This window comes from Mesorhizobium sp. W067, from assembly GCF_054719525.1.
The window spans coordinates 2646412-2703585 of sequence record NZ_JBTTII010000001.1; the positions used below are offsets into that span (position 1 = coordinate 2646412).

Below are 57174 nucleotides of genomic sequence, written 5' to 3' on the forward strand. Positions count from 1 at the left end.
ACGACAGGCTGCGGCTGGGCAGGCGGGGCTTGGAAGATCTTGCTCTGCGGGCGGAAATCTTCCGCCTGGGCCATCGGCGCCGGACGAGCCATTGCCGCCGCATTGGCCTCGGCAAGCTGGATCGCCTCGGCCACCGGATCGGCCGCGCGCTGCTCATAGGTCTGCTGCTGGACCGGTGCCGGACGGCCTTCCGCCCCCGGAGCCGCTGGGCGGCTGACCGGCTTCTGCTGCGGCGGTACGGCCCGGATCGAGATCGGCGCCGCGGCAATTTCAGCTGCCGATTTGTCGATGCCGGTGGCGACCACCGAGACGCGGATGACGCCTTCGAGTTCCTCGTCGAAGGTGGCGCCGAGGATGATGTTGGCGTCCTGATCGACTTCCTCGCGGATGCGGGTCGCGGCCTCGTCGACTTCGAACAGGGTTAGGTCGCGGCCGCCGGTGATCGAGATCAGCAGGCCCTTGGCGCCCCTCATCGAGGTCTCGTCGAGCAACGGATTGGCGATCGCCGCCTCGGCGGCGGCCATCGCGCGGCCCTCGCCCGAAGCTTCGCCGGTGCCCATCATCGCCTTGCCCATTTCGCGCATCACCGAACGCACGTCGGCGAAGTCGAGATTGATCAGACCTTCCTTGACCATCAGGTCGGTGATGCAGGCAACACCGGAGTAGAGCACCTGGTCGGCCATGGCGAAGGCGTCGGCAAAGGTGGTCTTGTCATTGGCCAGCCGGAACAGGTTCTGGTTGGGGATGACGATCAGGGTATCGACACATTTCTGCAGCTCCTCGATGCCGAGATCCGCCGTCTTCATGCGGCGCTGGCCTTCGAAATGGAACGGCTTGGTGACGACGCCGACGGTGAGGATACCCCGTTCGCGCGCCGCGCGGGCAACCACGGGAGCCGCACCGGTTCCGGTGCCGCCACCCATACCGGCGGTGACGAAGCACATATGGGTGTTGGAGAGATGATCGATGATCTCATCGATGCACTCTTCCGCCGCCGCACGGCCCACTTCAGGCTGCGAGCCGGCGCCGAGCCCCTCGGTGACATGCGCGCCGAGCTGGATCAGCCGCTCGGCCTTCGACATGGTCAGCGCCTGTGCATCGGTGTTGGCCACGACGAACTCGACACCGCGCAAGCCCGCGGTGATCATGTTGTTGACGGCATTGCCGCCGCCGCCGCCGACACCGAATACGGTGATCCGCGGCTTGAGCTCGGTGATGTCCGGCTTTTGCAGATTGATCGTCATTGTCTCCGTCCTTTGCCTTTCCCGCCGCTTCGCCGCCGCGGCCGCCTATGGGGCTGTCCCCGTCAATTAGAAACTGTCTCTCAACCACTGACTCATGCGATGCAGTTTTCCGCCCGTCCCGGTCATCCTGAGACCGGAAATTCCTTTCGCCGGATGGCTCTCGAAGCTCGCCATCTGCGGATAGATCAGCAGCCCGACCGCCGTCGAGAAAGCCGGCCCCTTGGCAGCTTCCGGCAGGCCCGCCACGCCGAGCGGGCGTCCGATGCGCACATTGCGTCCCAGAATGCGGCGCGCCGCCTCGGGGAGACCCGCAAGCTGGCTGGCGCCGCCGGTCAGCACGACGCGTTTTCCCACGGCATTGCCGTAGCCCGACTTGTTCAGCCGGTCGCGCAACAGTTCCAGCGTCTCGTCGATGCGGGCGCGGATGACGCGCGTCATCACCGAGCGCGGGATCTGCAGCGGCATCTCGCCGTCTTCGCCGATCGGCTGGATCGAGACCAGGTCGCGATCGTCGGCACTGCCAGGCAGCGCCGAACCATGCATCACCTTCAGCCGCTCCGCGGCGTCGAGCGAGGTCGACAGGCCCTTGGCCATATCGAGCGTCACATGATTGCCGCCGATGGCAATGGCATCGGCGTGGACGAATTTGCCTTCCGAAAACACCGAGATGGTCGTCGTGCCGCCGCCCATGTCGATGCAGGCCGCACCCATTTCCAGTTCGTCGTCGACCAGGGCCGCAAGCCCGCTGGCATAGGGCGTCGCCACCATGCGCTCGACCGAAAGATGCGAGCGGTTGATGCAGAGCTCCAGATTGCGCAGCGGCGCGGCATCGCCCGTCAGCACATGCATATCGACGCCGAGCTGGTCGCCGACCATGCCGCGCGGATCGCGCACGCCGCGCTCGGCGTCCAGCGAAAAGCCGACGGGCAGCGAATGGATCACGTCGCGTTCGGCCTTGAGCGCCTGCTTGGCGCCGGCGGCAAGCACGCGCTTGATGTCGGCTTCGTCGGCCTGATGGCCACCGAGATTGATGGTGGCCGAATAGGTTTCGCTCTTCAGCCGGCCGGCCGTCATGTTGACGATCAGCGAATCCACGGTCAGTCCCGCCATGCGTTCGGCTGCGTCGACGGACAGGCGAATGGCGTGCTCCGCGCGGTCGAGATCGACGACCACGCCCGACTTCACGCCGTGCGATTTCTGGTGGCCGATGCCGATCACCTGGATGCGGTGCGAGCGGCCGCGCAACAGCTTGCCGTCCTCGCGCGGCTTCAGTTTCGCCACCACGCAGCAAACCTTGCTTGAGCCGACATCCAGCACGGTGAGCGTGCCGGAACGCCGCGAAGAGGCATCGCTGTTGCCGCCAAGCCAGCTCATATCTTCGTCCCCGACTTGCGCTTCAGATTTTGCGGCTTTTCATTGAGCGCGGCCTGGCGCTGCGTCGCCGCTTCCGGCGTCAGCTGCACCACCAGGCGATCGGAGATGCGCATGTCGACGGCGGCGATGTCCCGCGTCAGAAGCCCGTTGTCGTGGTCCATCCGAACCAGATCGGCGATCGCCTGATCCTCGCCATCCTCGGGCAGCTTGATCGTGATGCCGTTTTCCAGCTTAAGGTCCCAGCGCCGTTCGCCGATGCGGATATAGCCTTTGACCCGAGCCGCGAGCTCGGGAAATTTGTTGATCTTGGCCACGAAGTCGGGGGCCTTGGCCGGCGCGCCGGTGCCGATGATCAGCGGCAGCAGCGCCTGCTTGCCGCCGGAGAACGGCGCGATCACCGCGCCGGAGCGTTCGATGACCGAAAGCTCCGCGCCCTGCTGCCAGAGCGCGAAGGGCTCGCGCTCCTCGACACGCACTTCCAGCGTATGTGGATAGACCTTGCGCACCGCCGCCACTTCGACCCAGGGCAAGGTATCAATACGTTCACGCGCGGCCTCGGCATCGAAGCCGATCAGTGACGTCCAGCCGTCGAGCTCGAGCCGGTCCAGTATGTCGATCTCCGAAGTCTGGCGGTTGCCGACCACCTTGATCTGGTCGACGGCAAAGCCGGTCCGGGCGGTGATGCTCTGGACGATGTCGTCGGCATGACCGCCGAGAATGGCGCCATAGAGGCTGCTTGATGCAATGAGCGAAGCCGACAGGATGGCCGCGGAAAAGCGCGGCGCGACGAAGTCGCCGCCGCCCAGGCGCGCCAGCACGCGCACCGGCCGGCGCAGCACGCGCGGCAGCACGAAATGGTCGAACGACAACGGCATGCCGAACAGCGCCGGCCCGGCGCCGCCCCTGCCCTTGTCCTGCCCCCATTTCAACGCAGACACGAAGCGTCCTCCACCATCCAACTCAACAATTCGCCAAACGAGTGCCCGGCCTGGGCGGCGATTTCAGGCACCAAAGACGTCGGCGTCATGCCCGGCTGAGTGTTGATCTCGAGCCAGACAATCTCGCCGTTTTCGGAGTGACGGTCGTCATAGCGGAAGTCCGATCGGGAAACGCCCCGGCAGCCGATAGCCAGATGTGCCTTGAGCGCCAGTGTCTGTATTTTTTGGTAAATATTTGATGAAATTTTAGCAGGGATTTCGTGTTTTGATCCGCCGGCGACGTATTTTGAATCATAGTCGTAGAAGGAATGGCCGGTCGGAATGATCTCGCAGACGCCGAGCGCCACGTCGCCCATGACGGCGCAGGTCAGCTCGCGCCCATGGATGTAGCGCTCGACCATGACGGTCTCGCCATATTTCCATTCGGACGAGCCGATGACCTGCGGCGGATGCGACTGCCCTTCATGCACGATGACGACGCCGAAGCTTGAGCCTTCATTGACCGGCTTGACCACGTAGGGCGGCTTCATCGGATGCTTGTTCTGGATGGCAAAGCGGCTGGCAACCTTCGATTCCGCCACCGCGATGCCGGCAGCCTTGGCGACCTTCTTGGCTTGCTCCTTGTTCATGGCGAGCGCCGAGGCGAGCACGCCCGAATGGGTGTAGGGAATGGCCAGATATTCGAGGATGCCCTGGATGGTGCCGTCTTCACCGAACGGGCCGTGCAGTGCGTTGAAGACGACATCGGGCTTGAGTTCGGTGAGCACGGCGCCGACATCGCGCGCAACATCGACGCGGGTAACCTGGTAGCCTTCATTCTCAAGCGCATCCGCACACGCCTTTCCCGAAGACAGAGACACGGGCCGCTCGGACGAGAATCCGCCCAGGAGGACAGCCACATGCTTGTTCTTCATATCCCGTCATCCCTCTCACGGCGGGCCCGCAACCACGCATTCAGCGACCAGATTGAGTCCGAGTCTCCCGGCAGGTTGCCCCCCCAGACAGAAAACGCGGTCGACGCGTCGAACGACTCAAATCAGGAAACGCTTTAAGGCAGAGAATCAGAGAGTTGATTCGCTGGCAAGTGCTTATGATTCCGACAGATTCACTTTCCGCGAAAACGGCCGGAAAAAGCGTGTTGTGAGTCTTTGGAGCAACGGTGGCGCTGTTGTTTCAGACCTTTGAAGTTCAAGCATCACATGAACTTCAGCTTGCGCTAAAGAAGCTGTCCGAGGAATTCCTGCACGGCATGGCCGGGGCGGAAATTGCCGAGGCGCTTGATTTCCCACTGCAGGCGGATGCCCGATTTTTCAAGCACGCGAGCGCGCACCGTCTCGCCGAGATATTCGAGATCGTAACCGGTCGCTGTTCCGGTGTTGATCATGAAGTTGCAGTGCATCGGCGACATCTGCGCGCCGCCGATCATCAAACCGCGGCAGCCCGCCTTGTCGATTTCCTTCCAGGCCGAGGTGCCTTCCGGATTCTTGAAGGTTGAGCCGCCGGTCTTCTCGCGGATCGGCTGCACCGTCTCGCGATGCGTCTGGACGGCGTCCATGGCCGCCTTGATCGCCTCTGGGTCTTCCAGAACACCTTCGAAAACGGCGGAGGTGAAGATCAGCCCGGCAGGTGCGGCCGAGTGACGATAGGCATAGCCCATGTCTTCATTGCTGAGTGTGTGGAGATTGCCCTTGCGGTCGAGCGCCCGCACCTCGACGACACGTTCCCGCGTCTCGACGCCATTGGCGCCGGCATTCATCCTCAGCGCCCCGCCGATGGCGCCGGGAATGCCGTGATAGAAATGAAAGCCGCCAATACCGGCCTCATAAGCGACGGCCGCGACGCGCTTGTCGGGCGTCGCAGCACCGGCCTTGATGACGGTCGGCGAAACCACCTCGGCCTCGCCAAAGCCCTTTGCCGAAAGCCGGATGACGAAACCCGGAATGCCGCCGTCGCGCACCAGGAGGTTGGAGCCGATACCGACGATGGTGAGCGGGATGTCCTCCGGCACGGCGCGCAGGAAGGCAGCCAGATCCTCCTCGTCGGCCGGCTGGAACAGGGCGTCCGCCAGACCGCCGGCGCGGAACCAGGTGATCTTGTCCATCTCGGCATTGGGCGTGATGCGGCCGCGCAGGCCGGCAAGCCGGTCGCCAAGTTTGTCGAGCAGGTCCTGGCCGCGCATCATGAGACGGTACCGCCGAGTTCCCCAGGCAGCGCATAGGCCCATTGGGTGATGTTGCCGGCGCCCAGGAAGATGACGAAGTCGCCCGGTTTCGCCAACGCGCGAATGACGGGCGAAATCGCGGCAGGGGTTTCGACGTAGCGCGCATCGCGATGGCCGCCGGAGCGGATGCGCGACACCAGCGCCTCCGAGGTCACGCCGTCGATCGGCTCCTCGCCCGCCGCATAGACCGGCGCCACCATCACCGTGTCGGCATCGTTGAAACAGACCGAAAACTCGTCGAACAGATCATGCAGCCGGGTGAAGCGGTGCGGCTGCGCAATGGCGATGACGCGGCCCTTGGTGGCGCTGCGCGCCGCTTTCAACACCGCCGTGATCTCGACCGGGTGGTGGCCGTAATCGTCGAAGATGTCGACGCCGTTCCACGAGCCGGTGTGGGTGAAGCGCCGCTTGACGCCGGCAAAGGACGACAGCCCTTTCTTGATCGCTTCGGCCGACAGGCCGAGTTCATGCGCGACCGCGATTGCGGCGGTGGCGTTGGAGACGTTGTGGCGGCCGGGCATCGGCAGCCGCAGATCAGATATCGTCGTCTGGCCGCCGGTCTTGCGGTCGCGGATCACCACGTCGAATGCCGAGACGGCACCGGCCATGCGGTGGTTGGTGAAACGCACATCGGCCTGCGCGTTCTCGCCATAGGTGATGACGCGGCGGTCCTCGATGCGGCTGACCAGCGCCTGTACTTCCGGATGGTCGGTGCACATCACGCCAAAACCGTAGAACGGCACGTTCTCGACGAATTGCCGGAACGCCTCGCGCACCTTGTCGAAACTGCCATAATGGTCCAGATGCTCGGGATCGATGTTGGTGACGACGGCGATCTCGGCCGGCAGCTTGAGGAAGGTGCCGTCGCTTTCGTCGGCTTCGACCACCATCCACTCGCCATCGCCCATACGGGCATTGGTGCCATAGGCATTGATGATGCCGCCATTGATCACCGTCGGGTCGAGCCCGCCGGCATCGAGCAGCGTCGCCACCATCGACGTGGTTGTTGTCTTGCCATGCGTGCCACCGATCGCGACCGCCTGGCGGAAGCGCATCAGTTCGGCCAGCATCTCGGCCCGGCGGACAATTGGGAGCAACTTCTCCCGCGCGGCCTTCAGCTCGGGATTGGATTTCTTGATCGCGGTGGAGACGACCACCACTTCGGCCGCGCCGATATTCTCGGCCTTGTGGCCGACAAAGCATTCGATGCCCTTGTCGCGCAGCCGCTGGACATTGGCGCTGTCGGCCTGGTCCGAACCCTGCACCTTGTAGCCGAGATTGTGCAGAACCTCGGCGATGCCGCTCATGCCGATGCCGCCAATGCCGATGAAATGCACAAGGCCGATGGTCTGCGGCATCTTCATCAATGCGTCCCTTTCCTGAAATCCGAAACGGTTTTTCTGGACGCAATAGCCTCTGTGAGATCAGCGAGCAACCGTGCCGCGTTCGGCCGGCCAGCCGACTTCGCTCCGGCAGCCATGGCCGTCAGCCGCTCGGGAGTGTCCATCAGCCCGCCAATGAGAGCCGCGATGCGCTCCGGCGACAGTGACGATTGCGGATGCACCTCGCCGCCGCCCGCCGCGGCAAGGGCGGCTGCGTTCGCCGCCTGATCGTGATCCAGCGCATAGGGATAAGGCACCAGCAGCGCCGGCCGGCCGATGACGGCGATCTCCGAAACCGTCGAGGCGCCGGAGCGCGAGATCACCAGATGCGCCGCGCCCATGCGCTGTGCCATATCGGTGAAGAAGGGCGAGACCTCGACATGGACGCCGAGTGCCGCATAGCCAGCCTTCACCCGCGCCACGTCGTCGGCGCGGGCCTGCTGGGTGATCACCAGCCGCTTGCGCTGCGCCTCCGGCAGAAGTGCGATCGCCGCCGGCATGGCATCGGAAAAGAACTGCGCGCCCTGGCTGCCGCCGAACACCAGGAGCCTGAACGGATCCGCCCCTTGGGACGCCTTATAGGGCGTCTTTGCCGCCTCCAGGATTGGCGGCCTGACCGGATTGCCGGTCGTCACAGTCTTGGCGCCTGTGGCGCTTTCATCTTGCGGCAGGAAGCCGCCGGCAATGGCATCGACGCGCCCGGACAGCGCCCGGTTGGCGCGGCCCATCACTGCGTTCTGCTCATGGATCAGCGTCGGCAGCTTGCGCCGCGTCGCGGCATAGAGCGGCGGCAAGGTCGGATAACCGCCAAAGCCGACGACCGCATCAGGCTTGATCCTGGCGATGACGGCGGAGGCCTGGCGCACGCCGCGCCAGATCTTCCAGAACGCGCCAAGCAGCGCGACAGGGTTTTTCGAGCCCATCGTCGCCGACTGGATCGGATGGATGGCGGCGGCCGGGAAATGGCCGGCAAAGCGCTCGGCGCGGTCGTCGGTCGCCAGATGCACGCCCCAGCCGCGCTCGATCAGCTCATGCGCCAGCGCCTCGGCCGGAAACAGATGTCCACCGGTTCCGCCAGCCGCGAGAAGGATCACACCCCGCGCCATATCACTCCGCCGGCAGGGCGCGCTGCGACAGGGCAAAGCCCATCTGCTTGCGCTTTTCCGGTCGCTTGCGGGTCAGCGCCAGCACCATGCCCATCGAGATGGCAATGGCGATCTGCGAGGAGCCGCCATAGGAGATGAAAGGCAGCGTCATGCCCTTGGCCGGCATCAGCTGCAGGTTGACGCACATGTTGATGACCGACTGCAGGCCGAACACGGTGACGAGACCGCCGACGGCGTAGCGGGTGAAATCATCATGTTCCTTCAGCGCCGTGCTGAGGCCGCGCAGCACGATGAAGGCGAAGATCGACATGATGAAGAAGCACATGATCAGCCCGAACTCTTCGCCGGCGACCGAAAAGACGAAGTCGGCATGCGCGTCGGGGATGACGCGCTTGACCGTGCCCTCGCCCGGGCCGACGCCGAACCAGTGGCCGTTGATCAGCGCCTCGCGGCCCATGTCGACCTGGAACGTGTCGCCTTCGCCGGTCAGGAATTTGTCGATGCGGGCGGCGACGTGCGGGAACACCGTATAGGCGGCAAATAGGCCGCCGGCGCCGGTGGCGCCAAGCGCGATGATCCATAGCCATGGCAGGCCGGCCATGAAGAACATGACGCCCCAGGTGCCGGTCACCAGCATGGTCTGGCCGAGATCGGGCTGCGCCACCAGAAGCGAGATGACCAGGATCAGCAGCAGCATGGCAAACAAATTGCCCGGGATGTCGGGCTGGCGCTTGTGTTCGGCGAACAGCCAGGCGCAGACGATGACGAAGGCGGGTTTCAGGAATTCCGACGGCTGGATCGACATGCCGACAAACGACACCCAGCGCCGAGCGCCTTTCACCTCGACGCCGATATAGAGCACGGCCACCATCAGCACCAGCATGATGCCCAGGATGATCAGCGCCATGCGCCGGATCTGCCGCGATTCCAGGAAGGACACTGCCAGCATCACGCCGAGCGCCGGCACGGTGAAGATGATCTGCCTGGTGGCAAAGTGGAAACTATCGAGGCCGATGCGTTCGGCCACCGCCGGGCTTGCCGCAAAGGACAAGACGATGCCAAGCCCCATCAGCGACAGGAACGCCGCCAGGAACCAGCGATCGATCGTCCACCACCAGGTTGCAACCGGGCTTTTGTCGAGACGGCTTTGCATTATCGTGCCCCTCCGATGGGTTTGACACCCTCGATAGCATTCGCAGCTTGCCTGAAGGCTTCGCCGCGAACTTCGAAATTCTTGAACTGGTCGAAACTGGCGCAGGCCGGCGACAGCAGCACCACCGCCTCGCCGCTGTCATCCTTGGCCGCGTCTTTCGCGGCATGGTCGACCGCGGCGGCCAGGGTGCCCGAGATTTCATAGGGCACGGCTTCGCCGAGCGTCGCCGAGAACGCGGGCGCCGCCTCGCCGATCAGATAGGCCTTGGCGATGCGTGGGAAAAAACCGCGCAGCGGCTCGATGCCGCCTTCCTTGGGCAGTCCGCCGGCGATCCAGTAAATGCGCGAAAAACTCGACAGCGCGGGTGCCGCCGCATCGGCATTGGTCGCCTTGGAATCGTTGACGAACAGCACGTGGTCCTTGCGTCCGACCTGCTCCATGCGATGCGCGAGGCCTGGAAAGCTCTCCAGTCCCGCCTGGATCTCGCCCAGGCTCAAGCCGACCCTGAGGCAGGCGGCAACAGCGGCAAGCGCGTTCTGCGCATTGTGCTGGCCGCGCAACGAACCGATGCCTTCGAGGAAGGCGACGCGGCTGTAGCGGCCATGGACGGCTTCCATCAGATCGGAACCGTCTGCGAAATAACCGTCGGTCAGCGGCAGCCGCTTGGAGATGCGGATCACCTCCCGGCCCGCCCTCTCCAGCCGGTCGGCGATTTGCGCGCACCAGGAATCGTCAACGCCGACGATCGCCGTCTCGCTGCCGGCAACCAGCCGCTCCTTGATCGAAGCGTAATGCTGCATGGTGCCGTGGCGGTCGAGATGGTCGGGCGTCAGGTTGAGCAGGATGCCGGCCGTCGGGTTGATCGAGGGCGCGAGATCGATCTGGTAGGACGAACACTCGACGACATAGTCCCGGTCAGCCTGCGGTGGATCGAGCGTCATGATGGCCCGGCCGATATTGCCGCCCATCTGCGTGTCGCGCCCTGCCGATTTGAGGATATGCGCGGTCAGCGCCGTGGTCGTCGACTTGCCGTTGGTGCCGGTGATAGCGATGAACGGCGCATCAGGCGCGCGCGCAATCCGCTCGCGGCAGAACAATTCGATATCGCCGATCACCTCGACGCCGGAACCACGCGCCAACTCCACCGTCCAGTGCGGCTTGGGATGCGTCAGCGGCACGCCGGGCGAGAGCACGAAGGCCGAGAATTTCGACCAGTCGGCGCCGCGCAGATCGGCGGTCGCAATGCCTTGGTCAGCGGCCTTGGCGACGCTATCGGGATTGTCGTCCCACGCCAACACGTCGGCGCCGCCCTCGATCAGCGCGCGCGCCGTGGCGATCCCCGAGCCACCGAGCCCGAAGAGCGAAACGCGTTTGCCCGAAAAGGATGCGGCGGGAATCAAGCGGGTTCCTATCTCAGCTTGAGGGTCGACAGGCCGACCAGCGCCAGGATGACGGCGATGATCCAGAAGCGGATCACCACCTGGCTTTCGGTCCAGCCGAGCTTTTCGAAATGATGATGGATCGGCGCCATCAGGAACACGCGCTTGCCGGTCATCTTGAAGTAGCCGACCTGGATGATGACCGACAGGATTTCCACGACAAACAATCCGCCGACGATGACCAGCACGATCTCGTGCTTGGTAGCGACCGCGACCGTGCCGATCAGGCCGCCCATGGCCAGCGAACCGGTGTCGCCCATGAAGATCGCCGCCGGTGGCGCGTTGAACCAGAGGAAGCCGAGGCCGGCGCCGATGACGGCGCCGAGCACGACGGCCAGCTCGCCGGTGCCGGGCACGAAATGGATCTGCAGGTATTCGGCGAACACCGCATTGCCGGAGAGGTAGGCGATGACGCCGAAGGATGCCGCCGCAATCATGATCGGCACGATCGCCAGCCCGTCGAGGCCATCGGTCAAATTCACCGCATTGCCGGCGCCGACGATGACGAAGCAGGAGAACGGCACGAAGAACCAGCCGAGATTGATGATGAATTCCTTGGCGAAGGGGAAGGTCAGCGACGACGAGAACGGCGCCTGGCCATTATGCATGATCGCCCAGGCGGCGATGCCGGCGATGACGAATTCCAACGCCAGCCGCGCCTTGCCGGAAAAGCCGAGATGCGACTGCTTGGTTACCTTGAGATAGTCGTCGTAAAAGCCGATCGAACCGAAGCCCAGCGTCACCAAGAGCACCACCCAGACATAGATGCTGGACAGGTTCGCCCATAGAAGCGACGAGCCGACGATGCCGCACAGGATCATCAGCCCGCCCATGGTCGGCGTGCCGGCCTTCTTGAAATGCGTCTGCGGGCCATCGGCGCGGATCGGCTGGCCCTTGCCTTGCCGCAGCCTAAGCGAATTGATGATGGTCGGCCCGAAGATGAAGACGATCAGCGCCGAGGTGATCAGCGCACCGCCGGTGCGGAAAGTTATGTAGCGGAAGACATTGAAGACCGAGACCTTGTCCGCAAAATCGACGAGCAATGTAAACATGCGATTCCGTCCCCCGGACTAGTTCTGTTTCGTGCCTGCGGCTTCCGCCGGATATTTGCCGAGCAAGGCCTCGACCAGCTTTGAAAAGCCGATGCCTTTCGACGATTTGATCATCACAACGTCGCCGGCCTTCAGCGTCGACAACAACAGCGGCTTCAATTCCTCGGCGCCGGCGCGGTATTCCGCTTTGATCTCGTCGGGCAGGATGTCTGCCAGCGCCCGCATTTCCGGGCCGCCGAGAAAGACCGTGTGCGTGCCGGTCCCGACGATCAATTCGGCCAGGGCTGCATGCAGCTTGGCCGAATGGTCGCCGAGCTCGAGCATGTCGCCGAGCACGGCGATGCGCCGGCCCTCGCCCGTGACAGGCGTCGCGTTGAGCAGCGCCATGGCAGCAGCCATCGAGGCCGGATTGGCGTTGTAGCTCTCGTCGATCAGTGTGATCGGTCCCTTAGGATGGCGCAGGACATGGCGCTTGCCACGGCCACGCTCCGCAGAGAGATCGGCCAGCGCTTCCGCCACCTTTGTGATGTCAGCTTCAACGAGATGCGCCGCGCCAAGAACGGCGAGCACATTCTGCACCATGTGGCGGCCAGGCGCGCCGATCCGGGCAACGACATCCTGACCGCCGATCCTGGCGGTGATATCGGAATGACCGGCATGCAGCTCGCATTTGGTCAGCTTGTAAGTCGACCGTGCATTCTCGCCGAAGCCAAAGACATGTTCGACGCCGGCGGCCCGCGCCATCTTGTCGAGCAGCTTCCAGCGCGCATCGTCGCGGTTGAGCAAGGCCGCACCGCCGGGCTCGATGCCTTCAAAAATCTCGGCCTTGGCCTTGGCGATCTCGTCGAGATTTCTAAAGAAGCCGAGATGCGCGGCGGCGATCATCGTGACGATGGCCACATGTGGCCGGACCATCTTGACCAACGGCCGGATCTCGCCGGGATGGTTCATGCCGATCTCGAACACCGCATAGTCGCAATCGCCGGGCATGCGCGCCAGCGTCAGCGGCACGCCCCAATGATTGTTGAAGGACTGCGCCGAAGCATGCACCGTGCCGACGGCCGACAGCACATGACGCAGCGCCTCCTTGGTGGTGGTCTTGCCGGCCGATCCGGTCACCGCGATGATTTTTGCGCTGGAACGGGCGCGGGCGGCAACACCGAGTTTCTCCAGTGCTGCCAGCACATCCTGCACGACGATCATCGGCGCCGTCAGCCGCCCAAGCGACGGCAATTTGCCCTCGGCGACGACCAGAACGCCGGCGCCGGCCTTGATCGCCGCGGTCGCGAAGTCATGGCCGTCCATCGCCTCGCCCTTGATGGCGAAGAAGGCGTCGCCCGGCTGCAGGCTGCGGCTGTCGATCGAGATCCCCGAAATTCCCTCCGGCATCGGCCCGAGCGGCCGACCGCCCATGGCGTCGACCAGCGCCTCGGAAGTCCAGAGCACGCTCATGCGGCCCGCTCCCGCAGCGCCGACCGGACTTCTTCGTGGTCGGAGAACGGAAAAGTCTCGGCGCCGATGGTCTGGCCCTCTTCATGGCCCTTGCCTGCAACGATCAGCGTATCGCCCGCTTTCAGCATGGCGACCGCTTCGTGGATCGCCTTGCGGCGGTCGCCGATTTCAATGGCGCCGGGTGCGGCTGCCAGGATCGCGGCACGGATCGTTTCCGGCACTTCCGAGCGCGGATTGTCGTCGGTGACGATGACGACATCGGCGAGCCGCGTGGCGATTCCGCCCATGATCGGCCGCTTGCCCCGGTCGCGGTCGCCGCCGCAGCCGAACACGACGATGACGCGGCCGGTGGTGAATGGGCGCACGGCGGCCAGTACATTTTCCAGCGCATCCGGCTTGTGGGCATAGTCGACATAGACGGGCGCGCCATTGGCGGTGGCGCCGACAAGGTCGAGCCGTCCCGGTGCCCCCTGAAGTTTCTCTAATGCCATCAAAGCTTTGGCGACCGGCGTTCCAGTGGAAATGGCCAGCCCGGCCGAAACCAGGGCATTGGCGATCTGGAAGTCACCTGCGAGCGGCAGGTCGATCTCGTAGAGCACGCCGTCGGCTTCGACCTCGGCGCGCTGGCGGTGGCGCTCGTGCTCGACCCGCTTCAGGCGCAGGAAATCGCCATGGCGGCCGACCGTCAGCACCTTGAGCCCGGCGGCCTGCGCAGCCTGGATGGTCGGCGCCGACCACGGATCGTCGGCAAAGATGACCGCTGGCGCGCCTTTCGGCAGCAGCGTGTCGAACAGGCGCAATTTGGCGCGATGGTAGTCCTCGACCGTCGGATGATAGTCCATATGGTCGCGGCCGAGATTGGTGAAACCGCCCGCGGCGAGCTTGACGCCATCAAGGCGGCGCTGGTCGAGACCATGGCTGGAAGCCTCCATCGAGGCGTGGGTGACGCCGGCCTCCGCCAATTCCTTGAGCAACTGGTGCAAAGCCACTGGATCGGGTGTGGTCAACGAACCGTAGTCGTTGCGGCCCGGCGCCACCACGCCGGTGGTGCCAATGGACGCGGCGGCAAAGCCGGCCTGCTCCCAGATCTGCCTGGTGAAGGCGGCGACCGAGGTCTTGCCTGCGGTGCCGGTAACCGCAACCATGGTCTCCGGCTGGCTGCCGAAGAAACGTGCCGCGCTCAGCGCCAGCGCCAGGCGTGGGTCGTCGACGCTGAGCACCGGGACGGACAGGCCGGAAACGGCGCTGGCGTTGCCAACGACAACCGCCGCTGCGCCGCGCTTTGCCGCATCGGCGGCATAGGCCGAACCATCCGCCTTGCTGCCGGCGAGCGCGAAAAAGACCACGCCGGTCTTGACCGTGCGGGAATCCGACGAAATCCCGGTTACCTCCACATCGCGGGAAGATGTTCCCTCGACAGGCAGGATACCGGCTAAATCTCTCAGGTGCATCGAACCCCGTTTATCTCAACAAAATGGCGCGCAGTTGCCGGCGCGCCCTAAGAATCACTGATAGGAAACCAGCGTTGCGCCATTTTCATGGCTGAAATCTGGCTTCACGCCAAGCATGGCGGCTGCCCGCCTGATGATGTTTCCGGCCATGACACCCGCATTGTTGGCGGCAACGTCGGTCATTCCTGGCTTTTCCGGGTGCGGAGCGTCAGCGATCGTAAACACCAGATACTGCGGATCGTCCATCGGGAAGGCGGCGACGAAGGTGTTGAAATTCAGTTCCTTCGAGTAGCGGCCATTGATCACCTTCTCGGCGGTTCCGGTCTTGCCGCCAACGCGGTAGCCGGGGGCCCTGGCGTTTCTGGCCGAGCCTTTCTCGGCATTGAGCGTGTAGAGGTAGCGCATGCCCTCCACAGTCTTTTCGCTGACCACTCTCTTGGCCACCGCCATGGCATCCTGCTCGCTGCGGACCAGGAAAGTCGGCGGGATCAAATAGCCCTGCATCAGCGCCGCGCAGCCGACGGCGGCCTGCAGCGGCGTCGTCGACACACCATGGCCGAAGGCGATGGTGAAGGAGTTGACCTGTTTCCAGACCTTCGGTTCGGTCGGGCGCGCGACCTCAGGCAGTTCGGTCTGCATCCTGTCCAGAAGGCCAAGGCGATGCAGGAATTCGCGGTGCCCCTCGATGCCGACCATTTCGGCCTCACGGGCCGATCCGATATTGGAGGAGTAAAGGAACACCTCCGGCAATGACAGCACGCGGTTCTTGCCATGGAAATCGTGGATGGCCTGATGGCCGACCCGGATCGGATGCGAGGCGTCGAAACGGCTGTTCATATTCGCCTTGCCGGAATCGAGCGCCATGGCCGAGGTAAAGCTCTTGAAGGTCGAGCCCATCTCGTAGAGGCCGGCCGACATGCGGTTCAGCCGATCCTTGTCCTGCGCATTGAAGGGATTGTTCGGATCGAAATCCGGCACCGAGGCCATCGCCACCACTTCGCCGGTCTTGATGTTGAGCACGACGGCGCCGGCGCCCATGGCGCGATAGCGCTCGAGGCCGGCGGCAATCTCGTCGCGCACCACATGCTGGACGCGCAGGTCGATCGACAGCTGAACCGGCTTCAGATCCTTGGCGATCGCAAGGCCTGAGGCCTGCAGGTCGCTCAGGCCCTGCTCGTCAATGTATTTCTCCATGCCGGAGATGCCCTGATTGTCGATGTTGGTGAGGCCGACAATGTAGGACGAGGTCACGCCGGCCGGATAGAAGCGGCGCTTTTCGGTGCGAAAGCCGATTCCGGGAATGCCGAGCTGCATGATGTCGGCCTGCTGCTTGGGCGTCAGCTGCCGCTGCAGCCAGACGAAGCCGGCGCCGCTCTTCAGCTTGTGATAGGTCTGCTCGGGGTCGATATCTGGCAGAATGGTCGACAGCTTTTCGATCGCCTCGTCGGCATCGACGATGCGGCGCGGCTCGGCAAACAGCGATGCCGTCTTGATGTCGGTCGCCAGCACCTCGCCGTTGCGGTCGACGATGTCGGGACGCGACGCCGTCACCCGGCTTTGCGGCCCATTCGACATGTCGGGGGACTGGAAACCGAGATAGACCAGCCGCCCGGCGATGGTCGAATAAATGCCGAAGAACACCGCCATCGTCATCACGATGCGGGTCTTGGCCTTGCCGCCGGTCGCCTTGCGCGCGCCTTCGACCACGATGGAGCCGTCCTCGCCGGTCCGTGCGCGGCGCTTCAGCAATTTGCCGACCGACGGAAGTTTGGCGCGCATTGGAAATCCAGCGATCATTGGACGATGGCTCCGGTCACCACGGGATCCTTGTCGGCTGGTCCTTTGCCGGAATTGTCGGCCATGCCGCCAAGCCGCTGCGACGACAGGTCCTCGATGTTGAGCGGTTTTGCCGGCAGGTCGTCGAGCCCGACGATCTGCCGCGCATTGACCGGCTCGAGTGCGAGCTGCGATTTGTAGATTTCAGCCAGCTTCTGCAGGCGCGACGGCTGGGTCAGCAGGCTCCAGTCGGCCTTGAGCAGGTCGATCGTGTCCTCCTCATAGCGGATCTGCGCCTCGATCTTCTGCACCGAAGCCAGCTGTTCCTCGGCCTCGCGCTTGGCCTTGTAGGTCAGAGCCGCGGCCGAGACCATGACGGCGATCAGGACTATGTCGCTGGTTCGAAACACGTATTCACCTCTCTCGCGGCGCCTGGATGCCGGGAAGTTTTGGAAGGCCGAAAATGGTGAGATCCCCGGCGCGCGCCGGCGCCTCGGTGCGGATGGCGGCGCGCAGCCTGGCCGAGCGCGCCCGCGGATTGGCAGCGACCTCCGCATCGCCTGCCGTCACGCCGCCACCGGCCTTGCGGAAGGTCGCGGTGCGCGCATGCGCCTCGGGCAAATGACGTGAGCCGGTGGCGACGTCGGCGCGGTCGGCGATGAACCGCTTGACGATGCGGTCTTCCAGCGAATGGAACGTCACCACAGCAAGCCGCCCGCCGGGCTTCAATACCCGCTCGGATGCCATTAGGGCTTTGGCCAATTCGCCCAGCTCGTCATTGACGAAAATGCGCAGCGCCTGGAAGACGCGGGTGGCCGGATGAATCTTGTCCTTCGGCGCGCGGCCGATATGCGTTTCGATGGCGTCGGCGAGATCGAGCGTGCGCTCGAACGGACGTTTTTCGCGGCGTGACTCGATCATGCGGGCAATGCGGCCGGCATTCCGCTCTTCGCCGAGGAAGCCGAAGATGCGGGCAAGGTCGCCTATCTTGAACGAATTGACGACGTCGGCAGCACTCAAGCCCGCCTGCGCCATGCGCATGTCGAGCGGGCCGTCGGTGCGGAACGAAAAGCCGCGCTCGGGCTGGTCGACCTGCATGGAGGAAATGCCGATGTCGAGGACAACGCCGTCGGCGCTTTCGACCTGCTCGTCCAGCGTCGAAAATGGCGCCTGCACCAGCCTTAGCCTGCCGCCGGATTGCTGTTCCAGGCCGCGCCCGGCGGCAATCGCATCGGGATCGCGATCGATCGCCACCACCGAGGCGCCGCTCGCCAAGATCGCCTTGGTGTAGCCGCCGGCGCCAAACGTGCCGTCGACGATCACATCGCCGGCTTTGGGTGAGAGCGCCTCCAGCACTTCGGCGAGGAGGACCGGAATGTGGCGGACCGGTCCGCCAACGGCGCTGAGATCATCGCCGTGATCCGCCATCATTCCGGCCGCTCCCCAGCCTTGGCCTCGTGAGCCTTCGTCCCCTGCCGAAGCTGCAAAAGCCGAGCGCGCGCCTGCGCCCCATAGGCGGCCAGCCGTCCAGGCTCCCAAACTTGAAAGAAATTGCCACGGCCGACAAAGGCCACTTCGCTCGTGATGCCCGTATGCTCGCGGATGAAATCGCTCATCGTGATGCGGCCATCCTGATCGAGCTTCAGGAACGTCCCGTCGCCATGGCAGAAGAACGACATATCGTCCGCCGTCTGCAAAAAAGGGTCTTCCAGCGCGATGCGCTGCTCGTAGCGGTCGAGCAGATCGAGCCCGCCGACATCCATCGCAGGCACGTCCAGGCCGCGCAGCGCATAGAGTTCCGAATAGCCGCGCTTCTGCACGACCGCGCGGAAATGCGCCGGAACGGAGACCCGCCCCTTCGCATCGATCCTGTTCACCGCGCTTGACAGAAACCGGTCCATGACACGCTGCAGCCGCTTCCGCCGCCGCACCCCTCTCCATGTTTTCGTCCGCGCCGAAGCGCGTCCCCTGCCGAAAATCCGCTTCGCTCCCAGCGGCAAAACGCCGCAAACGAACAGCCGCCGCGGCTGCCCGATTGGCGTACGCTTTACCCTGACGCGGAACGAAGGCTTTGGTATCGAGATGGGATATCATGGGGCACTATGGGCGTCAACGGGAACAGGCTTCACATACGCGCGCGCCACAACCGGTGAGAGCAGCTCTGACAACACTCCCGTCTTTATCTCCCATTAAGCCTAACGAACCGTTTAGAGCGGGCTGGCCCAAGCGGAAGCGGCTTGCCGCGCATCACTGCCGCGAATAGCGTCGTCAGTCTTTTCGCTGAGCAACAAGGTCAGAAATCCATGTCCGAAACAGCCAGGTCCCGCGCGGCCTCCCTTGCCCATCTGCGTCGCGACGGACTTGCCAAAGGCGACCCCATCCCATTGCCGCTGACCATGGCCGCTATTTTCCACAACCCGGGCGACGGCGCCGGCTACAGTCAGTACGGCCGTTACAGCAACGCCACCTGGGATGCAGTCGAGCACATGCTGGCGCATCTCGAAGACGCGCCATGCGTCGGCTTCCCCTCAGGAATGGCGGCAATCTCGGCGGTGTTTTTCGGCCTGTTGAAATCCGGCGACCGCGTGCTTTTGCCTTCGGACGGCTACCATGCCACACGCGCGCTGGCCGAACGTTTCCTCAAGCCCTTCGGCGTCGCCTATGATCTGCGGCCGACAGCTACATTCCTCGACGGCGGCTTCGGCGGCTACCGCCTTGTCTACGTTGAAACCCCGTCAAATCCGCGATTGGACATTTGCGACATCACAGCGGTCGCCGAGGCCGCGCACCAAGCGGGCGCGATCGTCGTCGTCGACAACACCACGATGACGCCGTTCGGCCAGCGCCCGCTCGATCTCGGCGCCGACATCGTCGTTGCTGCCGACACCAAGGCGGCCAACGGGCATTCCGACGTGCTGTTCGGCCATGTCGCCAGCCGCAATCCAGACATCATCGCGGACGTCACCGGCTGGCGCGAGACCGCGGGCGGCATTCCCGGCCCGTTCGAGGCTTGGCTGGTGCATCGCGGCCTGGAGACGCTGGAGGTACGCTTCGACCGCATGTGTTCTTCTGCCGAGGTGATCGCGAAGCGCCTGAAAAACCATCGCGCCGTTAGCGGCTTGCGCTACCCCGGGCTGGAGGGCGACCCGTCGCACAACCTCGCCCGGGCGCAGATGGAGCGCTTCGGCTTCCTCATGTCCTTCGAACTCCTCTCCCAGGAAAAGGCCGAGGATTTCATCAACAACTGCACGCTGATGCAGGCGGCAACGTCGTTCGGGGGTGTCCACACCTCCGCCGAGCGGCGGGCCAAGCGAGGAGATTCGGTTCCGCCCGGCTTCGTGCGCCTGTCGGTGGGCTGCGAGCCGGTGGAAGAACTCTGGCAGGCGATCGAGGCATCGCTGGACAAGATCGGCATCTGAGCTGGCGGTTAGGCACCAAGTCATCGGCGCCAATATCGCGCCTGCCGTGCAAAACGCGGACGATCTCGATCGCGTCTTCGCCCATGCGATACAGAGTGACATATTCGCCGACGATCAGATGACGAATGCCGGGCGCGATATCATCGCGCGGCGCACCTGAGAACGGGTGCAAGGTGAGCAGTGTCCAGCGCCTCTCCAAAGCGTCCACAAGGCGCATGGCTCCCTTTGGGCTATGTTCCGCAATGTAGTCACCGATGCCTTCGACATCTGATATCGCCTGAGGAAGCAGCCGATATTTCACTCTTCCGAGCCTGCAGCTTCCGACATCCTGTGATATTTGGCTCGCAGCCGGTCCATGAAGGGCTGGCCGTCCACCGCCGGTCCGCTGTCGATCCCCTCCTGAACCAGCCTGCGCAATTCCTCGACCGTGTAGCCGAGAAGATCGCGGCGGTCTTTCCATTGCCGCAGCGCATCACGGATGACTTCGCTGGCCGAGGCATATTCGCCGGCGGCCACGACATCGTCGACCGCCGCCGCCAGTTCCGGCGAAAGCGTGATGCTGCGTTTGTCGACGTGACCCATGATGCGCTCCTGATCAAACCATGACAATCATGGTACGATTAAATCGTACCAGCTTCAAATGCGTTTGTCTCGACCCCAGCATGCGTACTTGATTCAATCGCTCAAGCACCTGAATCGCCAGCTGCGCCCGAAGGCGCAGACTGCTGATCCAAAGGATTAATCGCGATATGGGGGAGAAATTGCCAGCTGGCCTGTAAGCCGGGTTTTGTATGGCCCTCGCCCCTTTCGGGGCGAGAACGTGGCGGCCATTCATCTTGGGCGCATGTTGCCATGCGCCTCACGCAACCTACCCGGACGGTGAGCCGGAAACAGCCCTCGAAGGTTTCCCCTCGCACCGTCCCTATTCGGTTTTGCTCCCGGTGGGGTTTACCGTGCCGCTCCTGTTGCCAGTCGCGCGGTGGGCTCTTACCCCACCCTTTCACCCTTGCCCCGATAAATCGTGGCGGTTTGCTTTCTGTGGCACTTTCCCTGGGGTCGCCCCCGCCGGCCATTAACCGGCACCGTGTTTCCATGGAGCCCGGACTTTCCTCACCCGCAGCCTTTCGGCTTTGCGGGTGCGGCCGCCCGGCCAGCTGGCAGAGCGTATAAAGGGGTTCACGTTCCAAAACGCAAATGAAAAAGCAGACTTATGCCGGCGATCCCAATGCCGCCAACTGCACCTTGACCTTGCCACAATAGGCCGCCGACACCGGGTTCATCCGCGTCGCGGCATGGCCGGCATTGTATTTCAGGATCGTGCCGCAGGTGGTGCCGCCGCCGAGATTGCGCGCCATGGCAAGGTACTTCATGCCGTATTTGATGTTGGTGTCGGGATCGAATAGACCCTTGGCCGAGCCGCTATACCCCATCATCCGCGCCGTTGCCGGCTTGATCTGCATCAGGCCGATTTCACCCGCGCTGCCGACGATGTTCGGCCGGTAGTTGCTCTCGATCTTGATGACCGCCTGGGCCAGCGACACCGGCACGCCTTCGGCCGCAGCATAGCGGGCAATGATTGCCGAATACTGGTCGCCAAGCGCGGCTGCCGCAGTCGACTCCGCAGCGGTGCTTGGGCGGATCGATGCGGTCGTCGTCAGGTCGACGCTCTTCCTGTTGCGCTTAAAATGCCTCTTGGCCGTGGCTTTTCTGGCCTTCACCACGGCTGCTTTGCGCACATTCGCGGTGGTTGCTCTTTTTGCTTTCGGGTTTGCTTTCGTCATGGTGGCCTTGGCGGGTGCGGCGATGAAGCCCTGGTCTGCCCTCTGGCTCAGTGGTGCGGCATCGGCCGTGCTGAAGGTAAAAGTCATTACGCCGGCAGCAATAGCTGCCGTTACAACGGTCAATTTCTGCATGTGGTCCCGTTCTGTTTGGCCGCGCGAAGATCTTCACGCAGCAACGCCTAATCAATATCGGAGCATCCGGGGGGCTGGAGGTCCGATAACTTGCACGAACCGCCTTTGAGGGCGGAATTTGTGTCGAACAAGGCGAGGCAATTCACTTTCAGTGACAGGCTGTAACTTGAATATCAGAAAAAGATTATTTAGAGGCAACTGACGTAAGGGAAGTCAGCAGGCTTTGCAGCGTGCTAGACGTAGAGCCGTCGGCGACACCATCCACCAGGCGCGGTCGGAAATGCCGCTGAAAAGCTTCGACGACGATTTCGGTCTGGCGGTCGAAGACACCTGATATCTCGACGCCATAGCCATAGAGCGCCAGCATCGACTGCAGTGTCTCGACCTCGGCGCCGGTATCGCCGGCTTTCAGCGCCGCGCCGCGCCGGACCGGCGCCGCAGGCACGAGATGGCCGACCCCGGCCGCAAACAGCGCCTTCCAGGGGAATTTCTCGCCCGGGTCGATCTTGCGCCCCGGCGCGATGTCGGAATGGGCAAGCACCCTTTGCGCCGCAATGGAATGGCGTTCGATGATACCAAGGCAAAGCCCGATCACCGCTTCCACCTGCCGCTTGGGAAAGGCCGAATAGCCGAGCGAATGGCCGGGATTGACGATTTCGATGCCGACCGAACAGGAGTTGATGTCGCGACGACCGAACCAGGAACTTGCACCGGCGTGCCAGGCGCGGTCGCTTTCGCGCACCATTTGGATGATGCGGCCATCCTCATGGACGAGGTAGTGCGACGAGACTTCGCTTGCGGGGTCGCACAACCAGGCTTCGGCGGCAGCACCCGTCGCCATGCCGGTATAGTGCAGCACGATCATGTCGGGCCTGAGCGTTTCGCGCCGCGGGCCGAAATTCGGCGATACCCTGACCTCCGCGCTTGGCTCGTCGGGCGGGAAGCCGCTCATGCGTGCCTGAGGCCCCGCTCGATCATTTCATAGGCCGCGTTGATCGCCGCGACCCTGGTCGTTGCAATCTTGATGAATTCCTGCGGCAGGCCGCGCGCGATCAGCCGGTCCGGATGATTGTCGGAGACCAGCTTGCGGTATCGCTTCCTGACCTCCTCGAACGGTTTGCCGCGCTCAATGCCGAGCACGATATAGGGATCGCCGGCGCCGAGATTGACGTGCCTGGCCATGATGGCCTCGTAGTGCACCTCGTCGATGCGGAAAATCTCGGCAATACGGTGCAGGAAAATCCCTTCGCGCTCATGCACCAGCCCGTCCGCCTTGGCGATATGGAACAGACCGTCGAGTATGTCTTCCAGCATGACGCAGTTCGAATGGCCCGAGCCGCACATCTGCGCCATACTCTCGGCATAGGTCTCGAACCCGGCGACGTCGCGCTTGGCCAGATCGTAAAGCCGCACCACATTGCGGGTCTGTTCTCGCGGCACCTCAAATATTTCCTGGAACGCGCGAACCTCGTCCTGGGTGACGATGCCATCGGCCTTGGCCATCTTGGCCGACAGCGCAATCATCGCCACAGAGAAGGCGACGCGCCGGCGCAGATCAGCGTCACCGGAGAAAACCGTGCGCACGGCCTCGACCACATCGGCTACACCGGACGTGGCTGAAGATGAAACGCGGTTGATGAAGTCGCCGAGGCGATCCCAAATCGACATGAGCGCTTATTAGGGCCGCCGGCCATTGCTATCAAGCCAAGACAGCGCCGCAGAGTGGATCGATTTGCGCAAGCAACCGACGCGCCAGATCCCAAACCGTAGAAAAGAGCCGGTTCAAGGCCCTTGAGCCCCGAATCGACCTAAACGCAGGAAGGCCGGCGCGGAGCCGGCCTCCTCTCTCGTCACGTCAAAGTGACCGGGACTGCTGCTACTGCGCGGGGGCAGGAGCAGGTGTTGCCGGAGCCGGTTCTGCAGGCTTCGGTGCATCCGGCGTCGCCGGCTTCATGGGCTCGGCGGCTGGCGGATTGGTGCTCTGGGTGGTGGTGTTATCCGTACCGCTGTCGCTGCAGGCGGCAACGCCGAACAGGGCCAGGGCGGAAACGGAAGCAAGAATGAGCTTTTTCATGACATCTCTCCTTCAACACACGCTCACGTTGCGGTGAACGGTCGAAGGCAAAATGCATCAAACGGCCATGAGTTTCGTAACGTTGCGTTTCCTGATGTAACATCCGCGCACTACCGATTGCGGGCCGGGCGATGCCGAACTAACAGTCTGGACCCAAATGCAATGCCGGAGTTCTGCGTGGACAAGAAATGGGATTTTTGGATCGACCGCGGCGGCACCTTTACCGACGTGATCGGACGTGATCCGCAAGGCGGTTTGCATCCCAGGAAATTCCTGTCGGAAAATCCCGAAGCCTATCCCGACGCGGCCATAGCCGGCATCCGCGAGCTTCTGGGGCTGAAATCCGGCACCGCTATTCCTCCGGGCCTGGTCGGTGACGTCAAGATGGGTACCACCGTTGCCACGAATGCGCTGCTGGAGCGCAAGGGCGACCGTGTGCTTTTGCTCATCACCAAGGGCTTTCGCGACGCGCTGAAGATCGCCTATCAGGCGCGGCCGGACATCTTCGCCAAGGAGATCATCCTTCCCGAACAGCTCTACGAGCGAGTCATCGAGATCGACGAGCGTGTGCGCGCCAATGGCGAGGTCGAGCGCTTGCTCGACATCGCCGCCTGCCGGCCCGCCATCGAACAGGCGAAGGCCGACGGCATCGATGCGGTGGCCATCGTCTTCATGCATGCCTGGAAATATCCCGACCACGAGAAGGCGGTGGCGAAAGTCTGCCGCAAGATCGGGTTCAGCCAAGTCTCGGTCAGCCATGAAGTCTCGCCGCTGATCAAACTGGTCGGCCGCGGCGACACCACCGTGGTCGATGCCTATCTGTCGCCGATCCTGTCGCGCTATGTGCAAAGGGTGGCGGGAGAACTGGGCGCGACGCCAATCTCCCCACTTGTGGGGGGTGAGGAGCGGTCGGCCAAAGGCCGAGAAAAAGCCAACGATTTGGCTTTTTCAGCGACGAACGCCCGGAGCCATAGCGAAGGGCAGTCGGCAAAGCCGACAGAGGGGGTTCTCTCAGGAGGCACCACCAAAGCGTCGAGCACTGCCGCGGCGACCCCACCCGGCGGCTTCGCCGCCACCCTCCCCTCGAGGGGGAGGGAGAACCCTCGCCTGATGTTCATGATGTCGTCGGGCGGGCTTACCGCCGCCGACATGTTTCAGGGCAAGGACGCGCTGCTGTCCGGCCCGGCCGGCGGTGTCGTCGGCATGGTCGAGACGGCGAAACTCGCCGGATTCGAGAAAGTCATCGGTTTCGACATGGGCGGCACCTCGACCGACGTCGCCCATTATGACGGCGAGTATGAGCGCGCCTTCGACACCGAGGTCGCCGGCGTGCGCATCCGTGCGCCGATGATGCGCATCCATACCGTCGCTGCCGGCGGCGGCTCGATCCTGCACTACGAAGCCGGCCGTTTCCGCGCCGGCCCGGATTCCGCCGGCGCCAATCCTGGCCCCGCCGCCTACCGGCGCGGCGGCCCGCTGGCCGTCACCGACGCCAATGTCATGCTGGGCAAGCTGCAGCCCGATTTCTTCCCGGCAATTTTCGGCCCAGGCCAGGACCAGCCGCTCGATGTGGCCGCCGTGCGCAAAAAATTCGCTGCGCTGGCCGTCGAAATCGGCGATGGCCGCACGCCGGAAGCCGTCGCCGAAGGGTTCGTTACCATCGCGGTGGAAAACATGGCCAATGCTATCAAGAAGATCTCCGTGCAGCGCGGCTACGATGTCACCGAATATCTCTTGAACTGTTTTGGCGGCGCCGGCGGCCAGCATGCCTGCCTGGTTGCCGACGCGCTCGGCATGGAGGCGGTACTGATCCACCCCTTCTCCGGTCTGCTCTCAGCCTATGGTATCGGCCTGTCGTCGGTTTTCGCGTCGCGCCAGCAGGCGCTCCTGAAGCCGCTTGCCGAAGAATCCAGGACCCAGATGGGCAGCCTCATCGGCACGTTGAAAAAAGCCGTCATCGCCGAATTGGCAGCGCAAGGCATCGCCGAGGACAAGATTGCGGCAAAGCCGGTGCTGCACATCCGCTATGACGGCACCGACACCACGCTGCCGGTGAATTTCGAAGGCGACTCGATCTTCCAGGCCAGGCGCGATTTCGAAATCGCCCACAAGGCGCAGTTCGGGTTCGTCTATGATGACAAGCCGATGATCGTCGAGACCGTTGGCGTGGAAGGCGCCGAGATCGTCGAGACCACGGCCGAAGCCGTTGCGCCCGCCGGACCGGCAAGGGTTGAAGCGGGTGCGTCGGGAACGCGGCGCATCTACACCGAGGGCCGCTGGCATGAGGCCGGCATCCATCGCCGCGAAAACCTGCGCCCATCCAATCTGGTCCCAGGCCCCGCTTTGATCATCGAGCCGAACCAGACCATCGTCGTCGAGCCGGGCTGGCAGGCCGAAATCACCAACCTCAATCACGTCGTCATTCGCCGCACGGAACGGAAAGTTCGCACGGCTGCCCTCGGTACCGAAGCCGATCCGGTGATGCTGGAGGTCTTCAACAACCTCTTCATGTCGATCGCCGAGCAGATGGGCGTCACGCTGCAGAACACCGCCTATTCCGTCAACATCAAGGAAAGGCTGGACTTTTCCTGCGCCGTCTTCGACCGTCATGGAGCGCTGGTCGCCAACGCGCCGCACATGCCGGTGCATCTCGGCTCCATGGACCGCTCGGTCGAAACCATCATCCGGCTGAACTCCGGCGACATCCATCCCGGCGACGTCTTTGCGCTGAACGCCCCCTATAATGGCGGCACGCATTTGCCTGATATCACGGTGGTGACGCCGGTGTTTTCCCTCCCCCTTGAGGGGAGGGTGGCCGCGCAGCGGCCGGGTGGGGTCCTCTCAGAAGGCACCACAAGAGCGTCGAGCACTGCCGCAACGACCCCCTCCGGCGGCTCCGCCGCCACCTCCCCCTCAAGGGGGGAGGAAGTAATCTTCTACGTAGCCTCGCGCGGCCACCATGCCGACATTGGCGGCACGGCTCCCGGCTCGATGACGCCGCTTGCCACCACGGTCGACGAGGAAGGCGTGCTGTTCGACAATTTCCGGGTCGTCGATCGTGGAAAATTCCGCGAGGCGGAGTTGCAAACGCTGCTCACCGACCACCCCTACCCCGCCCGCAACCCGCACCAGAACATCGCCGACCTCAAGGCGCAGATCGCCGCGAACGAAAAGGGCGTGGCGGAATTGCGCAAGATGGTCGGCCATTTCGGCCTCGATGTCGTCGAAGCCTATATGGGCCATGTCCAGGACAACGCCGCCGAAAGCGTTCGCCGCGTGCTGGAGCGGCTGCCCGATAGTTCCGAGTACGAATACCCGACCGACACCGGCCAGGTGATCAAGGTGAAGATTACCGTCGATCGGCAAAAGCGCGAGGCGACCGTGGACTTCACCGGCACCTCGAAGGTCGAGAAGAACAATTTCAACGCGCCCGAGCCCGTCGCCCGCGCCGCCGTGCTCTATGCCTTCCGTGTCATGGTCGAGGACATGATCCCGATGAATGCCGGCTGCCTGCGGCCGATCAACATCATCATCCCCGAAGGCTCGATGCTGAAGCCCGCCTACCCCGCCGCCGTCGTCGCCGGCAATGTCGAGACCTCGCAGCACGTCACCAACGCGCTGTTCGGCGCCATGGGTGCCATGGCCAATGCGCAAGGCACGATGAACAACCTGACCTTCGGCAACAAGCAGTACCAGTATTACGAGACCATCTGCTCCGGCTCGCCGGCAGGCCGGATGAACTCCGGCCGCGGCTTTGCCGGCACATCCGGCGTCCACACCCACATGACCAATTCGCGCCTCACCGACCCTGAGGTGCTGGAACTGCGCTTTCCCGTCATGCTCGAGGATTTCCACATCCGCGAAGGTTCCGGCGGCAAGGGCAAATGGAGCGCCGGCGACGGCACCAGGCGCACCATCCGCTTCCTCGAAAAGATGGAATGCGCCATCCTGTCCTCGCACCGCAACCGCCCGCCGCAAGGCCTCGATGGCGGCAGTGACGGCGAGGTCGGCTCGACCAAGGTCCGCCGCCAGGACGGCAGCGTCGAGACGCTGAAGGCCTGCGACCAGACCGTGCTCGACGCCGGCGACGCCGTCATCCTGACGACGCCGACACCGGGGGGATTTGGCAAGGCCTGAACTCGCGTCAACAGGCTGTCACCCGCCTGTCATGCCCCTGAGTTACCCGCTTGCGGCAAAGCAAATGGGGAATCACTTTGCCATGACGGACGTCTCCTCGGATCTCGTTTTTCGCCGCGGCAAGGAAGTTGGAAAGGCCGTCTACCAGAACCGCCCGCTGTCGAAGGCCGGCCTTTCCGAACGGCTGTTTGCGCTTCTGTTTTCCGGTCTCGTCTATCCGCAGATCTGGGAAGACCCTGAAGTCGACATGGAGGCCATGCAGCTTGGCCAGGGCCACCGCGTCGTCACCATAGCGTCGGGCGGCTGCAACATCCTCGCCTACCTCACCCGCTCGCCTGAACGCGTCGATGCGGTCGACCTCAACGCCGCCCACATCGCCTTGAACCGGATGAAGCTGGAGGCGGTGCGGCATCTGCCCTCGCAGGGCGATCTGTTCCGTTTCTTCGGCGCCGCCGACACCAACCACAATTCGCAAGCCTATGACCGCTTCATCGCGCCGCATCTCGACCCGGTCAGCCGCCACTATTGGGAGCGTCGCAGCTGGCGCGGCCGCCGGCGCATCACCGTCTTCGACCGCAATTTCTACCAGACCGGCCTGCTCGGCCTGTTCATCGCCATGGGCCACCGCATCGCCAAATTCTTCGGCGTCGATCCCGCCGGTATCATGGCGTCGAAGAGCCTCGCCGACCAGCGCCGCTTCTTCAACGAAGAGCTGGCGCCGGTCTTCGACAAGAAGCTGTTGCGCTGGGCTACCTCGCGCAAGGCTTCGCTGTTCGGCCTCGGCATTCCGCCGGCGCAGTACGATTCGCTGATCACCTCGGGCGATGGTTCGATGGCCAGCGTGCTGAAGGCCCGGCTGGAAAAGCTCGCTTGCGATTTTCCGCTGAAGAACAACTACTTCGCTTGGCAAGCCTTCGCCCGTCGCTATCCCAATCCGGGTGAGGCCGCCCTGCCCGCCTATCTAGAAGAGGCCAACTACAAGGCGATCCGCAACAATGTCGATCGCGTCGGCATCCACCACGCCAATCTGATCGAATTTCTGGCCGGCAAGGACGCAAGCACCGTCGATCGTTTCGTCCTGCTCGACGCGCAGGACTGGATGACGAACGACCAGCTCAATGCCCTTTGGTCGGAGATCACCCGCACCGCCTCGGTCGGCGCCCGAGTCATCTTCCGTACCGCCGCCGAGCCCAGCCTGCTGCCGGGCCGCGTCTCGATCTCGCTGCTCGACCAGTGGACCTACGAGGACGAGGCCTCGCGCGACTGTTCGGCCCGCGACCGCTCGGCCATCTATGGCGGCTTCCACCTCTATGTGAAGCGCGCGGCATGAGCGCGAGCGAGCTGCCGGCCGACCATGCCGAACTGATGGACGGCGTCTATCGCTGGCAACGCCATATCTACGACCTGACCCGCAAATACTATCTGCTTGGCCGCGACCAGATGATAGCCGGGCTGGATGTGCCGGCGAATGGCAGAGTGCTCGAACTTGGCTGCGGCACCGGCCGCAACATCGCGCTTGCCGCCCGCCGCTATCCCGACGCCCGCCTCTACGGCCTCGACATCTCGGCCGAGATGCTGGAGACGGCGAGCAAGGCGATCGGCCGCGACGGCCTGTCCGGCCGCGCCGTGCTGGCGCGCGGCGACGCCACCGATTTCGACGCCAAGACGCTGTTCGGCGTCGAGCGCTTCGACCGCATCTTCGTGTCCTATTCGCTGTCGATGATCCCCGGTTGGGAAAAGACGGTTTCGGCAGCCCTTGCGGCACTCGCGCCCGGCGGCTCGCTGCATGTCGTCGATTTCGGCCAGCAGGAAGGCTTGCCCAACTGGTTCCGGACATTGCTGCGCGGCTGGCTCAAGAAATTCCATGTCACCCCACGTGAATCATTGCGCGAAGTCTTGGAATCGGAATCTCGGCGAACCGGCGCAAGCTTCTGTTTCCGCGCGCTTTATCGCGGCTATGCCTGGCTGGCGGTCGTCAAGATCGCGCACTCTTACCTCCCCCTCGATGGGGGAGGTCGCGCTGAAGGCGCGGGTAGGGGTGAAGTGCCAGGCACCCCGCCCGGCGCTACGCCCCCGCCCTCCCCATCAAGGGGAGGGTAAAGGGAGCTAGCGCAGTGCCTTCATCAGCGCGCCGACCATCACCTGCGGCCGGTAGCCGAGCTTGGCCGGCGTCAACCCCAGCCGCACCACCACCAGTTGCTCCGACGGGATGATGGCGACCGTCTGGCCGTCATGGCCCTCCATCCAGTAGGTATCGTTGGGCAGGCCGGCGGCGACGCCGGCGCCGGGATTTCCTTCGTCCCCCGGGGCTTCGATCCAAAGTTGCCCCTTGCCGTAGACTTTCGAGGCCGGTGCCGGTTCGCGCATCCAGTCGACGAAACCGGCCGGCAGGATCTGGTTGCCGTTCCAGACGCCGCCCTGCAGCAGGAATTGGCCGAACCGCGCCCAGTCATGCCCCGTGGCATAGAGGTAGGATGAGCCGACAAAGGTACCCTCCTCGTCGGTTTCGAGCACCGCGCTTTGCATGCCGAGCGGCCCGAACAGCGCTGCCCTTGGCCACATCAGCGCCTTGTCCTTGTCGCCGATAGCATCCTGCCACAGCCGCGACAGCATCACCGCCGTGCCGCTCGAATAGGAAAAGACCTTGCCGACGTCGCCGGTCAGCGGCTTGGCCTCGGCGAAGCCCGCCATGTCCGGTTCGAGGTAGAGCATGCGCGTCACATCGGCAACGTCGCCATAATCCTCGTTGAACTCGAGTCCGCTCGACATCGCCATCATATCGGCAAGGCTGATGGCGGCGCGGCCGTCCGCCTTCCATGAGCCGAACAGGCCCTGATTGGTCACCGCCATCTTGCCGTCCTTGACCAGCGTGCCGACGAGCGCGGCGTTGACTGTCTTGGTCATCGACCAGCCCAGCAGCGGCGTTTTCGCCGAAAAGCCGTCGCCATAACGCTCCGCAACAATGCGGCCATTTTTGACCACCACCACGGCGCGCATGCCGATGCCGGTCATCGCCGCACCGTCGAGGATCTTGTTGATTTCGGGATTTTGCGAGGCATCGACTCGATCTCCCTCGGGCCACAGATCGCCCTTGGTGGCCGCCGACGCCTCGGCAGGGATTGACGTGCGCCGTGCCTTGCCGACGTCGCCATCAGGAACCGAGGCGCAACCCAGGCCGGCGCGCGCAACAGCAACGCTCTTGCCGAGGAAGCCAAGCAGCCCGGCCGAGACGGTCCCCCTGTTCTTGTCGACCGACACCTTCATCAGCCTGAGAAGCGGATGGCCGGGCGCCTGCACGTCGATGGCAAGCACCTCATTGGGATCACGGCCGGCGATAAAAACATTCGAGCAGACAATCTTGGCGGAATAGCCGGAACCGACGCGGATCAGTTCGGGCGGCGCGACGTAGAGCCAGGTAAACAGGGCGGCTATGGCCAACACGACCAGGCCGAGCAGCCATTTGATGATCTTCACGGCGATCCGCATCTTTCCGTCCCTGCTTTTCCGCTGCCCGTGGCTTGCGGCCCGATTTATGTCATCGATTTGCCGCCATTGCTTCCGCAAAATCGGTGTTCTTGTCGAGCGCCATCAACCTGTTATCAACCATGATCGGCGATCACTGGTGCATGTCGCCCAAAAGTGCGCAGCGGTTTTGGAACAACGACATGCACGAAAATAGCGTATCAGGCGATGCTGTGGGGCGATCGCCTGAGGGGCACCTGCAACGACAACCCAACAGCGACCGGCTGATTCCGGCTCGGGAAATGCGATGCGCCGTTTCGCGGCCCTCATCACGTTGACGCTGCTGGCCGCCTGCTCGACCGCCGGCGATCTCGTGCCCTCGATGTCGCCATCCAGCAGCCCGACGGTTGCCGTGCGCGCACCGCGTTTCGAAGACTCCAAGCCGCATGAATGGGATAGCGGCGCGCCTTGGAACTATGCCGTTCACGGCACCGACGTCTCCAAATACCAGACCTCGGTCGACTGGCCGACGGCCAAGGCCAGCGGCATCTCCTTCGCCTTCATCAAGGCGACCGAGGGCGGCGACCGGTTCGACGAGTATTTCAACGAGCATTGGTCGCGCACCAAGGCCAATGGCATTCCGCGCGCGGCCTACCATTTCTTCTATTTCTGCACGCCTGCCGCCACCCAGGCGCGCTGGTTCATCCAGAACGTGCCCGTCGACCGCTCGGCCATGCCGCCGGTGCTCGACATGGAGTGGAACCCGCAATCGCCGACCTGCCGGCTGCGCCCGGATTCAGCGACGGTGCGGGCCGAAATGACCACCTTTCTCGAGATGATCGAGCGGCACTATGGCAAGAAGCCGATCATCTACACCTCGGTCGACTTCTTCGACGATAACGACCTTGCGACCTTCCGCGGCTATCCCTACTGGCTGCGCTCGGTGGCCGGCCACCCCCGCCAGAAGTACGGCAGCCACCCTTTCACCTTCTGGCAATACACCGGAACCGGTATCGTGCCCGGCATGAACGGCAAGTCCGATATCAACGTCTTCAACGGCACTGAGGCAGCCTGGAAAAAGTGGCTGCGGCAGAACACCCGTTGACACCGGCTCTACCGCCTGCTTTTCGACGTCCCATGCGCACCTACCTGCAGCCACTGGGATATTTACGCCGGAAACAGTCGAAGAGCCGCCTGCGCTCCGGGCTGCTCGCGGCCCTGCTGCTCGGCGCTACGGCGATGCCGGCGGCGGCGCAGGAATGCGGCGGCGACTTCGAAACCTGGAAGCAAGGCGTGGCGGCGGAAGCCAAGGCAGCCGGTGTCGGCGCTGTCGGCCTTAACGCGCTGGAGGCCGCCACCATCGACGACAAGGTGCTCGCGCGTGACCGCGCCCAGGGCGTCTTCGCCCAGACCTTCATTCAGTTCTCCAACCGCATGATCTCGGCCTACCGGCTGAAGCAGGGCGCGGCCAATCTGAAGAAATACGCCGAAATCTTTGCGCGCGCCGACCAGCAGTTCGGTGTCCAGGCGCCGATCATCACCGCCTTCTGGGGGCTGGAGACCGATTTCGGCGCCGTACAGGGCGATTTCCACACGCTGAGCGCCTTGGTGACGCTGTCGCATGACTGCCGCCGCCCGCAGCTGTTTCGGCCGCAACTGCTGCCGCTGTTGACGCTGATCGATCGCGGCGTCGTTCCGGCCGACGTCACCGGCGCCTGGGCCGGCGAGATCGGCCAGACGCAGATCCTGCCTTCCGACTATCTCGCGCGCGGCGTCGACGGCGACGGCGACGGCATCGTCGACCTCAGGCGCAGCGTACCCGACGTGATCATGACCACGGCCAACAAGGTGCTGTCGCGCGGCTGGAAACGCGACCAGCCGTGGATCGAGGAAGTGCGCGTGCCCGAGGACATGCCCTGGGAGCAGACCGGCCGCACCAACAAGCTGCCGCTGTCTCAATGGGCCGCGTGGGGCGTCACCAATCCCGATGGCACGCCGCTGATCGACAATGGCCTGAAGGCCGGCCTGGCGCTGCCGATGGGCCGCAAAGGTCCGGCCTTCCTCGCCTACGACAATTTCGACGTCTATCTCGAATGGAACCAGTCCTTCACCTACGCGCTGACCGCCGCCAACTTCGCCAGCCGGCTGGCCGGGGCAAAGCAGTTCGACCCGCGCAATCCCGAAACCGGGCTCAATGGCGACCAGATGAAGGAATTGCAGACCAAGCTCGAAGCCAGGGGCTATGACGTCGGCACCGTCGACGGCATTCTGGGCACCAACACCCGCGAAGCCATCCGCAAGGAACAGATGCGGCTCGGCATGCCGGTCGACGGCTGGCCGACGCCGGAGCTTTTGGGGAAACTGTGAGTAGAATCTGCCCAAGCTGGGTTCCTTATTCCCTACTCCTTGCCCGGACGAAGTCGATAAATGCCCGCAAAGCCGGGGGGACGTGCCTCGAACTCGGGTGATACAGGAAGAAGCCTGGAAAGCTGGGCGACCAGGGCTCTAGAAATCTCATCAGCCTGCCCGCATTGATCCAGGACTGGACCTGATAGTCGATCATGTAGGCAACGCCTGCTCCACCCAGCGCCGCGTTCAGCATCAGCTCGGTGTCGTTAACAGTCAGGCTGCCCTCGACGGCGATTTCCAGAGACCGTTTGCCGCGCGCGAACTCCCATCGATAGAGGTTGCCGCCACCAGGCCACTGGAATGTTATGCATTGGTGCTGATGCAACTCCTGCGGATGGCGCGGTATGGCCCGATTTTCGAGATAGACGGGAGCGGCCACCGCCGCCATCTGCAAATCCCCGCTCAGTTTCACTGCCACCATGTCCTTCTCCAGCCGCTCGCCAAGCCTGATTCCGGCATCGAACCGTCGTCGAACAATGTCGGTCAGCGTATCGTCGACGATGACGGTCAGCGCGATATCAGGATAGGCGCGTTGGAAGTCGCCAAGGATCGGGCCGATGAACCGCACCGCGGCAACACGCGGCACGTTTATTCGTAGCGAACCCGCCGGCCGATCACGCGCGGCTTGAATGTCCGCTACGGCGCCCTCCAGCTCTTCGAACGCAACGGCAAGGCGCGCAAACAGCGTCTCGCCGGCACCAGTGGGTGAAACACTACGCGTCGTGCGATTCAGCAACCTGATGCCGATGCGAGCCTCCAGTTGCCGAATCGACTGGCTGAGCGCCGGCGGGGAAACACGCAGCCGGGCGGCGGCGCGGACGAAACTACGCTCTTCCACGATTGCGGCGAATGCCTTGAGCTCGGCGAATTCAGAACCGCGCATTGTGTATCCCTAGATTAACAAGCTAGTCAGATAATAGGCCATTATCTGATCAGTTGCATGGCCCTATTTCTCGACTAGCGGACCCGTCAGATGAAACCGGCACGGGCCTGAATGATTGAAGGAAACGTATCATGCCCAAGTCCTTGCAAGGCAAAACCGCACTCGTCACCGGCAGTTCGCGCGGCATTGGGCGAGCCATCGCCGAAGGACTCGCCTCCAAGGGCGCTGCCGTCGTCGTCAACTATGTCGGCAACCACGAAGCCGCTGACGAGGTCGTGGCCGCCATCGCCGGCAGGAGAGGAAAGGCGATCGCCGTCCAGGCCGACATATCAAGCGTCTCGGATATTCATCGCCTGTTTGACGAGGCTGAGAGTGAGTTCGGCGCGATCGACATCGTGGTTGCCAATGTCGGCGTCGCCGTCATCAAGCCTCTGACGGAGGCAACCGAAGCCGATTTCGACCATGTCTTCGGCACCAATGCCAAGGGCACCTTCTTCGTGCTTCAGGAAGCAGCGCGCCGTGTGCGAAACGGTGGCCGCATCATCGCGGTCTCCACCGGCGGCACCAAGATGTTCTTCACGCAAACGGCGCTCTATCTCGGCAGCAAGGGCGCCGTCGAACAATTCGTCCGTGTGCTCTCGCGTGAACTCGGACCGCGCGGCATCACCGTGAATGCGCTGTCGCCTGGCTTCACCGACACGGACCTGCTTCCCGAGCGCGATCGCGCCGTGGCGGCCGGCATGTCTCCATTTGGCAGGATCGGCGCGCCCCGCGACGTTGCCGATGTCGCGGTCTTCCTGGCCAGCGACGAGGCCCGCTGGCTGACCGGCGAGAATATCCAGGCCGGTGGAGGCGTCGCCTAATCCGCCATTGTCTCCAGGCTGGCGAATCCCTGCGGCGCATCGCCTTCATCGAAGGGTGTCGTCACCTCGACGAAGGTATCGGGATAAAAGCCGTTGAAGCGGGTTCTCAGCGACAGCGAATAGGCACCGATATGGCCGATCTCGATCCAGTCGCCGGTGTCGACGGTTTCCGGCAGCCAGAACGGCCGCGACAGGATGTCGACGGAATCGCAGGTCGCGCCGCAGACCTTGAACGGCACGATGTTCTTCTCCTCGCCATTGCGCGAGCGGATCGCCGGATCGGGGATGAAGCGGGCCGGCAGTGTGATCTTGCCGGTCCAAGAATCCGACAGCGACGCCCAGATGCCGTCATTGATGTAGAGCCGCTTGCCCTTGCGCAGCAGCACCCGCACGATCAGCGAGAGGCAGCGCGCCACGATCACCCGGCCGGGCTCGGCCACCAACGGGATCTGGTCGAACTGGTATTCCCTGAGGTCGCCCGACAGCCGCGACATGATCTGGCCGAGCGACGGCATCTCGATCTGCTTGCGATTGGGGTCATGGCCGTACTCGGCGGGAAAGCCGCCGCCGACATCGAGCCCCGCAATGTCGAAGGTCAGCCGGTTGCGCACCCAATCGGCGGAGGCCAGCGCCCGTTCATAGGTGTCGGGATCCTCGATCTGGCTGCCGACATGGAAGCACAGGCCGACCTTGTAGCCGGTGCGGTTGAGCCGCTCGGCGAGTTCCACCGCATAGGCCGGCCCGGCGCCGAATTTCTTCGACAGTTCATAGGCCGCCGAACCCTTGGTCTGGATTCGCACGAACACGCTGATGGAGCCCGGATCGATGTCAAGCGCCCGCACCACCCGCGTCAGCTTGGTGATCTCGTCCTCATGGTCGAGCGAAATGACGCGGATGGCGTATTTTTCCAGCGCAAGCTTGATGTCCGACTGCGCCTTGACCGGATGCATGTAGAGCATCTCGGCGTCGGGTGAGACGGCGCGCACTGCGGCGAACTCGCCGGGCGAGGCCACATCGAAGGCGGTGACGCCGGCTTCGACCAGCGCCTTCAGCACGATCTGCTCGCCATTGGTCTTGACTGCGTAGGCTGTCTTGCCGGGAAACATGCCCATGAACTGTTTGGCATCCGCCTTCAGCACCTGCGGGCGAAAGCAGTAGACCGGATCGTCCGGCCGAAGCGCCAGCGCCGCCTCGCGGGCATTCTCGAATCGCTGCATGGACGAATCCCCTGACTTCTCGGCTGCGCACAATTAATCCAAGCTAGCGGCCAAAGAAAACAATTCTGTGTCTGGCGGGCACTGACCCAGCGGCGCACCCTCTGGCAGCACTGTTGCCAGCAATCAGGTTTCGGGTGGCTCTTGTCGCCGGACCCGATATGCCTTCTGCCTGAGTGGCTGGCATTGATGCCGCGGGGAAGGACGTTCACGATGGCAATAGCCACGACAGCCGTGCAGCGCGGACCGATGACGCTGAGGGACTGGGGACAGCTTCTGCTGCTCGGCGCCATCTGGGGCGGCTCGTTCTTCTTTGCCCGCATCGCCGTTGCCGAAATGCACCCGCTGGTGCTGGTGCTGTTTCGCGTTGCCATTGCGGCCATTGCACTGCAGCTCTATCTCGGCATTCGCGGTCCGTCCTTCCGCCTCGCCTTCCCGCATGCCGGCCTGTTTTTCCTTTTGGCGCTCGCCAACAATGTCGTCCCGTTCTCGCTGATCTTTGCCGGCCAGACCGCGCTTGGCGCCGGCGTCGCCTCGGTGCTCAATGCGACGACGCCGTTCTGGACGCTGATCCTCGCCAACGCGCTGACAGCGGACGAAAAGCTCTCCTGGAACAAGCTTGCCGGCATCGGGCTCGGCATCGCCGGCACCGCTGTCATGATCGGCCCCGGCCTGCTGGCCGGGCTCGGCGGCCCGGTCTGGGCGAAATTCGCGCTGATCGGCGCCTCGCTGTCATACGCCGTCGCGCTGATGATTGCCCGCCGCTTCAAGGGCGTGCCCTCGCCGGTCATCGCCACCGGACAATTGACGGCGTCGACCATCATCATGATCCCGGTGGTGCTGCTCACCTATGGCCCGGCCGGCCTGTTCTCGGCCTCGCCGCCGGTCTGGACGGCGGTGCTGGCGCTGGCGCTGCTCTCCACCGCCTTCGCCTACATCCTCTATTTCAACGTCGTCGCCTCGGCCGGCGCCACCAACGCCTCGCTGGTCACGCTCATCGTCCCGGCCAGCGCCATCCTGCTCGGCCTCCTGTTCCTCGGCGAGCGGCTCGCTCTGTTCGAGTTCTGCGGCATGGCACTGATCGCGCTTGGCCTGGTGACGATCGACGGGCGGTTGTTTGGTCGGCGCTAATGCCTGTCGACCAAAAGTGCGCAGCGGTTTTGGGACAACGACGCGCTTTAGGTCTGGTAGCGCTGCCATGCCTCGCTTTCGCCACGGCCGCGTCACAATTTATTCACAGGCTGCCAGCGGCTTTTGCCGAAGAGTTTCAACGCTTAACGGCAGGTGGCAGGTCGCAAATTCCACAATCGCGTCGCATTGCAGCATATTTTCCGCTTGCCTGTGGCACAAATGCCCCTAGACTCCACCCATAGCTCTTGAAGAGGAGACTATGACATGGGACTTACGAGGCCAATCAACGCATTGATGATCTGTGCTGCATTTGCCTTCATTGGCGCCCTTATCATAGGTGTTCTTCCGTAACCGCCGGAGCGGAAGAACAGCAGCAATAGCCCACAAATTCGAAAGGCCGGGTGTTTCGCCCGGCCTTTTGCATTTCAGATTTCATACCACGATGAAGCTCAGGCGGCGGCGGATCCAGCTGCCTCTGTTTCGTGGGAGCGGATGCCGATCATATGGCAGATGGCAAACACCAGGTCGGCCCGGTTCATGGTGTAGAAATGGAAGTCGCTGACGCCGCGCTCGACGAGATCGAGCACCTGCTCGGCCGCCACGGCAGACGCCACGAGCGCATGCGTCTGCGGATCGTTGTGCAGCCCTTCGAAACGCTCGGCCAGCCATGCCGGCACCAGCGCGCCGCAGCGCGCCGAGAAATTGGCGACCTGGGTGAAATTGTGCACCGGCAGGATGCCAGGCACGATCGGGATGTAGATGCCGGCACGGCGCGCCTTCTCGACATAACGCTCGTAGAGATCGTTGTCGAAGAAGAACTGGGTGATCGCCCGCGTCGCGCCATTGTCGGCCTTGCGCTTCAGCATGTCGAAGTCGGTGGCAAAGTCCGGACTTTCCGGATGCTTTTCGGGATAGGCCGAGACCGAGATGTCGAAATCGCCGGCGTCCTTCAGCGCTCCGACAAGTTCGGCGCCATTGGCATAGCCATCGGGATGCGGCCGGTAGGCGGTGCCGACGCCGGCCGCCGGATCGCCACGCAAGGCGACGAAGCGCTTCACGCCCATATCGGCGAATTCGCGGACCACGGCGTCGACCTCATGGCGGGCAGCGTCGACGCAGGTCATGTGCGCCGCCGGCGTCAGCGTCGTCTCGTTCAGGATGCGCTTGACCGTGCGGGCCGTGCGCTCACGCGTCGAACCGCCGGCGCCATAGGTCACCGAGACGAATCTCGGCCTCAGCGGCTCCAGCCTGGTGACGGTGTCCCAGAGCCTGGCTTCCATCTCATCGGTCTTCGGCGGGAAGAACTCGAAGGAGACGCGGACCTTGTCGCCAATGTCGGGACGGCGGGAAAAGCGGAACTGGTTCATCAGGCGATTTCCCCCATAGGGTACGCTTTGGTGGGTTGGGTATCATTGGAAGGCTCGGCCATCAGCATGCGGCGGTCCCGGCCGAGCCACAGCTTGACGGTCAGCCTGGCTTCGTTGCCGCCGCGCGGCTCGAATTCCTGGGCATCCTCGAGATCGAGCCCGGCCTCGGCAAACCATTCGGAGATCTGCCGGTCGGAAAAGCCCAGCCTGACATGCGCGTGCTGGTCGCGCAGGAACTCCAGCGCATGCGGCGCGAAGTCGACGATCACCAGCCGGCCCGCCGGGCGCAGCAGCCGCGCCGCCTCGCGAATGGCGCGTGCCGGATCGTCCAGATAGTGCAGCACCTGATGGATGGTGACGAGGTCGAAGGCGTCGCGCTCGACCGGCGGCGCGAAAATGTCGCCTTGGCGGACCTGGGCATTGGCGATGCCTGCCTTGTCGAGATTGGCCCGCGCCACCGTCAGCATTTCGCGCGACATGTCGATGCCGACACCGCGCCGGTAGAGCGGCGAAAATATCTCCAGCAGCCGCCCGGTACCGGTGCCGAGGTCTAGCATCGACTGGAATGGCCGCTTGCCGACCAGCTTGAGGAGTGCGGCTTCCACCGCGCGGTCCGGCACATGCAGCGAGCGGATGTGATCCCAGCTGGCGGCGTTCTCGGAGAAATACTCGGCGGCACGGTCCTGGCGCTTGCGCTTGACCGATGCCAACCGCTCGAGATCGCGCTCGACCTGTGGATCGGCGCCGCGAATGCCAGAGACCAGCCCCATGACGAAGTCGCGCGCGGAATCCGTATCCGACAGCCGGAAGAAGGCCCACGAGCCCTCCTGGTAGCGGCCGATCAACCCGGCCTCCAGCAGCAGCTTCAAATGCCGCGACACCCGCGGTTGCGACTGGCTGAGGATCTCGGTGAGGTCGGACACGGTGAGATCGCCGCGTGACAAGAGCGCCAGGATGCGCAGCCGGCTCGATTCGGCCGCCGCCTTCAGCGTATCCACCATGGTATCGAGCGAAACATGCATCGGCGCGTTCTCGTTGAAAAAGATATAAACATATGTTTATGTCAGCTTTGGCGGCATAGCAAGGCCTATGTCGCTTCCTGACAAGAAAATGCCGCACACATGATCCCCGCCTGAGAGAACCGCTTTTCCCTGACGATCGGCTGGAAACTTGTGCTAGGGCGAAAGCCATGTTCGAGACGCGCGACGGCGAAAAGCTCCTGCAGGCCGACCCGGCTGACATGCCGGCGGATGGCCATATCGTGTTCATCGGCCGCATCGCCTCGCCGTGGACCACGCGCGAAAGCTGCCCGAAGAACATGCGCGCCGCCCGCGAGACAGGACAGGCGGCCACCGTTCTCATCGACCCACCCTATCGCGACGGCCTGCTTGCGCTGGAGCGGGCCAGCCACATCGTCATCCTGTCCTGGCTGCATCACGCGCCGCGGGCACTGATTGTCCAGAGACCCCGCCATGCGGCTGAGCCGAAAGGCGTTTTCTCGCTGCGCTCCCCTGCCCGGCCGAACCCAGTCGGGCTGCATATCGCCAGGCTGATCGCCGTCGACATCGACCACGGCCGCATCGCCATCGACGCCATCGATGTGCTCGACGGCACCCCGGTGATCGACATCAAGCCCTATTTCGCCTCGACCGACGCCTTTCCCGAGGCGACCATTGCCGGGCGTGACGAAAAATGAGCGCGCCCACCGGCCGCCGCCGCGCCATCGCCAAGGCGCTGACCGCACTGCTGCCCCTGGCGCCCTATGCCGATATGGAGAAAATCCGCACCGAGGCCGGCGCCGTGCACATGAAGACGCTGCCGCCGGGCATCGCGGTCTGGCTGGCGACGATCGCCCATATCAGGCACGGCCATACCGACTATGAAAAGCTGCTGGCCGAGGGCTATGACCGCGACTCGGCGCGGTTCTTCGTCATCGAGCAAACAAACATGGTGCTGACCCGTTGGCGCGCCACGCGCCTGCTCGATGCAGAGGACGAAGAGGAATAATTTCAGCTACCGTCGCTTCAATACGGCAACCGCATTGTAGGGCTGGCCGTCCGCCTGCCCAACCCAGGTCCAGGACAGGTTCCCTTTGAAGAACCGGACGGTGATGCCGCCACCGTCGATGCACTTGTCCTGGCCGTAGCTGATGCTTTCCCGGTATTCCGCCGAACTGTCGTCGCGAGAAATCTGGGTCAACGGTCCGCCGCAGCCGAGCGACGGATAGTCGATCGACGCGGCGCCATCGCCGATGGTCATGGCGATCGCCCAATCGGCGCCGGCAGCCCCGGCCGGACTTTGATGGCCGCTGCCGGTCCAGATCCCGTTGAGCCCCGTCGCGTTGACCACGCAAGGCACGTTCTGAAAGATCGGCGTCAGTTCGCTGCCCGTCTTCTCGCAACGATAGGTCTGGCCGTTCTGGCACAGCGCCTCGCCCTCGCGAGCGCATTGCGCGAAGGCATCGCCAGTGACGAAGACGACGAAAATTGCAAAGCTGATGGTCCGAAAAGATTTGCCCATTTTGCCCCTCCCGGCCGGATATTTTCAAGCCGGACCATAGGGCATATCGAATGTGCTACCTAGGACAAACAGCGATGGTTGGGTGGCCCTATGCCGCCTGCAGGGGACCACTAGCTTGACTCTGCCGCATCAAGCCGAAGGGACCAATCGCCATGAACCGAAGCGCAGCAGCCGGTAGCATCGTGCCATTGCCGGCTTTGTCGGATCGCCATATCGATCCGCATTCCTATCCCGACGGCGTCGCCTTTCTCGATGGTCAGTATCTGCCGATGTCGCAGGCCAAAATCTCGGTGCTGGATTGGGGCTTTCTGCATTCCGACGCCACCTACGACACCGTGCATGTCTGGGACGGGAGCTTCTTCCGACTCGACCTGCATCTCGACCGCTTCTTCGCCGGCTTGCAAAAACTGCGCATGACGATCCCGTCCGACCGCGATGGCGTGGCCGAGATTCTGCACAATTGCGTGGCGCTGTCGGGCCATCGCGCCGCCTATGTCGAAATGCTGTGCACGCGCGGCGCCTCGCCGACCTTCAGCCGCGATCCGCGCCAGGCGGTCAACCGCTTCATGGCCTTCGCAGTTCCCTTCGGCTCGGTCGCCAATGCCGAGCAGTTGCGGCGCGGCCTGCATGTCGCCATTAGCGACAAGGTGCGCATTCCGCCGGTCTCGATCGATCCGGCGATCAAGAACTACCACTGGCTCGACCTCGTGCGCGGCCTCTACGACGCTTATGACCGTGGGGCCGAAACCGCATTGATTCTCGACTTCAACGGCAATGTCGCCGAAGGCCCCGGCTTCAACGTGTTCTGCGTCAAGGACGGCAGGCTGTCGACGCCAGCCGCCGGCGTGCTGCCCGGCATCACCAGGCGCACCGTCTTCGACCTCTGCGCCGAGGCAGCGCTTCCCACCACGGCCGTCGACGTCAGCGTTGCCGCGCTGAAGGCTGCCGACGAAGTCTTCATCACTTCCACCGCCGGCGGCATCATGCCGGTGACAGTGATCGACGGCGCTGCTGTCGCCGACGGCAAGATAGGCGGGATCACAAAGCGCTTGATGGCGCTCTACTGGCAAAAGCATGACGACCCGGCCTGGTCGAGCCCGGTGCGCTATCCCTGACCGGCGAAGGTCCTGCTCCACACGATGTCGTGACCAAAAAGATTCCCCCTCGCCTCTGGAAATTCGCTCGACGCACCGTATATCGCGGAAGCGGAGAAGCCTCCGCTTCCAGTTCACGGCCCGCATGGGCAAGGATTCCACGTCATGACAAGCAAGGTTTGGTTCATCACCGGATCGTCGAAAGGCTTTGGCCGAGTCTGGGCCGAGGCCGCACTCGCTCGCGGCGACCGTGTCGCCGCAACCGCGCGCGATGCCGGCACGCTCGCCGACCTCGTCGCGAAATACGGCGATAATGTCGCCGCGATCAAGCTCGACGTCACCGACAAGAAGGCTGTCGATGCGGCCATCGCCGAGGCGCACAAGCGCTTTGGCCGGCTCGACGTCGTCATCAACAATGCCGGCTATGGCCATTTCGGCGCCATCGAGGAAGTCAGCGAACAGGAAGCCCGCGACCAGATCGAAACCAATGTGTTCGGCGCGCTCTGGGTCACCCAGGCGGCTTTGCCGATCATGCGGGCGCAGGGCTCCGGCCACATCATCCAGATCTCGTCGATCGGCGGCGTCAACGCCTTTGCGTCGCTCGGCCTTTACCATGCCTCGAAATGGGCGCTCGAAGCCTTCAGCCAGTCGCTCAGCATCGAGGTCGCCGAATTCGGCATCCATGTGACGCTTGTCGAACCGGGCGGCTTCTCCACCGATTGGTCCGGCGCCTCGGCCAAGGTCTCCAAAGCGATCGAGGCTTACGCGCCGGCCCGCGCCAAGATGGCGGAACGCCGCGCCAACTCGGTCGCCGGCGACCCCGAGGCCACCGGACCGGCGATGCTTGAAATCGTCGACGCGGCCGAGCCGCCGCTGCGCGTCTTCTTCGGCGATGGCGGCCTGCCGATGATCAAGCAGGAATACGCCAACCGCATCGCGCTGTGGGAAAAGTGGGACCACGTTTCCGTCGAGGCGCAGGGCGCCAAGAAGAACCGCAAGGCGGCCTGAGCGCGTCTTGAAATCCGGCTGCGTCGCCCCGGCGGCGCAGCCCTTGCCCTAGCCCGGTGCTAGGATCGATAAATCCACTGCTCGGGCACTCGCACCGAGATCTCTTCCCCTGTTGTCATACGACCCGGTTTCTCGACCCAGGCAACGAGGCCGCGCAGCCGTTTCGCCGCCTTCGGGAAGGCCAGCGCGCCGGCCTCCCGATCGGCCATCCCGGCGTTTTCGGCAATCGAACGTCCGGCAAGGCGGCAAGGTCCGTTCTGCGCATCGACCTTGATCGTCACGCCACCTCTGAAGAACAGCAGCGTGCCTGACGGCAGCATCGAGAGATGCGGCACGCCTTCGATCAGCAGATTGGCGCCGATCCATTCCGGCTTGATCTCGGCCAGCCCCATCCGCTCGGCAACGACGGCGAGTTCATCCCCTGCTACGATTGATATCTGCCGCTCGTTGCGGATTTCGGTGCCGCGCGGATACCAGGGTTCGCGACCGCCCGAACGACGGGTGGCGCCGGCGTGGAAGTCGCCGTCGATGCCTTCGAAACCGAGCTGCAATGCTTCCACCGGGCGCGTCTGGAAGTGATTCGACGGTGCGGCGTAGAGCGCCGTCACCCTGGCTACGAGTTTTCGCGCTGAAATGATCTCGATCGGAGCCTCAGGGAAAAGATCCAGCATGGCTTACTCCTTGTGCAAGGCGGCATTAGCGATAGCCATGAGCCCGGTCCAGTCCAAAGCAATGATGATCCGATCAAGCGGGCTGATGGCAGCCGATCACGATCTTCTTACCGCGGATCGCATATCCTATCGTACTGCGCCGCATTGCCGCCGTGCTGCACCGGCCTCATGGTGAGACAAGTCTGCGGAGGTTTCCATGCGTCCCGGGACTGCAATCGCGCTGCTTTGGCTGATCTGGGTCGTGTCCTGGTTTCTAGCCGCCTTCTGGGCCGACCCGGCGAAAAAGCGTGCCGGCATCCAGGAGGAGCTTCGCTATCGCGCTTTGTGGTTGATCGGCGCGGTGCTGCTGTTCATTCCCGCGCATGGCTATGCCGGCCGGCTGCGATTCTGGTTTCCGACCCTTGCCGAAGCGTGGATCTGCGCAGGGCTTGTTGCCGTTGGCCTGTTGTTCGCCTGTTGGGCGCGGTTGCATCTCGGCCGTCTCTGGTCGGCTTCGGTGACGGCCAAGGCCGAGCACCGTGTCGTCGACACCGGTCCCTACAGAATGGTCCGCCACCCGATCTATACCGGACTGCTTCTGGCGATGCTTGCCACAATGGCGGCCAAAGGCACGGTCTGGGGAATCGCCGGCGCGATTCTTCTCACCATCGGCATCGTCATGAAGGCAAGGCTGGAGGAACGCTTTCTGCGCGGAGAACTCGGCAACGCCTATGATGACTATGCCCGCAGCGTACCGATGCTGGTGCCGTTCATGCCGGCCTGATTACAGCATCCGCAAAAGCGCGCCACCGATCGAATAGCCGGCGCCGAAGGCGCACAGCACGCCGAAATCGCCGGGCTTCATGTCGGCGTGGTTTTCCGACAGCGCGATGATGGCGCCAGCGCCGGCGGTGTTGCCGAGCCGCTCCAGCACCATCGGCGCGCGGTCATGGTCGACCTCGTGGCCGAAGGCCAGTTTCAGGATCATGGCGTTCATTCGCGCATTGGCCTGATGCAGCCAGAATCGCCTGATGGCTTGCGGCGTCAGCCCGTGCTCGGCGAGGAATTCGACAATGAATTTGTGGCCGGCGACGGTGACTTCCTTGAACACCTTGTTGCCGACCTGTTTGATCAGATTGCCTTCGAGGTTGATCATGTAAGGATCGTCCTGGGCGGTGCGGGTGTGATAGCCCAGATTGGTGCGGATATTGTTCGACATCTGCGTCCAGGTGCGCGTGTCCAGCACCTCGAAACGCCCCGGCCGCCTCTCGCCCTCGCCCAGCCCCTCGACCACCATCGCCACCGATGCATCGCCGAAGATGAAATGCGTCTGCCGGTCGCGGAAATTGAGATGGCCGGTGATGATCTCCGGCGTGACCACCAGCACGCGCTTGTGCGCGCCCGCCCGGACCAGATTGGCCGCAATGTGCAAGGCGGCCGCGGCCGATGAACAACCAAGCCCCATGTCGAAGCCGGCGCCCTTGGTGCCCAGCGCCTCCTGCATTTCGATGGCGATCGCCGGATAGGGCCGTTGCTGGTGCGAGGCCGAGCAGATCACCAGGTCGATGTCGGACGGCTTCAGGCCGGCATGGTCGAGCGCCTTCCGGGCCGCGGCCACTCCAAACTCGGCCTGCAGCGACAGCGCATCATCGGGCCGCGCCGGAATGCGCGGCGCCATGCGGGTCGGATCGAGAATGCCTTCGCGCTCGATGACATGCCGGGTCTGGACGCCTGAGGCATGGACGATGAAGGCGCTGTCGGATTTTTGCAGCAGCGTCTCATCCGGGCCTTGCCGGCGCGCATTCTCCGTGTCGACCCAAGCGTTGAAACTGGCGACCAGTTCTTCATTGGTGATCTTGGCTTCAGGGATTTCAACGCCGATGCCGCTGATGATGACGCGATGCATATCCAGTCCGTCCATGCGCAGGCGTTGTCGTTCTCATGTGAACGACGAGGGGGCGCGACACAACACTTTTCTCACCCCACCGGTTTACGCCGGCTTAAACCATAGGCTGTGGCCGGATGTCATCGGGAGTGCTAGCCGGCCCGCTTGGCGACGATGAAAATGCGCGGGAAGCGCAGCAGCACCTTGCCGTTTGCGGTCTTCGGATAGGCCTTGGCAATTTTGGCCGTGTAATTGTCGAGGAATATCTTGCGCTCGCCGGCGTCGAGCGGATCGAGAAACGGCTTCAGCCCCGTCGACTTCACCCATTCGACGATCACCTCGGCGTCGGTCAGCGGATGATTGTAGGCCGTATGCCAGATATCCACCCGGATGGAGAGCGGCGACAAGAGATCATAATAGAACGACACCGCCGGCAGCGGTCCGCGCGCAGCACCTGCCATCTTGGCGGCGAACGGCATTTCGGCGGCCGTCTCGCGCATCAGCCGATGCGACGGCTCAAGCAGATTGTCGGGCATCTGGACGGCGAGCGCACCGCCCGGCGCGAGAAAGCCCATCAGCCGCTGGAACACTACCGGGTGGGTGGGCAGCCATTGGAACACCGCATTGGCGAAGATGACGTTGACCGGCTCGGCCGGCCGCCATGTCGAGGCATCGGCGAGGTCGAAATTGACGCTGGGCAGGCGCGCCTTCGCCTTCTCGATCATGTCGGGAGAGGTGTCGAAGCCGCTGATATCAGCATCCGGCCAGCGCTCGACCAGCAGCTCGGTCGAATTACCCGGGCCGCAGCCGATGTCGACCACCCGGCGCGGGAAATCCACCGGTACCTGCGCGACAAGATCGCGCGCGGGCCGCGTCCGCTCATCCTCGAATTTCAGATATTGGGCGGCGGACCAGTCGGTCATTCAAGCTTTCCTCGTATCAGTTGAGAAATTCGCCGCCCCGGTTGCTCCCTTACCGCGTCAACCTCTTGTACGTCATCCTGTGCGGGTTGACGGCCTCGGGGCCGAGCCGGCGGATCTTGTCCTGCTCGTAATCCTCGAAATTGCCCTCGAACCATTCGACATGGCTGTCGCCCTCGAAGGCGAGGATGTGGGTGGCCAGGCGGTCGAGGAACATACGATCGTGCGAGATGATGACGGCGCAGCCACCGAAATTTTCCAGCGCGTCTTCGAGCGCCGCCAGCGTTTCCGTGTCGAGGTCGTTGGTCGGTTCGTCGAGCAGCAGCACATTGCCGCCGGTCTTCAGCATTTTTGCCAGATGCACGCGGTTGCGCTGGCCGCCGGAGAGGTTGCCGACCTTCTGCTGCTGGTCGCCGCCACGGAAGTTGAACGACGCACAATAGGCGCGCGTGTTGGCCTCGAACTTGCCGAGCTTGACCACTTCTGCGCCGCCGGAAATCTCCTCCCACACCGTCTTTGACGGATCGAGCGCATCGCGGCTCTGATCGACATAGCCGAGCTTCACCGTTTCGCCGATGCGGACAGAGCCGGCATCCGGCGTTTCCTGGCCGGTGATCATGCGGAACAGCGTCGTCTTGCCGGCGCCGTTCGGGCCGATGACGCCGACGATGCCGCCTGGCGGCAGCTTGAATTCCAGACCCTCGATCAACAGCGTGTCGCCAAAGCCCTTCGACAGGCCTTCCGCCTCGATCACCACATTGCCGAGCCGTTCGCCATGCGGAATGACGATCTGCGTATCGCTCGGACGCCGCTTGTCGGCTGCATCCAGCAGGTCCTGGAACGCCTGGATACGCGCCTTGGACTTGGTCTGGCGAGCTTTCGGGCTGGACTGGATCCACTCGCGTTCGCGACCGATGGCACGCTGGCGGGCGTCGTCCTCGCGGCCTTCCTGCTTGAGGCGCTTGGCTTTGGCTTCGAGGTATTTGGTGTAGTTGCCCTCATAGGGGATGCCGCGGCCGCGATCGAGCTCGAGGATCCATCCGGTGACATTGTCGAGGAAGTAGCGATCGTGGGTGATGATCATCACCGCGCCGGGATAGGCGCGCAGGTGTTTTTCCAGCCACGCCGTAGTCTCGGCGTCGAGATGGTTGGTCGGTTCATCGAGCAGCAAGAGGTCGGGCTGACGCAGCAGCAGCTGGCAGAGCGCGACGCGGCGGCGCTCACCGCCCGAAAGCTTGGTGACCTCGGAATCCTTGGGCGGGCAGCCCAGCGCTTCCATCGCCATCTCGACCTGCTGTTCGAGATCCCACAAATTGAGCCGGTCCATCTCGTCCTGGAGCTTGGCGGACTCGTCGGCCGTCTCGTCGGAGTAGTTCATCATCAATTCGTTGTAGCGCTCGATGATGGCGGTCTTGGCGGCGACACCTTCCATGATGTTCTCGAACACCGTCTTGTTGGCATCGAGCGCCGGCTCCTGCGCGAGATAGCCGACGGTGGCGCCTTCGGCGAGCCAGGCTTCGCCGTTCCACTCCTTGTCGAGCCCGGCCATGATCTTGAGGATCGTCGACTTACCCGAGCCGTTGGGGCCGAGGATGCCGATCTTGGCGTCGGGATAGAAGGAGAGATGGACATTCTCAAGCACCTTCTTGGTGCCATAGGCCTTGTTGAGGCCGGCCATGTGATAGATGAACTGGCGTGCCACGCGCGCTTTCCTTGATGATTGACCGAAATGTCGGATTGAATGGAGGTTGGCCGCTATGTAGGCGATGCCGGGCCGAACGGCAATCGCTTTTGCCATTTCAAGCGGGTGTACACCGCACGTTAAGTTTTCCGCCGGTTGTAGGGAGCGTTGAAATCCCCGGTTAACCCTTCAGCGTCAAAACAGGATCGATCGCTGGCCTGTCGCGATCGAAAGTAAAGATCGGACCGAAGGTAGTGCTGAACAGTTTCCTGCTCCTTGCCGAAGCGGTCGTCTACTTCAGCGTCATGGTCACGCTGTTCCGCTTCAGGGATCGCATCGGCCTCGGCGTCTTCGTCTGCGCGCTGGGCGCCATGCATTTCCTCGAAACCTATCTCGCCAGCGTCTTCTATGTCGCCCTGCCCTTCGGCATGGTCTCGCCAGGCTCGGCGGTGCTGTTTTCCGGCAAGCTGGTGATGCTGCTTCTCCTCTACATGAAGGAAGATGCGGCCACGGTGCGCCAGCCGATCTATGGCCTTTTGCTCGGCAACGCCTTGATGATCGGGCTGGTCCTGATCCTGCGCCTGCACGATATTTCAGCCTTTTCCGACGGCAAGCTTCCCGATATCGGTTTCATCGACCAGTTGGGCTGGCTGATGGTGTGGGGCACGACGCTGCTCTTCATCGACGCCATCCTGATCATCCTGCTTTACGAAAAGCTCGGGCGTTATCTACGCAGGGCGCCGTTCTCCCGCATCCTGATTTGCGTCGCCTGCGTGCTCACCTTCGACCAGGCCGGATTTTTCAGCGCCCTGCATTTCGTCGCCGGCGCGCCGATTGCGGTCTTCTTCGGCGGCTGGTTCGCCAAGATGGGTGCCGCTTTTGCCTACAGCGCCATGCTTGTCGCCTACCTCAGATGGTTCGAAACGCGTCAGGTCGTGGCACCACGTGGGTTGTCCGACGTCTTCGACACCTTGACCTATCGCGAGCGCTACGAAGCCCTGGTCGAACATGTCGGCCGCGACGGCCTCACCGGCCTGTTGCACAGGGGACGCTTTGACAGCGACGGCGAACGTCTGGTCGCTGTCAGCCTGCGCACGGCCCAACCGCTCAGCCTGCTGATCGTCGACGTCGACCATTTCAAGTCGATCAACGATCGCTTCGGCCATGCCGAGGGCGACAGGGTGCTGAGATCGATCGCCCAGGTGCTGACCCAGGCGGCCGGCGCACACGATCAGGTTTTCAGGATCGGCGGCGAGGAGTTCGCCATCCTTTGCTCGCAGCCGCATGCGGTCGCCAGGTTGCTCGGAGAAAACCTCCGCCAGGCCGTCAAAGCGTGCGTAAACCGGTTCGACATCAGCGTCAGCGCCGGCATCGCCACTGTCGATGAGACCGTAGGCTCGCTTGCCGATCTCTTCGCCCTTGCCGACGAGCGTCTCTACAGGGCCAAATCCACCGGGCGTGACCGCGTCGTCGGCGAAGCGCATGACGATGCCGAAGACCTCAGTGCCTGGACATTGTCCACACGTGGCGTCAGCGGATAAGGTTGTCAGCTCCGCTTGCGCTGCTGCAACGCGCCGACCGCAACTGAAACGGCTATCAGCGCGATGGCCAGCCATTTCAGCGTGGTGATGATCGGACTGGCGTCGATGTCATAAGCGATGAACAACAGAATGCCGGGCACCAGCAGGCCGCACATGACCAGCATGATGCGGTTGATCTGCCAAGACACTTTTGCTGCCAGCGCTTCGTCACCGGCTTCGCCGACAAGACCGGCGCGCATCTCCCGGGAGATGGCCAACGCGCTCGACAGGCGCATGGAGATCGGCAAGCCGAGCCCGATTATGAGAAAGGCACACGCCGCCAGCAGAGCCGAGAATTTGAGCGCGCTGGTGTCGGCCGGCACCGGAAACAAAAGTGTCGCCAGCGGCAGGAAGACACAGACGATGCCGAGCGCGGCAATGGCGATGAAGATCGCGGCGTTGACCCAAGTGAACAGCTGGTAGCGGCTTGCCCCGATCGGCGCGGCAAGCACGCGCATGCGCGCCCACTCGGCATCGGTATAGGAAAAGCCCGGCCATTCCATGCGGCCGTCTTTTATGGCGGTCATCCCCCTGGCCCAGAAAGCCAGCCGCGCCAGCGCGCCTGATGTCATGCCACTCATCGCCACCCCCGCCGAATGAAACACATCCAGACCATATCACCGCGTCAGTGCCAAGCGACAGACGGATATCTACTGGAACCCGGCCGCATCGACCGAACCCTTCGGACAGCCCGCCTTGGTCGTCGGCGCCGAGGCGAGCATGAGAGTGCCCAGCGAACTGTCGGGGCCGATCGGGCCGGTCAGGCCCAGCGTCAGCTCGCCGATCAGCCGCCTGCCGCTCGACGGATCGACCAGGCAGGAGACACGCACCCGCGCGCCCGCCCCGGCGCCGAAGGCGCTGTCGAAGGTGCTGCGGATCTGGTCCGAAGTCAGTTGCTTGCCGACGTTCCTGGTGAAGAGCTCGCGCACAGGCGAGGCATTCACCGCCCGCATCAGGTTCAGCGCCTCGGCAAAATACTCCTGCTGGCTCTTGCCGTAGCAGGTGCCGTGCTTGATCCATTCATGCCGTTCGAGCTTGGAGGCGGTGCCAGGCATCACCTGGTCGAGTTCGGCGCGCGTATTGGCATCGAGGTTGACCGGCGGCAGGTCGGCCCAATGGGCCGGATTATCATTGGCCTTGTCGCTCGCCGGCACCTGGCAATAGAAATTGCCGTTCGGTTGCGGCCACAGACCATGCAAAGTGAAATGCGACGCGTCGAAACCGCCCGCCGTCTGCGCCTGGCATTCGGGCTTGCTTGCCTTGGTTTCGCAGAAGGCCGGCTGCCAACTCAGCGCAAAGACATATTCGGGCTTTCCCGAAGCCGCAGGCTTGCCCTGATCGGCGGGCGCGGCCGGCTGGGCGGCTGCGCTGCCGCCGGCGACATGACCGCAGCTGATCTTGACCCAGCGACGCTCAGGATCGGCGCCCGGCACGCGGATGAGGTAATGCGTCGGCGCATCCTTGTTGCCGGCCAGGAGGTCGTAGCTCTGTCCAGCCGTTGTCGCGATATTGCCGGGGTTCTTGCCGCTCTTGATCGCCTGCGTCGCTGGACAGGCGGCATCGGCCACGAAGGAGCCGCTCATCTTCACATCGGCACGCGCTAGGCCGACACCGGCCAGCGCCACCAACACCGCACCCCATATCGCCGATATCCGCATTCCAGCACTCCTAGCGTTTCATAGCGCAAGCTAGAAACGTGTGACATGTCAGAATTACGATTTCTTTCGTCCGCCGCAAAAAACAATCGCTCGGTCGATCAGACCCCGCCCTCCTCGACCCGCTTCGTCAACATACGCAGCAGATCAAGCGCTGTCTCGAGCGCGCGAGCCTCGATGCCCTCGCTGATGCGGTTGGCCCAGACATGCTGGCGCGTGCCGATATCCCGGATCGCGGCCCGGCCGGCATCGGTCATCGCCAGGAGCTTCGCGCGGCGGTGCGCCGGGTTGTCCGCATAGGCGGCAAGCCCTTCGGCGGCCAGAATGTCGGCAAGGCGCTGCACGCTCTGGCGGGCAAGCCCCATGTCGCGGGCAATGTCGGCCACCGATTTCGGCTCCTTCAGCACCGCGCCCAGAACCTGCCAGCGCGCCGCCGTCAACCCGGCAGGCTCGGCCAGCCGGTCGGCCGCGTCGAGAAACCCGCCATTCAGCCGGAACACGGCAAGCACCAGGTCGGTGAGCACATCTCCGGCTTCGGTCCTGCTTGTCATTTCTGGCCGGCCTCGATGGTGGAAACAAAAGTGTTGACGGCTTCAGCCACCGCCTCCGGCTTGTCAAGCATCACCCAATGGCCGGAACCGGCGACGGTTCTGTGGCCAATTCCGATGCGCAGCCGAAACAGGGCCGCCGCATTGTCATTGGCCTCCGTGGCCAGCACGAAGATCGGCCCGTGATAGGCATGGAGCGTCGGTTCGGGATTCCATTCCGCCAGCACCTTGCCGACGCCTGCCCGAGCCGCCGGATCGACCACCGCCGCATCGGCCAGCACCGTTTGACGAACCGCTTCATCGGAGCCGGCAATCGAGGTGTAGTAGGCTTTGAGGACATCGAGGCCTTGCGGCCCCGCCAGATCGCGAACGAAACCGTCGCGGATCTCCTTTGGCAACGCACGCGGATCGGTCGCCGGATCGACCAGCAGGATGCCGGCGACCCGGTCGGCATGGCTGGCGGCATAGGCAAGGGCTGCGCCACTGCCGCCGCTATGCGCGACCAGGACAAACCGTTGCAGCCCGAACGCATCGGCCACGGCGCCGATATCGTCCGCGCGTCCGTCATAGCCATAATTCGCATCGGCTGCGGGCGCCGATGCGCCATGGCCGCGAAAATCGAAGGCGACCGCCTCACGGCCACCTGCGGTGAGCTGCATCACCCGGTTCCACTGTGTGGCGCGGCTGCAGTCGCCATGCGCGAACAGGATCGGCAGGCCGTCGCCGGATTTGATGTCGTAGCCGGCAAGCTGGCCCTGCGGGCCGGCAATGGTTGAGGTCTTCATGGTCATCTCCCTGGTCTGGCTGGAAGCAATGCCGGGCAGGAGCATTGCGGATGAAAGGCTCGCCAGCAGAAACGCGCGGCGCGAAACGGTTTTCATGGTCATGCTCCGATCCAATTGACAGTATGCTGTCATATAACCAAATTGACAGCAAGCTGTCAATAGTGACCCCGGCTGATTTCGACCTCCCCTTGACGTCGGTCCCGCCGTCGCCCAACAGTCGCCGAGGAGCGAGACATGGCATTTGACAAGCAGACGACGCTGGCCTCTCCGACCGGGGCCACGCTCAACCTCTATGTGAAGCACGCGGGGGGCTCTCCACGCGCGGTAGTCCAGGTCAATCACGGCCTGGCCGAACATGCGGCGCGCTATGCCCGCTTCGCCGATTACCTCAGCACCCGCGGCTTTCATGTCTACGTCCACGACCATCGCGGCCATGGCGCGACCAAGGCGCCCGATGCCCCGCTCGGCAGGTTCGCCGGCACAGGCGGCCCGGCCAAGGTGATCGCCGATGTCGATGCCGTCCACGATTTGATCGCAAGGGAGCAGCCCGGCCTGCCGGTCATCCTGTTCGGCCATTCGATGGGTGCGTCGGTGGCGCTCAACTACCTGCTGGCGCACTCGCCGCGCGTCCACGCCGCGGCGATCTGGAACGGCAATTTCTCACAAGGCTTGCTCGGCCGGCTTGCGCTCGCCATCCTCGCTTATGAGCGCTTCAGGCTCGGCTCCGATGTCCCCTCACGCATCTTGCCCAGGCTGACCTTCCAGGCCTGGGGCAAGGCGGTGCCCAGCCACAAGACGCTCTTCGACTGGCTGTCGCGCGACGAGGCAGAAGTGGCGAAATACATTGCCGACCCGCTGTGCGGCTGGGATGCCTCGATCTCGATGTGGCGCGATGTCGTGGAGATGGCGCAGAAAGGCGGCAAGGATGCGGGCTTTGCCGGCATCAGGCGCGACCTGCCCGTCAGCATCGTCGGCGGCGAGAAGGATCCGGCCTCCGACTATGGCAAGGGCATCGACCATCTCGCCAAGCGCATGCGTGCGATGGGCTTTTCGAATCTGGTTTCAAAGGTTTACGCCGACACCCGCCACGAAAGCTTGAACGAGGTGAACCGCGATGTCGTCATGGACGATTTCGCTGCCTGGGCCGATAGCGTGCTCAAACGCTGACATCGCTGGCCCACCGCAAGGCCCGTGACAGCGGCATCCCGGGTTGATAGAGGCTGCGGTTCCGACCCGTTTTTGGTGATTTATGGCTGAACCTCCGCTGAAAGGCGTCCGCGTCGTCGAACTCGCCCGCATCCTGGCCGGCCCGTGGGCAGGACAATTGCTGGCCGATCTCGGCGCCGATGTCATCAAGGTCGAGAGCCCCGATGGCGGCGACGATACCCGCAAATGGGGTCCTCCCTTCGTCATGAGCCATGATGGCGAGAACCTGTCGGCCGCCTATTACCACTCCTGCAATCGCGGCAAGCGCTCCATCGCCGTCGATTTCTCGACGCCCGAAGGGGCCGAGACGGTGCGCCGGCTGGTTGCCACGGCCGACATTCTGATCGAGAACTTCAAGCTCGGCGGCCTCAAGAAATACGGGCTCGATTACGAGAGCCTGAAGGCGATCAATCCAAAGCTCGTCTACTGCTCGATCACCGGCTTCGGCCAGGATGGGCCTTACGCACCCCGCGCCGGCTATGATTTCATCATCCAGGCCATGGCCGGCATGATGTCGATCACCGGCGAGGTCGGGCGCGAGCCGCAAAAAGCCGGCGTCGCCATATCGGACATCTTCACCGGCCTCTATTCGGTGATCGCCATCCAGGCAGCGCTTCGCCATGCCGAAAAGACCGGCCAGGGACAGCATATCGACATGGCGCTGTTCGACACGCAGATTTCCGCACTCGGCAACCAGAACCTCAACTATCTCGTCTCCGGCAAGGCGCCGGTGCAGATGGGCAATGCGCATATGAACATCGCGCCCTATGAGGTTGTCCCGGTCAGGGACGGTCACATAATCCTGGCGGTCGGCAATGACGGCCAGTTCGCCAAATTCTGCGCCGCCGTCGGGCTCGACCATCTCTCAGCGAATCCCGATTTCGCCACCAATCCGGCCCGCGTCGCCAACCGGGTGAAGTTGCGCGAGCACTTGATCGAGACGCTGAAGAATTGGGATCGCGACCCATTGCTGGCCAAGCTCGAAGCGGCAAGCGTGCCGGCGAGCCCGATCAACGACATCGGCCAGATGTTTGCCGACCCGCAGACGATCGCACGCGGCATGCGCCTCGACCTCGACGATGGCCATGGCAATCGTCTGCCCTCCGTACGCGCGCCGATGGTGATGTCCGGCACACCGCTCGTCTATGAGCGTCCCTCGCCTCGCCTTGGCGAACATACCGAAGAAATTCTTGCCGAACTGGAGAAGTCTGGACGATGAAGACCGGTGGACAACTGATTGTCGACGCACTCGAGGCGCACGGCACCGACCGCATCTTCTGCGTGCCTGGCGAATCCTATCTCGCTGTGCTGGACGCGCTGCATGACTCGCCCATCCGCACCATTGTCTGCCGCCAGGAAGGCGGCGCCGCCATGATGGCCGACTGCCAGGGGCGGCTGACCGGTAAGCCCGGCATCTGCTTCGTCACCCGCGGCCCCGGCGCCACCAATGCGTCGGCCGGCATTCACATTGCCATGCAGGATTCGATACCCGTCATCCTGTTCATCGGCCAGGTCGCCAGCCACGCCAAGGAGCGGGAGGCTTTCCAGGAGGTCGACTACAAGCGCTTCTTCGGCGACATCGCCAAATGGGTGGTGGAGATCGACGATGCCGCGCGCATCCCCGAACTCGTCACCCGCGCCTTTGCTGTCGCGACATCGGGCCGCCCCGGCCCCGTCGTCGTCTCGCTGCCGGAGGACATGCTGACCAGTCTTGTCGACGCGCCCGCGGCCTTGCCGCACACGCCGGTCGAAACCCGGCCCGGCGAAGCCGAACTCGATGCTTTGGAAAAGCTTCTGGCCAAGGCCAAGCGTCCCTTCGTCATCCTCGGCGGCACACGCTGGGACGAGGAAGCGGTGGCACGTATGCGCACCATTGCCGAGGCCTGGTCGCTGCCGGTCGGCTGCTCCTTCCGCCGCCAGATGCTGTTCGACCATCTGCACCCGAACTATGCTGGCGATGTCGGCATCGGCATCAACCCGAAGCTGGCCACCGCCATCAAGCAGGCCGACCTGGTGCTGCTGATCGGCGGCCGCATGGGCGAGATGCCGTCCTCCGACTATACGCTGCTGAAGAGCCCTTACCCCGACCAGACGCTGGTCCATGTCCATGCCGATGCCGGCGAACTCGGCCGTGTCTACCGGCCGACCCTGGCGATCAACGCTGCGCCGTCAGCCTTCGTCG

Annotated in this window: 51 protein-coding genes, 1 other RNA gene and 2 pseudogenes (2 of these 54 cut by a window edge); 17 read left to right on the forward strand and 37 right to left on the reverse strand. The window is 63.6% G+C overall.

Annotated features, from left to right (window positions below; all coding sequences use genetic code 11):
• The 16 genes from ftsZ to mraZ all read right to left on the reverse strand — a co-directional run.
• A protein-coding gene (gene ftsZ / locus ACYG97_RS13070; protein ID WP_023705548.1) for a cell division protein FtsZ crosses the window boundary here: on the reverse strand, positions 1-1244 show its 5' portion. It extends 415 nt beyond the left edge of the window; only the first 1244 of its 1659 coding nucleotides appear in the window; the start codon lies at positions 1242-1244; its stop codon lies off the left edge, out of view.
• Between the two features lie 66 nt (positions 1245-1310).
• A complete protein-coding gene (gene ftsA / locus ACYG97_RS13075) occupies positions 1311-2618 on the reverse strand; it encodes a cell division protein FtsA (RefSeq protein ID WP_023697016.1) in 1308 nt (435 codons plus the stop codon).
• On the reverse strand, positions 2615-3556 hold the full coding sequence (locus tag ACYG97_RS13080; protein WP_023688033.1) for a cell division protein FtsQ/DivIB: 942 nt from the start codon (positions 3554-3556) through the stop codon (positions 2615-2617). The genes ftsA and ACYG97_RS13080 overlap by 4 nt, the downstream gene beginning before the upstream one ends.
• Entirely contained in the window at positions 3544-4470 is a 927-nt protein-coding gene (locus ACYG97_RS13085) for a D-alanine--D-alanine ligase (RefSeq protein WP_023668279.1), read from the reverse strand. Before ACYG97_RS13085 ends, ACYG97_RS13080 begins: the two co-directional genes overlap by 13 nt.
• 302 nt (positions 4471-4772) lie before the next feature.
• Positions 4773-5738, reverse strand: a complete 966-nt coding sequence (gene murB, locus ACYG97_RS13090; RefSeq protein ID WP_031238034.1) for a UDP-N-acetylmuramate dehydrogenase — start codon at positions 5736-5738, stop codon at positions 4773-4775.
• Positions 5735-7141, reverse strand: a complete 1407-nt coding sequence (gene murC / locus ACYG97_RS13095) for a UDP-N-acetylmuramate--L-alanine ligase (protein WP_023668277.1) — start codon at positions 7139-7141, stop codon at positions 5735-5737. The genes murB and murC overlap by 4 nt, the downstream gene beginning before the upstream one ends.
• Complete coding sequence (gene murG, locus ACYG97_RS13100) at positions 7141-8265, reverse strand: undecaprenyldiphospho-muramoylpentapeptide beta-N-acetylglucosaminyltransferase (protein WP_023733072.1); 1125 nt, start codon at positions 8263-8265, stop codon at positions 7141-7143. The genes murC and murG overlap by 1 nt, the downstream gene beginning before the upstream one ends.
• Before the next feature lies 1 nt (position 8266).
• The gene (gene ftsW / locus ACYG97_RS13105) at positions 8267-9418 is read right to left on the reverse strand and encodes a putative lipid II flippase FtsW (RefSeq protein WP_023668275.1); all 1152 of its coding nucleotides are present in this window, start codon (positions 9416-9418) and stop codon (positions 8267-8269) included.
• Complete coding sequence (gene murD, locus ACYG97_RS13110; RefSeq protein WP_023733073.1) at positions 9418-10818, reverse strand: UDP-N-acetylmuramoyl-L-alanine--D-glutamate ligase; 1401 nt, start codon at positions 10816-10818, stop codon at positions 9418-9420. Before murD ends, ftsW begins: the two co-directional genes overlap by 1 nt.
• A gap of 8 nt (positions 10819-10826) precedes the next feature.
• Positions 10827-11909, reverse strand: a complete 1083-nt coding sequence (gene mraY / locus ACYG97_RS13115; protein WP_023668273.1) for a phospho-N-acetylmuramoyl-pentapeptide-transferase — start codon at positions 11907-11909, stop codon at positions 10827-10829.
• Positions 11910-11927: 18 nt separating this feature from the next.
• A complete protein-coding gene (locus tag ACYG97_RS13120; RefSeq protein WP_023733074.1) occupies positions 11928-13361 on the reverse strand; it encodes a UDP-N-acetylmuramoylalanyl-D-glutamyl-2,6-diaminopimelate--D-alanyl-D-alanine ligase in 1434 nt (477 codons plus the stop codon).
• Positions 13358-14812 (reverse strand): UDP-N-acetylmuramoyl-L-alanyl-D-glutamate--2,6-diaminopimelate ligase, encoded by a 1455-nt coding sequence (locus ACYG97_RS13125; RefSeq protein WP_023733075.1) that lies wholly within the window; start codon positions 14810-14812, stop codon positions 13358-13360. The genes ACYG97_RS13120 and ACYG97_RS13125 overlap by 4 nt, the downstream gene beginning before the upstream one ends.
• Before the next feature lie 54 nt (positions 14813-14866).
• Positions 14867-16591 (reverse strand): peptidoglycan D,D-transpeptidase FtsI family protein, encoded by a 1725-nt coding sequence (locus tag ACYG97_RS13130; protein ID WP_023682141.1) that lies wholly within the window; start codon positions 16589-16591, stop codon positions 14867-14869.
• Between the two features lie 14 nt (positions 16592-16605).
• Positions 16606-16998, reverse strand: coding sequence for a cell division protein FtsL (ftsL, locus tag ACYG97_RS13135; protein ID WP_023682142.1), 393 nt, complete (start codon positions 16996-16998; stop codon positions 16606-16608).
• A 4-nt stretch (positions 16999-17002) separates the two neighbouring features.
• A complete protein-coding gene (gene rsmH / locus ACYG97_RS13140; RefSeq protein ID WP_023733076.1) occupies positions 17003-18019 on the reverse strand; it encodes a 16S rRNA (cytosine(1402)-N(4))-methyltransferase RsmH in 1017 nt (338 codons plus the stop codon).
• Positions 18016-18489 carry a division/cell wall cluster transcriptional repressor MraZ gene (gene mraZ / locus ACYG97_RS13145; protein WP_023682144.1) on the reverse strand — a complete coding sequence of 158 codons (474 nt, stop codon included), beginning with the start codon at positions 18487-18489 and terminating at the stop codon, positions 18016-18018. The genes rsmH and mraZ overlap by 4 nt, the downstream gene beginning before the upstream one ends.
• A gap of 402 nt (positions 18490-18891) precedes the next feature.
• On the opposite strand from mraZ, the gene ACYG97_RS13150 reads away from it, so the two are divergent.
• Positions 18892-20007 (forward strand): cystathionine gamma-lyase, encoded by a 1116-nt coding sequence (locus tag ACYG97_RS13150; RefSeq protein ID WP_023733077.1) that lies wholly within the window; start codon positions 18892-18894, stop codon positions 20005-20007.
• 46 nt (positions 20008-20053) lie between these two features.
• Here ACYG97_RS13150 and ACYG97_RS13155 read toward each other — a convergent pair.
• The 7 genes and pseudogenes from ACYG97_RS13155 to ACYG97_RS13185 all read right to left on the reverse strand — a co-directional run.
• A pseudogene (locus ACYG97_RS13155) lies at positions 20054-20308 on the reverse strand (type II toxin-antitoxin system RelE/ParE family toxin); the annotation flags it as partial.
• Entirely contained in the window at positions 20305-20589 is a 285-nt protein-coding gene (locus ACYG97_RS13160; RefSeq protein ID WP_023668264.1) for a type II toxin-antitoxin system ParD family antitoxin, read from the reverse strand. The pseudogene ACYG97_RS13155 and the gene ACYG97_RS13160, both read right to left, overlap by 4 nt.
• A gap of 178 nt (positions 20590-20767) precedes the next feature.
• Positions 20768-21165, reverse strand: an RNA gene (rnpB, locus tag ACYG97_RS13165) — RNase P RNA component class A.
• Positions 21166-21215: 50 nt separating this feature from the next.
• Positions 21216-21920, reverse strand: a complete 705-nt coding sequence (locus ACYG97_RS13170; RefSeq protein WP_023705555.1) for a lytic transglycosylase domain-containing protein — start codon at positions 21918-21920, stop codon at positions 21216-21218.
• Positions 21921-22104: 184 nt separating this feature from the next.
• Positions 22105-22872: an N-acetylmuramoyl-L-alanine amidase gene (locus ACYG97_RS13175; RefSeq protein ID WP_023705556.1), complete on the reverse strand. Its 768-nt coding sequence runs from the start codon at positions 22870-22872 to the stop codon at positions 22105-22107.
• Complete coding sequence (locus tag ACYG97_RS13180) at positions 22869-23588, reverse strand: J domain-containing protein (protein WP_023733079.1); 720 nt, start codon at positions 23586-23588, stop codon at positions 22869-22871. The genes ACYG97_RS13175 and ACYG97_RS13180 overlap by 4 nt, the downstream gene beginning before the upstream one ends.
• Before the next feature lie 208 nt (positions 23589-23796).
• A complete protein-coding gene (locus ACYG97_RS13185; protein ID WP_023668260.1) occupies positions 23797-23994 on the reverse strand; it encodes a hypothetical protein in 198 nt (65 codons plus the stop codon).
• A 177-nt stretch (positions 23995-24171) separates the two neighbouring features.
• Here ACYG97_RS13185 and ACYG97_RS13190 point away from each other — a divergent pair, with 177 nt between their 5' ends.
• The 3 genes and pseudogenes from ACYG97_RS13190 to ACYG97_RS13200 form a co-directional block, all read left to right on the forward strand.
• Positions 24172-28131, forward strand: a complete 3960-nt coding sequence (locus ACYG97_RS13190) for a hydantoinase B/oxoprolinase family protein (protein WP_286438800.1) — start codon at positions 24172-24174, stop codon at positions 28129-28131.
• 31 nt (positions 28132-28162) lie between these two features.
• Positions 28163-29461, forward strand: a complete 1299-nt coding sequence (locus tag ACYG97_RS13195) for a BtaA family protein (protein WP_031196373.1) — start codon at positions 28163-28165, stop codon at positions 29459-29461.
• A pseudogene (locus ACYG97_RS13200) lies at positions 29458-30114 on the forward strand (class I SAM-dependent methyltransferase); the annotation flags it as partial. The gene ACYG97_RS13195 and the pseudogene ACYG97_RS13200, both read left to right, overlap by 4 nt.
• A gap of 123 nt (positions 30115-30237) precedes the next feature.
• On the opposite strand, the gene ACYG97_RS13205 reads toward ACYG97_RS13200, so the two are convergent.
• Positions 30238-31617, reverse strand: coding sequence for a serine hydrolase domain-containing protein (locus tag ACYG97_RS13205; protein ID WP_023690860.1), 1380 nt, complete (start codon positions 31615-31617; stop codon positions 30238-30240).
• A gap of 283 nt (positions 31618-31900) precedes the next feature.
• Between ACYG97_RS13205 and ACYG97_RS13210 the strand changes: the two genes are divergently transcribed.
• A complete protein-coding gene (locus ACYG97_RS13210; protein WP_023682151.1) occupies positions 31901-32698 on the forward strand; it encodes a glycoside hydrolase family 25 protein in 798 nt (265 codons plus the stop codon).
• A 32-nt stretch (positions 32699-32730) separates the two neighbouring features.
• Positions 32731-33960, forward strand: a complete 1230-nt coding sequence (locus ACYG97_RS13215) for a lytic murein transglycosylase (RefSeq protein ID WP_023682152.1) — start codon at positions 32731-32733, stop codon at positions 33958-33960.
• Between the two features lie 25 nt (positions 33961-33985).
• Here the strand turns inward: ACYG97_RS13215 and ACYG97_RS13220 are convergent, their stop codons facing one another.
• Positions 33986-34885 carry a LysR family transcriptional regulator gene (locus ACYG97_RS13220; protein WP_023733080.1) on the reverse strand — a complete coding sequence of 300 codons (900 nt, stop codon included), beginning with the start codon at positions 34883-34885 and terminating at the stop codon, positions 33986-33988.
• Positions 34886-35016: 131 nt separating this feature from the next.
• On the opposite strand from ACYG97_RS13220, the gene ACYG97_RS13225 reads away from it, so the two are divergent.
• Positions 35017-35748 carry an SDR family oxidoreductase gene (locus ACYG97_RS13225; RefSeq protein ID WP_023682154.1) on the forward strand — a complete coding sequence of 244 codons (732 nt, stop codon included), beginning with the start codon at positions 35017-35019 and terminating at the stop codon, positions 35746-35748.
• Here ACYG97_RS13225 and ACYG97_RS13230 read toward each other — a convergent pair.
• Positions 35745-36965 (reverse strand): alanine racemase, encoded by a 1221-nt coding sequence (locus ACYG97_RS13230; RefSeq protein WP_023668250.1) that lies wholly within the window; start codon positions 36963-36965, stop codon positions 35745-35747. The genes ACYG97_RS13225 and ACYG97_RS13230 overlap by 4 nt on opposite strands.
• A 210-nt stretch (positions 36966-37175) precedes the next feature.
• Between ACYG97_RS13230 and ACYG97_RS13235 the strand changes: the two genes are divergently transcribed.
• Entirely contained in the window at positions 37176-38093 is a 918-nt protein-coding gene (locus tag ACYG97_RS13235; RefSeq protein ID WP_023733081.1) for a DMT family transporter, read from the forward strand.
• A gap of 449 nt (positions 38094-38542) precedes the next feature.
• On the opposite strand, the gene metF is transcribed toward ACYG97_RS13235, so the two are convergent.
• Positions 38543-39460 (reverse strand): methylenetetrahydrofolate reductase [NAD(P)H], encoded by a 918-nt coding sequence (gene metF, locus ACYG97_RS13240; RefSeq protein WP_023668248.1) that lies wholly within the window; start codon positions 39458-39460, stop codon positions 38543-38545.
• Entirely contained in the window at positions 39460-40482 is a 1023-nt protein-coding gene (locus ACYG97_RS13245; RefSeq protein ID WP_023688015.1) for an ArsR/SmtB family transcription factor, read from the reverse strand. Before ACYG97_RS13245 ends, metF begins: the two co-directional genes overlap by 1 nt.
• 167 nt (positions 40483-40649) lie before the next feature.
• Here ACYG97_RS13245 and tsaA point away from each other — a divergent pair, with 167 nt between their 5' ends.
• Positions 40650-41156 (forward strand): tRNA (N6-threonylcarbamoyladenosine(37)-N6)-methyltransferase TrmO, encoded by a 507-nt coding sequence (tsaA, locus tag ACYG97_RS13250; protein ID WP_023733082.1) that lies wholly within the window; start codon positions 40650-40652, stop codon positions 41154-41156.
• Entirely contained in the window at positions 41153-41467 is a 315-nt protein-coding gene (locus ACYG97_RS13255; protein ID WP_023668245.1) for a DUF2293 domain-containing protein, read from the forward strand. The genes tsaA and ACYG97_RS13255 overlap by 4 nt, the downstream gene beginning before the upstream one ends.
• A 6-nt stretch (positions 41468-41473) precedes the next feature.
• On the opposite strand, the gene ACYG97_RS13260 is transcribed toward ACYG97_RS13255, so the two are convergent.
• Positions 41474-41980: a hypothetical protein gene (locus tag ACYG97_RS13260; RefSeq protein ID WP_023733083.1), complete on the reverse strand. Its 507-nt coding sequence runs from the start codon at positions 41978-41980 to the stop codon at positions 41474-41476.
• A 152-nt stretch (positions 41981-42132) separates the two neighbouring features.
• Here ACYG97_RS13260 and ACYG97_RS13265 point away from each other — a divergent pair, with 152 nt between their 5' ends.
• Both ACYG97_RS13265 and ACYG97_RS13270 read left to right on the forward strand, forming a co-directional pair.
• The gene (locus tag ACYG97_RS13265; protein ID WP_023733084.1) at positions 42133-43095 is read left to right on the forward strand and encodes a D-amino acid aminotransferase; all 963 of its coding nucleotides are present in this window, start codon (positions 42133-42135) and stop codon (positions 43093-43095) included.
• 144 nt (positions 43096-43239) lie between these two features.
• A complete protein-coding gene (locus tag ACYG97_RS13270; protein WP_023690853.1) occupies positions 43240-44082 on the forward strand; it encodes an SDR family oxidoreductase in 843 nt (280 codons plus the stop codon).
• A gap of 59 nt (positions 44083-44141) precedes the next feature.
• Here ACYG97_RS13270 and ACYG97_RS13275 read toward each other — a convergent pair whose 3' ends face one another.
• Positions 44142-44753 (reverse strand): MOSC domain-containing protein, encoded by a 612-nt coding sequence (locus ACYG97_RS13275; protein ID WP_023714785.1) that lies wholly within the window; start codon positions 44751-44753, stop codon positions 44142-44144.
• Between the two features lie 196 nt (positions 44754-44949).
• On the opposite strand from ACYG97_RS13275, the gene ACYG97_RS13280 reads away from it, so the two are divergent.
• Positions 44950-45516, forward strand: coding sequence for a methyltransferase family protein (locus tag ACYG97_RS13280; RefSeq protein WP_023733085.1), 567 nt, complete (start codon positions 44950-44952; stop codon positions 45514-45516).
• On the opposite strand, the gene ACYG97_RS13285 is transcribed toward ACYG97_RS13280, so the two are convergent.
• The 3 genes from ACYG97_RS13285 to ettA all read right to left on the reverse strand — a co-directional run bounded on the left by ACYG97_RS13285 (position 45517) and on the right by ettA (position 49239).
• Positions 45517-46638, reverse strand: a complete 1122-nt coding sequence (locus ACYG97_RS13285; RefSeq protein WP_023714787.1) for a beta-ketoacyl-ACP synthase III — start codon at positions 46636-46638, stop codon at positions 45517-45519. It abuts the gene before it with no gap.
• A 131-nt stretch (positions 46639-46769) separates the two neighbouring features.
• Positions 46770-47540: a trans-aconitate 2-methyltransferase gene (gene tam, locus ACYG97_RS13290; protein ID WP_023733086.1), complete on the reverse strand. Its 771-nt coding sequence runs from the start codon at positions 47538-47540 to the stop codon at positions 46770-46772.
• 49 nt (positions 47541-47589) lie between these two features.
• Positions 47590-49239, reverse strand: coding sequence for an energy-dependent translational throttle protein EttA (gene ettA / locus ACYG97_RS13295; protein WP_023688009.1), 1650 nt, complete (start codon positions 49237-49239; stop codon positions 47590-47592).
• A gap of 233 nt (positions 49240-49472) precedes the next feature.
• Here ettA and ACYG97_RS13300 point away from each other — a divergent pair, with 233 nt between their 5' ends.
• Positions 49473-50759, forward strand: a complete 1287-nt coding sequence (locus ACYG97_RS13300; protein WP_023729367.1) for a GGDEF domain-containing protein — start codon at positions 49473-49475, stop codon at positions 50757-50759.
• A 5-nt stretch (positions 50760-50764) separates the two neighbouring features.
• Here ACYG97_RS13300 and ACYG97_RS13305 read toward each other — a convergent pair whose 3' ends face one another.
• The 4 genes from ACYG97_RS13305 to ACYG97_RS13320 all read right to left on the reverse strand — a co-directional run bounded on the left by ACYG97_RS13305 (position 50765) and on the right by ACYG97_RS13320 (position 53888).
• Positions 50765-51379, reverse strand: coding sequence for a hypothetical protein (locus tag ACYG97_RS13305; RefSeq protein ID WP_156937167.1), 615 nt, complete (start codon positions 51377-51379; stop codon positions 50765-50767).
• 69 nt (positions 51380-51448) lie between these two features.
• Positions 51449-52456 carry a ribonuclease T2 family protein gene (locus ACYG97_RS13310; RefSeq protein ID WP_023733088.1) on the reverse strand — a complete coding sequence of 336 codons (1008 nt, stop codon included), beginning with the start codon at positions 52454-52456 and terminating at the stop codon, positions 51449-51451.
• A gap of 98 nt (positions 52457-52554) precedes the next feature.
• Positions 52555-53004 carry a MarR family winged helix-turn-helix transcriptional regulator gene (locus tag ACYG97_RS13315; RefSeq protein ID WP_023729370.1) on the reverse strand — a complete coding sequence of 150 codons (450 nt, stop codon included), beginning with the start codon at positions 53002-53004 and terminating at the stop codon, positions 52555-52557.
• A complete protein-coding gene (locus ACYG97_RS13320) occupies positions 53001-53888 on the reverse strand; it encodes an alpha/beta fold hydrolase (protein WP_023733089.1) in 888 nt (295 codons plus the stop codon). The genes ACYG97_RS13315 and ACYG97_RS13320 overlap by 4 nt, the downstream gene beginning before the upstream one ends.
• Before the next feature lie 132 nt (positions 53889-54020).
• Between ACYG97_RS13320 and ACYG97_RS13325 the strand changes: the two genes are divergently transcribed.
• The 3 genes from ACYG97_RS13325 to ACYG97_RS13335 all read left to right on the forward strand — a co-directional run.
• Positions 54021-54953, forward strand: coding sequence for an alpha/beta fold hydrolase (locus ACYG97_RS13325; RefSeq protein WP_023733090.1), 933 nt, complete (start codon positions 54021-54023; stop codon positions 54951-54953).
• Between the two features lie 82 nt (positions 54954-55035).
• A complete protein-coding gene (locus ACYG97_RS13330) occupies positions 55036-56211 on the forward strand; it encodes a CaiB/BaiF CoA transferase family protein (RefSeq protein WP_023733091.1) in 1176 nt (391 codons plus the stop codon).
• Positions 56208-57174, forward strand: the 5' portion of a protein-coding gene (locus ACYG97_RS13335; protein ID WP_023733092.1) for a thiamine pyrophosphate-binding protein. Its footprint extends 683 nt past the window's final position; the window shows 967 of its 1650 coding nt (coding positions 1-967); its start codon is at positions 56208-56210; its stop codon lies off the right edge, out of view. Before ACYG97_RS13330 ends, ACYG97_RS13335 begins: the two co-directional genes overlap by 4 nt.

Coding starts and splice junctions, on each gene's coding strand:
- ACYG97_RS13285 (WP_023714787.1), bottom strand. CDS start 46,638: ATGCATCGCGTCATCATCAGCGGCATCGGCGTTGAAATCCCTGAAGCC.
- ACYG97_RS13310 (WP_023733088.1), bottom strand. CDS start 52,456: ATGCGGATATCGGCGATATGGGGTGCGGTGTTGGTGGCGCTGGCCGGT.
- ACYG97_RS13125 (WP_023733075.1), bottom strand. CDS start 14,812: ATGCACCTGAGAGATTTAGCCGGTATCCTGCCTGTCGAGGGAACATCT.
- ACYG97_RS13275 (WP_023714785.1), bottom strand. CDS start 44,753: ATGCTGGATCTTTTCCCTGAGGCTCCGATCGAGATCATTTCAGCGCGA.
- mraZ (WP_023682144.1), bottom strand. CDS start 18,489: ATGGACCGGTTTCTGTCAAGCGCGGTGAACAGGATCGATGCGAAGGGG.
- ACYG97_RS13315 (WP_023729370.1), bottom strand. CDS start 53,004: ATGACAAGCAGGACCGAAGCCGGAGATGTGCTCACCGACCTGGTGCTT.
- ACYG97_RS13225 (WP_023682154.1), top strand. CDS start 35,017: ATGCCCAAGTCCTTGCAAGGCAAAACCGCACTCGTCACCGGCAGTTCG.
- ACYG97_RS13150 (WP_023733077.1), top strand. CDS start 18,892: ATGTCCGAAACAGCCAGGTCCCGCGCGGCCTCCCTTGCCCATCTGCGT.
- ACYG97_RS13210 (WP_023682151.1), top strand. CDS start 31,901: ATGCGCCGTTTCGCGGCCCTCATCACGTTGACGCTGCTGGCCGCCTGC.
- ACYG97_RS13270 (WP_023690853.1), top strand. CDS start 43,240: ATGACAAGCAAGGTTTGGTTCATCACCGGATCGTCGAAAGGCTTTGGC.
- ACYG97_RS13325 (WP_023733090.1), top strand. CDS start 54,021: ATGGCATTTGACAAGCAGACGACGCTGGCCTCTCCGACCGGGGCCACG.
- ACYG97_RS13305 (WP_156937167.1), bottom strand. CDS start 51,379: ATGAGTGGCATGACATCAGGCGCGCTGGCGCGGCTGGCTTTCTGGGCC.
- ACYG97_RS13245 (WP_023688015.1), bottom strand. CDS start 40,482: ATGCATGTTTCGCTCGATACCATGGTGGATACGCTGAAGGCGGCGGCC.
- ACYG97_RS13130 (WP_023682141.1), bottom strand. CDS start 16,591: ATGCGCGCCAAACTTCCGTCGGTCGGCAAATTGCTGAAGCGCCGCGCA.
- ACYG97_RS13260 (WP_023733083.1), bottom strand. CDS start 41,980: ATGGGCAAATCTTTTCGGACCATCAGCTTTGCAATTTTCGTCGTCTTC.
- ACYG97_RS13265 (WP_023733084.1), top strand. CDS start 42,133: ATGAACCGAAGCGCAGCAGCCGGTAGCATCGTGCCATTGCCGGCTTTG.
- murB (WP_031238034.1), bottom strand. CDS start 5,738: ATGATGCGCGGCCAGGACCTGCTCGACAAACTTGGCGACCGGCTTGCC.
- ACYG97_RS13170 (WP_023705555.1), bottom strand. CDS start 21,920: ATGCAGAAATTGACCGTTGTAACGGCAGCTATTGCTGCCGGCGTAATG.
- ACYG97_RS13255 (WP_023668245.1), top strand. CDS start 41,153: ATGAGCGCGCCCACCGGCCGCCGCCGCGCCATCGCCAAGGCGCTGACC.
- mraY (WP_023668273.1), bottom strand. CDS start 11,909: ATGTTTACATTGCTCGTCGATTTTGCGGACAAGGTCTCGGTCTTCAAT.
- ACYG97_RS13205 (WP_023690860.1), bottom strand. CDS start 31,617: ATGCGGATCGCCGTGAAGATCATCAAATGGCTGCTCGGCCTGGTCGTG.
- ACYG97_RS13195 (WP_031196373.1), top strand. CDS start 28,163: ATGCCCCTGAGTTACCCGCTTGCGGCAAAGCAAATGGGGAATCACTTT.
- ACYG97_RS13160 (WP_023668264.1), bottom strand. CDS start 20,589: ATGGGTCACGTCGACAAACGCAGCATCACGCTTTCGCCGGAACTGGCG.
- ACYG97_RS13180 (WP_023733079.1), bottom strand. CDS start 23,588: ATGTCGATTTGGGATCGCCTCGGCGACTTCATCAACCGCGTTTCATCT.
- ACYG97_RS13220 (WP_023733080.1), bottom strand. CDS start 34,885: ATGCGCGGTTCTGAATTCGCCGAGCTCAAGGCATTCGCCGCAATCGTG.
- rsmH (WP_023733076.1), bottom strand. CDS start 18,019: ATGATGGCGGATCACGGCGATGATCTCAGCGCCGTTGGCGGACCGGTC.
- ACYG97_RS13120 (WP_023733074.1), bottom strand. CDS start 13,361: ATGAGCGTGCTCTGGACTTCCGAGGCGCTGGTCGACGCCATGGGCGGT.
- murG (WP_023733072.1), bottom strand. CDS start 8,265: ATGGCGCGGGGTGTGATCCTTCTCGCGGCTGGCGGAACCGGTGGACAT.
- ACYG97_RS13230 (WP_023668250.1), bottom strand. CDS start 36,965: ATGCAGCGATTCGAGAATGCCCGCGAGGCGGCGCTGGCGCTTCGGCCG.
- ACYG97_RS13330 (WP_023733091.1), top strand. CDS start 55,036: ATGGCTGAACCTCCGCTGAAAGGCGTCCGCGTCGTCGAACTCGCCCGC.
- tam (WP_023733086.1), bottom strand. CDS start 47,540: ATGACCGACTGGTCCGCCGCCCAATATCTGAAATTCGAGGATGAGCGG.
- ACYG97_RS13085 (WP_023668279.1), bottom strand. CDS start 4,470: ATGAAGAACAAGCATGTGGCTGTCCTCCTGGGCGGATTCTCGTCCGAG.
- ftsA (WP_023697016.1), bottom strand. CDS start 2,618: ATGAGCTGGCTTGGCGGCAACAGCGATGCCTCTTCGCGGCGTTCCGGC.
- ACYG97_RS13280 (WP_023733085.1), top strand. CDS start 44,950: ATGCGTCCCGGGACTGCAATCGCGCTGCTTTGGCTGATCTGGGTCGTG.
- ACYG97_RS13185 (WP_023668260.1), bottom strand. CDS start 23,994: ATGAAAAAGCTCATTCTTGCTTCCGTTTCCGCCCTGGCCCTGTTCGGC.
- metF (WP_023668248.1), bottom strand. CDS start 39,460: ATGAACCAGTTCCGCTTTTCCCGCCGTCCCGACATTGGCGACAAGGTC.
- ACYG97_RS13175 (WP_023705556.1), bottom strand. CDS start 22,872: ATGAGCGGCTTCCCGCCCGACGAGCCAAGCGCGGAGGTCAGGGTATCG.
- ACYG97_RS13235 (WP_023733081.1), top strand. CDS start 37,176: ATGGCAATAGCCACGACAGCCGTGCAGCGCGGACCGATGACGCTGAGG.
- tsaA (WP_023733082.1), top strand. CDS start 40,650: ATGTTCGAGACGCGCGACGGCGAAAAGCTCCTGCAGGCCGACCCGGCT.
- murC (WP_023668277.1), bottom strand. CDS start 7,141: ATGAAGATGCCGCAGACCATCGGCCTTGTGCATTTCATCGGCATTGGC.
- ACYG97_RS13215 (WP_023682152.1), top strand. CDS start 32,731: ATGCGCACCTACCTGCAGCCACTGGGATATTTACGCCGGAAACAGTCG.
- ACYG97_RS13320 (WP_023733089.1), bottom strand. CDS start 53,888: ATGACCATGAAAACCGTTTCGCGCCGCGCGTTTCTGCTGGCGAGCCTT.
- ftsW (WP_023668275.1), bottom strand. CDS start 9,418: ATGCAAAGCCGTCTCGACAAAAGCCCGGTTGCAACCTGGTGGTGGACG.